The organism is [Zimmermannella] faecalis ATCC 13722 (assembly GCF_000381765.1).
Taxonomy (GTDB): Bacteria; Actinomycetota; Actinomycetes; order Actinomycetales; family Microbacteriaceae; genus Gulosibacter; species Gulosibacter faecalis.
In genome coordinates, this window is record NZ_KB907078.1 from 57,138 (window position 1) to 114,808 (window position 57,671).

46 protein-coding genes (2 of these 46 cut by a window edge) are annotated in these 57,671 nt (G+C 70.2%); 19 read left to right on the plus strand and 27 right to left on the minus strand.

Going from position 1 to position 57,671, the window contains the following annotated elements:
* The 5 genes from G328_RS0107345 to G328_RS16495 form a co-directional block, all read right to left on the minus strand.
* Nucleotides 1-431: the start of an ABC transporter substrate-binding protein gene (locus tag G328_RS0107345; protein ID WP_019618698.1), read on the minus strand. The gene continues 838 nt to the left of window position 1, outside the view; 431 of the gene's 1,269 nt are visible here — the first part of the coding sequence; its start codon is at nt 429-431; its stop codon lies off the left edge, out of view.
* Nucleotides 432-496: 65 nt separating this feature from the next.
* Complete coding sequence (locus G328_RS0107350; protein WP_019618699.1) at nt 497-1,249, minus strand: SDR family oxidoreductase; 753 nt, start codon at nt 1,247-1,249, stop codon at nt 497-499.
* A 12-nt stretch (nt 1,250-1,261) separates the two neighbouring features.
* On the minus strand, nt 1,262-2,728 hold the full coding sequence (locus G328_RS0107355) for an aldehyde dehydrogenase family protein (protein WP_019618700.1): 1,467 nt from the start codon (nt 2,726-2,728) through the stop codon (nt 1,262-1,264).
* Between the two features lie 23 nt (nt 2,729-2,751).
* The gene (locus G328_RS14690; RefSeq protein WP_019618701.1) at nt 2,752-3,954 is read right to left on the minus strand and encodes an iron-containing alcohol dehydrogenase family protein; all 1,203 of its coding nucleotides are present in this window, start codon (nt 3,952-3,954) and stop codon (nt 2,752-2,754) included.
* A gap of 143 nt (nt 3,955-4,097) precedes the next feature.
* On the minus strand, nt 4,098-4,793 hold the full coding sequence (locus G328_RS16495; RefSeq protein WP_019618702.1) for a GntR family transcriptional regulator: 696 nt from the start codon (nt 4,791-4,793) through the stop codon (nt 4,098-4,100).
* A 181-nt stretch (nt 4,794-4,974) separates the two neighbouring features.
* Between G328_RS16495 and G328_RS0107370 the strand changes: the two genes are divergently transcribed.
* Both G328_RS0107370 and G328_RS0107375 read left to right on the plus strand, forming a co-directional pair.
* A complete protein-coding gene (locus G328_RS0107370; protein WP_019618703.1) occupies nt 4,975-5,745 on the plus strand; it encodes an SDR family NAD(P)-dependent oxidoreductase in 771 nt (256 codons plus the stop codon).
* A complete protein-coding gene (locus G328_RS0107375) occupies nt 5,742-6,476 on the plus strand; it encodes an SDR family NAD(P)-dependent oxidoreductase (protein WP_019618704.1) in 735 nt (244 codons plus the stop codon). Before G328_RS0107370 ends, G328_RS0107375 begins: the two co-directional genes overlap by 4 nt.
* 261 nt (nt 6,477-6,737) lie before the next feature.
* On the opposite strand, the gene G328_RS0107380 is transcribed toward G328_RS0107375, so the two are convergent.
* Entirely contained in the window at nt 6,738-7,445 is a 708-nt protein-coding gene (locus tag G328_RS0107380; RefSeq protein WP_019618705.1) for a GntR family transcriptional regulator, read from the minus strand.
* A 50-nt stretch (nt 7,446-7,495) separates the two neighbouring features.
* On the opposite strand from G328_RS0107380, the gene lhgO reads away from it, so the two are divergent.
* Both lhgO and G328_RS14705 read left to right on the plus strand, forming a co-directional pair.
* The gene (gene lhgO, locus G328_RS14700; RefSeq protein ID WP_019618706.1) at nt 7,496-8,722 is read left to right on the plus strand and encodes an L-2-hydroxyglutarate oxidase; all 1,227 of its coding nucleotides are present in this window, start codon (nt 7,496-7,498) and stop codon (nt 8,720-8,722) included.
* Between the two features lie 234 nt (nt 8,723-8,956).
* Nucleotides 8,957-9,676 (plus strand): Pr6Pr family membrane protein, encoded by a 720-nt coding sequence (locus tag G328_RS14705; RefSeq protein ID WP_019618707.1) that lies wholly within the window; start codon nt 8,957-8,959, stop codon nt 9,674-9,676.
* 76 nt (nt 9,677-9,752) lie between these two features.
* Here the strand turns inward: G328_RS14705 and G328_RS0107395 are convergent, their stop codons facing one another.
* The 10 genes from G328_RS0107395 to G328_RS0107440 form a co-directional block, all read right to left on the minus strand.
* Nucleotides 9,753-11,987 carry an Orn/Lys/Arg family decarboxylase gene (locus G328_RS0107395; protein ID WP_019618708.1) on the minus strand — a complete coding sequence of 745 codons (2,235 nt, stop codon included), beginning with the start codon at nt 11,985-11,987 and terminating at the stop codon, nt 9,753-9,755.
* A 79-nt stretch (nt 11,988-12,066) separates the two neighbouring features.
* Complete coding sequence (locus G328_RS0107400; RefSeq protein ID WP_019618709.1) at nt 12,067-13,413, minus strand: aminotransferase class III-fold pyridoxal phosphate-dependent enzyme; 1,347 nt, start codon at nt 13,411-13,413, stop codon at nt 12,067-12,069.
* A complete protein-coding gene (locus tag G328_RS0107405; RefSeq protein WP_019618710.1) occupies nt 13,410-14,315 on the minus strand; it encodes a MurR/RpiR family transcriptional regulator in 906 nt (301 codons plus the stop codon). The genes G328_RS0107400 and G328_RS0107405 overlap by 4 nt, the downstream gene beginning before the upstream one ends.
* Nucleotides 14,312-15,514: a M20 metallopeptidase family protein gene (locus G328_RS0107410; RefSeq protein ID WP_019618711.1), complete on the minus strand. Its 1,203-nt coding sequence runs from the start codon at nt 15,512-15,514 to the stop codon at nt 14,312-14,314. Before G328_RS0107410 ends, G328_RS0107405 begins: the two co-directional genes overlap by 4 nt.
* Nucleotides 15,511-16,674: an amidohydrolase family protein gene (locus tag G328_RS0107415; protein ID WP_019618712.1), complete on the minus strand. Its 1,164-nt coding sequence runs from the start codon at nt 16,672-16,674 to the stop codon at nt 15,511-15,513. The genes G328_RS0107410 and G328_RS0107415 overlap by 4 nt, the downstream gene beginning before the upstream one ends.
* Nucleotides 16,664-17,989 carry a glutamine synthetase family protein gene (locus G328_RS0107420; protein WP_019618713.1) on the minus strand — a complete coding sequence of 442 codons (1,326 nt, stop codon included), beginning with the start codon at nt 17,987-17,989 and terminating at the stop codon, nt 16,664-16,666. The genes G328_RS0107415 and G328_RS0107420 overlap by 11 nt, the downstream gene beginning before the upstream one ends.
* A gap of 2 nt (nt 17,990-17,991) precedes the next feature.
* Nucleotides 17,992-19,422: an APC family permease gene (locus G328_RS0107425; RefSeq protein ID WP_019618714.1), complete on the minus strand. Its 1,431-nt coding sequence runs from the start codon at nt 19,420-19,422 to the stop codon at nt 17,992-17,994.
* A gap of 290 nt (nt 19,423-19,712) precedes the next feature.
* Nucleotides 19,713-20,681, minus strand: a complete 969-nt coding sequence (locus G328_RS0107430) for an epimerase (protein ID WP_019618715.1) — start codon at nt 20,679-20,681, stop codon at nt 19,713-19,715.
* 9 nt (nt 20,682-20,690) lie between these two features.
* Nucleotides 20,691-21,779: an Atu2307/SP_0267 family LLM class monooxygenase gene (locus G328_RS0107435; RefSeq protein WP_019618716.1), complete on the minus strand. Its 1,089-nt coding sequence runs from the start codon at nt 21,777-21,779 to the stop codon at nt 20,691-20,693.
* Between the two features lie 344 nt (nt 21,780-22,123).
* On the minus strand, nt 22,124-23,638 hold the full coding sequence (locus G328_RS0107440; protein ID WP_019618717.1) for a GMC family oxidoreductase: 1,515 nt from the start codon (nt 23,636-23,638) through the stop codon (nt 22,124-22,126).
* A 724-nt stretch (nt 23,639-24,362) separates the two neighbouring features.
* Here G328_RS0107440 and G328_RS0107445 point away from each other — a divergent pair.
* From G328_RS0107445 to hpaD, 4 genes are all read left to right on the plus strand, one after another.
* Nucleotides 24,363-25,826, plus strand: a complete 1,464-nt coding sequence (locus G328_RS0107445; protein ID WP_019618718.1) for a fumarylacetoacetate hydrolase family protein — start codon at nt 24,363-24,365, stop codon at nt 25,824-25,826.
* Nucleotides 25,823-26,494, plus strand: a complete 672-nt coding sequence (locus tag G328_RS0107450; RefSeq protein WP_019618719.1) for a GntR family transcriptional regulator — start codon at nt 25,823-25,825, stop codon at nt 26,492-26,494. The genes G328_RS0107445 and G328_RS0107450 overlap by 4 nt, the downstream gene beginning before the upstream one ends.
* Before the next feature lie 69 nt (nt 26,495-26,563).
* Nucleotides 26,564-28,057 (plus strand): 5-carboxymethyl-2-hydroxymuconate semialdehyde dehydrogenase, encoded by a 1,494-nt coding sequence (gene hpaE / locus G328_RS0107455; RefSeq protein ID WP_019618720.1) that lies wholly within the window; start codon nt 26,564-26,566, stop codon nt 28,055-28,057.
* A gap of 26 nt (nt 28,058-28,083) precedes the next feature.
* A complete protein-coding gene (gene hpaD, locus G328_RS0107460; protein WP_019618721.1) occupies nt 28,084-29,226 on the plus strand; it encodes a 3,4-dihydroxyphenylacetate 2,3-dioxygenase in 1,143 nt (380 codons plus the stop codon).
* A gap of 92 nt (nt 29,227-29,318) precedes the next feature.
* On the opposite strand, the gene G328_RS14710 is transcribed toward hpaD, so the two are convergent.
* The 5 genes from G328_RS14710 to G328_RS0107485 form a co-directional block, all read right to left on the minus strand.
* Nucleotides 29,319-31,052, minus strand: coding sequence for an ABC transporter ATP-binding protein (locus G328_RS14710; protein WP_019618722.1), 1,734 nt, complete (start codon nt 31,050-31,052; stop codon nt 29,319-29,321).
* Complete coding sequence (locus G328_RS0107470; protein ID WP_222828675.1) at nt 31,049-32,896, minus strand: ATP-binding cassette domain-containing protein; 1,848 nt, start codon at nt 32,894-32,896, stop codon at nt 31,049-31,051. Before G328_RS0107470 ends, G328_RS14710 begins: the two co-directional genes overlap by 4 nt.
* A gap of 437 nt (nt 32,897-33,333) precedes the next feature.
* Nucleotides 33,334-34,335 (minus strand): ABC transporter substrate-binding protein, encoded by a 1,002-nt coding sequence (locus tag G328_RS0107475; RefSeq protein ID WP_019618723.1) that lies wholly within the window; start codon nt 34,333-34,335, stop codon nt 33,334-33,336.
* 105 nt (nt 34,336-34,440) lie between these two features.
* The gene (locus tag G328_RS0107480; RefSeq protein ID WP_020722872.1) at nt 34,441-35,274 is read right to left on the minus strand and encodes an ABC transporter ATP-binding protein; all 834 of its coding nucleotides are present in this window, start codon (nt 35,272-35,274) and stop codon (nt 34,441-34,443) included.
* Nucleotides 35,271-36,458 carry a FecCD family ABC transporter permease gene (locus G328_RS0107485; RefSeq protein WP_019618726.1) on the minus strand — a complete coding sequence of 396 codons (1,188 nt, stop codon included), beginning with the start codon at nt 36,456-36,458 and terminating at the stop codon, nt 35,271-35,273. The genes G328_RS0107480 and G328_RS0107485 overlap by 4 nt, the downstream gene beginning before the upstream one ends.
* A gap of 113 nt (nt 36,459-36,571) precedes the next feature.
* On the opposite strand from G328_RS0107485, the gene G328_RS0107490 reads away from it, so the two are divergent.
* Complete coding sequence (locus G328_RS0107490; RefSeq protein WP_019618727.1) at nt 36,572-37,360, plus strand: fumarylacetoacetate hydrolase family protein; 789 nt, start codon at nt 36,572-36,574, stop codon at nt 37,358-37,360.
* Nucleotides 37,345-38,160: an HpcH/HpaI aldolase family protein gene (locus G328_RS0107495; protein WP_019618728.1), complete on the plus strand. Its 816-nt coding sequence runs from the start codon at nt 37,345-37,347 to the stop codon at nt 38,158-38,160. The genes G328_RS0107490 and G328_RS0107495 overlap by 16 nt, the downstream gene beginning before the upstream one ends.
* 580 nt (nt 38,161-38,740) lie before the next feature.
* On the opposite strand, the gene G328_RS0107500 is transcribed toward G328_RS0107495, so the two are convergent.
* A complete protein-coding gene (locus G328_RS0107500) occupies nt 38,741-39,787 on the minus strand; it encodes an enoyl-CoA hydratase/isomerase family protein (protein WP_019618729.1) in 1,047 nt (348 codons plus the stop codon).
* 327 nt (nt 39,788-40,114) lie between these two features.
* Between G328_RS0107500 and G328_RS0107505 the strand changes: the two genes are divergently transcribed.
* The gene (locus G328_RS0107505; protein WP_019618730.1) at nt 40,115-41,653 is read left to right on the plus strand and encodes an aldehyde dehydrogenase (NADP(+)); all 1,539 of its coding nucleotides are present in this window, start codon (nt 40,115-40,117) and stop codon (nt 41,651-41,653) included.
* A gap of 182 nt (nt 41,654-41,835) precedes the next feature.
* Entirely contained in the window at nt 41,836-43,062 is a 1,227-nt protein-coding gene (locus tag G328_RS0107510; RefSeq protein ID WP_019618731.1) for a winged helix-turn-helix domain-containing protein, read from the plus strand.
* Between the two features lie 220 nt (nt 43,063-43,282).
* Here the strand turns inward: G328_RS0107510 and G328_RS0107515 are convergent, their stop codons facing one another.
* The 3 genes from G328_RS0107515 to G328_RS0107525 are packed head-to-tail and all read right to left on the minus strand — an operon-like array spanning nt 43,283 to nt 46,906.
* Complete coding sequence (locus G328_RS0107515; RefSeq protein ID WP_019618732.1) at nt 43,283-44,242, minus strand: ABC transporter permease; 960 nt, start codon at nt 44,240-44,242, stop codon at nt 43,283-43,285.
* Complete coding sequence (locus tag G328_RS0107520) at nt 44,239-45,297, minus strand: ABC transporter permease (protein WP_019618733.1); 1,059 nt, start codon at nt 45,295-45,297, stop codon at nt 44,239-44,241. The genes G328_RS0107515 and G328_RS0107520 overlap by 4 nt, the downstream gene beginning before the upstream one ends.
* A 40-nt stretch (nt 45,298-45,337) precedes the next feature.
* Nucleotides 45,338-46,906: an ABC transporter substrate-binding protein gene (locus G328_RS0107525; protein WP_019618734.1), complete on the minus strand. Its 1,569-nt coding sequence runs from the start codon at nt 46,904-46,906 to the stop codon at nt 45,338-45,340.
* Between the two features lie 284 nt (nt 46,907-47,190).
* Between G328_RS0107525 and G328_RS0107530 the strand changes: the two genes are divergently transcribed.
* The 4 genes from G328_RS0107530 (at nt 47,191) to G328_RS0107545 (ending at nt 51,545) form a co-directional block, all read left to right on the plus strand.
* Nucleotides 47,191-48,132, plus strand: a complete 942-nt coding sequence (locus G328_RS0107530) for a 2-hydroxyacid dehydrogenase (RefSeq protein ID WP_019618735.1) — start codon at nt 47,191-47,193, stop codon at nt 48,130-48,132.
* A 143-nt stretch (nt 48,133-48,275) separates the two neighbouring features.
* Nucleotides 48,276-49,202 carry a 5-dehydro-4-deoxyglucarate dehydratase gene (gene kdgD / locus G328_RS0107535; RefSeq protein WP_019618736.1) on the plus strand — a complete coding sequence of 309 codons (927 nt, stop codon included), beginning with the start codon at nt 48,276-48,278 and terminating at the stop codon, nt 49,200-49,202.
* A gap of 145 nt (nt 49,203-49,347) precedes the next feature.
* On the plus strand, nt 49,348-50,058 hold the full coding sequence (locus G328_RS0107540) for a FadR/GntR family transcriptional regulator (RefSeq protein ID WP_110463815.1): 711 nt from the start codon (nt 49,348-49,350) through the stop codon (nt 50,056-50,058).
* Between the two features lie 212 nt (nt 50,059-50,270).
* Nucleotides 50,271-51,545 (plus strand): alpha-hydroxy acid oxidase, encoded by a 1,275-nt coding sequence (locus G328_RS0107545; RefSeq protein WP_019618738.1) that lies wholly within the window; start codon nt 50,271-50,273, stop codon nt 51,543-51,545.
* 361 nt (nt 51,546-51,906) lie between these two features.
* On the opposite strand, the gene G328_RS0107550 is transcribed toward G328_RS0107545, so the two are convergent.
* Nucleotides 51,907-52,890 carry a 2-hydroxyacid dehydrogenase gene (locus G328_RS0107550; RefSeq protein WP_019618739.1) on the minus strand — a complete coding sequence of 328 codons (984 nt, stop codon included), beginning with the start codon at nt 52,888-52,890 and terminating at the stop codon, nt 51,907-51,909.
* Entirely contained in the window at nt 52,884-54,200 is a 1,317-nt protein-coding gene (locus G328_RS0107555) for a glucarate dehydratase family protein (RefSeq protein WP_019618740.1), read from the minus strand. The genes G328_RS0107550 and G328_RS0107555 overlap by 7 nt, the downstream gene beginning before the upstream one ends.
* Nucleotides 54,201-54,355: 155 nt before the next feature.
* Here G328_RS0107555 and G328_RS14715 point away from each other — a divergent pair, with 155 nt between their 5' ends.
* From G328_RS14715 to G328_RS14720, 3 genes are all read left to right on the plus strand, one after another.
* Entirely contained in the window at nt 54,356-55,276 is a 921-nt protein-coding gene (locus G328_RS14715; protein ID WP_019618741.1) for a LysR family transcriptional regulator, read from the plus strand.
* Nucleotides 55,277-55,414: 138 nt separating this feature from the next.
* Nucleotides 55,415-57,031: a dipeptide ABC transporter ATP-binding protein gene (locus tag G328_RS0107565; RefSeq protein ID WP_019618742.1), complete on the plus strand. Its 1,617-nt coding sequence runs from the start codon at nt 55,415-55,417 to the stop codon at nt 57,029-57,031.
* 139 nt (nt 57,032-57,170) lie between these two features.
* Nucleotides 57,171-57,671, plus strand: partial view of a diacylglycerol/lipid kinase family protein gene (locus G328_RS14720; RefSeq protein ID WP_187325745.1) — the 5' portion only. Its footprint extends 432 nt past the window's final position; the window shows 501 of its 933 coding nt (coding positions 1-501); its start codon is at nt 57,171-57,173; its stop codon lies beyond the right edge, outside the window.

Consider the following 57,671-nt stretch of genomic DNA (forward strand, 5'->3'; position numbering starts at 1 on the left):
GCGGCCACCGCGCCGAGCTCGACGTAGCTGTTGCCGGTGCGGGCGAACACCTCGCTCGCCGCGGTCGAGAGCGACGAGCTGTACGTGCCCATGCCGAGCTTGATGTTGTTGTTAAACACGAGGCGGCGGGCCTCGGAGGTGGCCGCGTTGACGTCGGGGGCGTCGGCGAGCACGACCTCGACGCGCTTGCCGGCGACGCCGCCGTTCGCATTGCGGTCTTCAACCGCCATCGCGACGCCCTCCCACGACGCCTGGCCGAGCAGGGCGTTCGTGCCCGACATCGGCATGAGCACGCCGAGTCGAATGACCTCGTCGGTCGTGCCCGGCGACGCGCAGGCCGCGAGCGACGTGCCCGCGGCGGCCGCCACGACGGCCGCACCGCCGAAGCGGAACAGGCTTCGCCGGTCGAGCTGTGCATGCAGTGGATTCATGTGAACTCCGTTGTTCGGAAAACGGTGGCCCGAGGGCCGAAACATGGTGGATGCGCGGCGCGCGGCTACGCGGCGGTCCAGCCGCCGTCGACGACGAGCAGCTGGCCCGTGACGTACGAGGCCGCGTCGGACGCGAGGAAGACGGCCGCGCCGGCGAGCTCCTCCGGGTCGCCGAAGCGCTGCATCGGAATGCGCGCGAGCATCTCGGCGTACCGCTTCTCGTCGGTGAACACCGCCTCGGTGAGCTCGGTGCGGAAGTACCCGGGCGCGATCGCGTTCACGCGAATGCCGCGGCCCGACCACTCCGTGCTCAGGCTGCGCACGACGCCGTAGACGCCCGACTTCGTGGCGCCATACGCGCTGATCTGCGGCATCGAGATGAGGCTCGTGAGCGAACCGATGAAGATGTGTGAGCCGGTGGCACCACGCTCGAGCTGCCGGCGGCCGAGCTCCTGGCTCAGCGCGAACGGCGCCGTGAGGTTGATGCGCAGCAGGCGATCCCACTCGGCCGGGTCGAACTCTTCGGCCGCCTGGCGGTGCTGCACGCCGGCGGCGTGCAGCACGATGTCGAGCGGCGCACCGAGCGCCTCCTCGGCGCGGTCGATGAGCGCGGCGGGATCGGCCGTGACGTCGGCGACGATGCCCTCGGCGCCGAGCTCGGCGGCCGTCTCGGTAACCGCGGCCCCGGTGCGGGCGACGATCGCGACCCGCGCGCCGGCGTCGACGAGCCCCTGGGCCATCGCCCTGCCGAGCCCGCGGCTGCCGCCGGTGACGAGGGCGGTCTTGCCCGAGAGCGAGAACCGGTCGTGAAGTGACATGGATGCGCCTTTCTAGTGCGTGCGGATCGCCGCGGCCTTGGTGCGGGTGTAGAACTCGAGGGCGACCTCGCCCTGTTCCTTGTAACCGGACCCCGAGTCCTTGAACCCGCCGAACGGGTGGTGGATGTCCCAGCCGGTCGTCGGCTGGTTCACCGAGACCTGGCCGGCGTCGGCACGGGCGACGAACTCCATCGCGTTCGCGAGGTTCTGGGTGAAGATCGCGGCCGAGAGGCCGTAGCTCGAGTCGTTGACGGCCTCGAGCGCCTCGTCGAACGTGTCGACCTCGAGCATCCCCACCACCGGGCCGAACACCTCGGTGCGCCAGATGTCGTGGTCGCGCGAGATGTCGAGCAGGGTCGGCGCGACGAAGGCGCCGGCCTCGGCCGCGCGGCCCGTGAGTTCGGCCTGTGCGACGACCGTGGCACCGGCCTCGACGGCGCGCTCGACGTGGCCGCGAATGTCGCGCTGCGCGCCCTCGTCGACGACGGGGCCCATGCCGACCTCGGGGTCGGTGCCGGGAGCGACGTGAATGCCGCGCACGTGCTCGGCGAGGCGACGGCGCACCTCGTCGGCGACCTCGCGCTGCACGACGAGGCGACTCGTCGCGGTGCAGCGCTGGCCGGCCTGGCCGAAGGCCCCGGCGGCGATCGTCGGAATCGCGAGGTCGAGGTCGGCGTCGGCGAGCACGACGGCGGCGTTCTTGCCACCCATCTCGGTCTGCACGCGAATGCCGCGGCCGGCGAGCTTGCGCTGCAGGCCGAGGCCGACCTCGGTCGAGCCGGTGAACGACACGGCGCGAATCGAGTCGTCGTCGAACAGGGTGTCGCCGAGGTCGCGGCCGCGACCCGTGACGGTGTTGAGCACGCCGGCCGGCAGACCCGCCTCGTGGAAGATCTCGGCGAGCTTGAGCAGGATGAGCGGGGTCGCCGACGCGGGCTTGATCACGACCGCGTTGCCCGAGATGAGCGCCGGGCCGAGCTTGCGCGCGGGCGTGAGCAGCGGGTCGTTCCACGGCGTGACGAGCACGACGACGCCGAGGGGCTCCTGCACTCGCACCGCGAACGTGTTCGGGCGCCCGTCGGCGAGCAGCCCGCCGAACTCGTCGCGCCCCATGCCGCCGTAGTACTCGAAGAACTCGGCGGTCTTGCCGACCTCGCCGGTCGCGTCGGCGAGCGTCTTGCCGAGCTCGGCGACGATCGTGTCGCGCAGTTCGTCGGCGCGCTCGCGAATGAGCGCTGCGGCGCGCAGCAGCACGGCGCCGCGGGTGAGGCCGTTCGCCCGACGCCACTCGGCGGCGCCCTTGCGCGCGGCTTCAAAAACGCCCGGCAGCTCGGCCGCGGTGAGCGCGGGAACGGTGCCGACGACCTCGCCGGCGGTCGCGGGGTCGGTGACCTCGATGACCTTGCCGTTCGCGGCATCGACGAACTCGCCGCCAATGAGGTTCTGCAGGTGTCCGATCGTCTTGGTTGTGGCCGTCATGGGGTGTGGCTCCTTCGTGTGGCTTAGCTGTGGGCGGTGGCGCGGAACGCGGCGTCGAGATCGCCGGTTTCGGCCGCGGCCACGAGCTCGCGCAGGCGCGGCTCGTCCATGGGTTCGGGGTTGGTGGGGCGCTGGTACTCGGCATTGCAGTAGCGCGCGATCTCGTCGACCTGGTCGGGCTCGATGCGCGCCTCGGCGAGCGTCGTCGGCAGGCCCATGCGGCGGGCGAGCTCCTGCGTCGCCGTCGCCGCGTCGCGGAGCGAGTCGCTCTCGCCGTTCGTGAGTGCGAGCGCGAGGCGCGCGGCGAGGCCAGGGGCAAGGTGCTGGTTGTACGCGATGCAGTACGGCAGCGCGAGGGCGCACGAGACCCCGTGCGGCATCGGCGTCGCGTGCGCGAACGAGTACGCGATCGAGTGCCCGACGACGACGCCCGCGTTGAGCGCCTGCCCGCCGAGGTGCGAGGCCCACTGCGTGCGGGCGAGCGCTTCCGCGTCGCCGCCGTACGCCGCCTCGAGGTTCGCGATGAGCAGCTCGATCGTGTGGAACGACGAGTGCGCCGAGAGCATCGAGGCCTTCGTCGACATGAGCGCCTCGACGGAGTGCGCGAGCGCATCCATGCCCGTCGCGGCGATGACCTGCTTCGGCAGGCTCGCGACGAGCTCAGGGTCGAGCACCGCGACCTCGGGCACGAACCGGCTGCACACCGACGCGCGCTTCGCGCCGTCGACCGTCACCATCGCAATGTTCGTCGCCTCGGAGCCGGTGCCGACGGTGGTCGGGATGAGCACGAGCGGTGCGAGCTCGACCTCGTCGGCGACGGGGCCGACCCAGTCGGCGGCGCCGCCGCCCTGGCGCAGCAGCAGCGCGATGAGCTTGGCCGAGTCGAGCACCGATCCGCCGCCGACGCCGATCACCGCGGTGGCCTTTGCCTCGCGGGCGGCGGTCGCGACCTCGTCGACGACCTCGGCCGTCGGCTCGGCGCCGAAGCCGCCGCGCACGACGACCTCGATGCCGCCGTCGCGCAGGGCCGCCTCGATCGGCTCGATGAGCCCGGCGTTCGCGACGGCGTCGTCGACCGCGAGCAGCACCGCGCCAGTGTCGTAGCTCGAGTGGCCGCGCAGGATCTCGGGGAGTCGGCGGGCGCTGCCCGTGCCGCCGATCACGGCGGCGGGGGCGAGGAAGATCGAGTCAGAGACCGGGTTGGGCCACCAGAGGGCGGACGTCATTGTCGCTTCTTTCTGTGCGTCGGGCGGGGCATCGCAGTGGGCGTCGCACCGCCCGGAATTCTGCAGTGGTGGACCCTGCTTTGGATCCAACAGTTCCCGATCGAACCACAGTTGCACGCAACCGTCAACCGAATTGGATCCGACTACCCCTCGTGCTGCTGCGCAATGACCGATTCGCCGAGAATGCGGGTGCGGCGGATGTGCAGGCGCAGCACCTCGCCGAGCGCCTCGGCGTCGGAGTGGTCGATGTAGTAGCAGATGAGCTCGTGGTCGGCGCGGGTCGCGAGGTGGTCGTCACCCGAGAATTGCGGCACCGTAACTCGGCGGTAGCGCTGCGTCTTGTTCCACAGCTGCACGACGCGGTCGTACAGCGATTCGCCCCGCACCCCGGCGAACGTCGCGAGATGAAACTCGCGGTCGCGGCGGGTGAACTCCTCAACGTGCTCGGGCTGGCCCGTCACCTCGGCCGTGCGGAGCGCGTGCTCGTGAATTTCGCGCCGGTGCTCGTCGGTCAACTTCGGCAGACTCGCGCGGATCGCGAAGGGTTCAAGTGCCTCGCGCAGCTGATACGTCTGACTGAAGTCCTCGGGGTCGACATCGCTCACCCAGGCGCCGGCGTGCGGGCGCAGCACGATGAGCTCCTCGGCCTCGAGCTGCCGGAGCGCGACGCGCACGGGCATGCGGCTCGTCGCGAATCGCTCGGCGAGCTCCTCCTGCCGGATGCGCGCCCCGGCGGCGAGCTCGCCCGTGAGGATCAGCTCGCGAAGCGCATCCGTGATGCCCTCGCTGCCCTGCCGCTCGGTGTCGTGCGCAGTGTCGCTCTGCTCGGTGTTGCCCATGCGCCGCATCCCTTCCCGAAGTGCCGCCAACCCGGCGATCCAATTTTGCCCGACGCGCGCCTGTGCGCATCCGTTGGCGCCCTCCCGAGCGAGTCGCGAGTCGGCCGGTTGGATCCAATTTAGCGTTTTCGGAGTACAGTCGCACGCGACACCATCCCCCGAATTGCACGAAGGAGTGCCAGTGACTGCATCCACCCACCACCTCGCCATCACCGGCGGCGCGAGCGGCATCGGCCTCGCCACCGCCGCGCGCTGGTTGCGAGACCCGAACCGCCGCGTCGTGCTGCTCGACCTGCGCCCCGACGCCCTCGAGCAGGCGGTCGCCGAGCTCGGCGACCGGGCCCGCGGCATCGTCACCGACGTCACCTCGCGCGAGAGCGTCGACGCCGCGTTCACCGACATCGCCGCTGCCGAGGGCACGCTGCACGGCCTCGTGAACTGCGCCGGCGTGTCGCGGCCCGTCGCAACCGCCGACATGACCGACGCCGACTGGGACTTCCTCATCGAGGTGCACCTCGGCGGCACGATGCGCGCCTCGCGGGCCGCGTATCCGCTGCTGCGCGAGAGTAACGGCGCGATCGTCAACCTCACCTCGGTCGCGAGTCGCGTCGGCATGCCGCAGCGCGCAAGCTACAACACCGTGAAGCACGGCATCGACGGCTTCACGAAGTCGATCGCGATCGAGTGGGCGCGCGACGGCATTCGCGCGAACTCGGTGGGCCCGGGCTACGTCGACACCCCGTTCAACCGCCGAATCGAGGCCGAGGGCAAGCTCAACTTCGATCTCGTGCGTGAGCGGATTCCCATGCGCCGGCTCGCCGACCCCGCCGAGATCGCGGGGCCGATCGTCTGGCTGCTCGGCGACGAGGCCGGCTACATCACGGGGCACAACCTCATGATCGACGCCGGCATGACCGTCGCCGGCGAGTGGTACCCGGAGGTGGACGCATGAGCCGCTTCGCCGACAAGACCGTCGTCATCACGGGCGCCGCGGGCGGCATCGGCGCCGCGCTCGCCGGCCGCCTGCGCGCCGAGGGCGCCCGCCTCGTGCTGCACGACCTCGCGGCCGAGGCGCTCGCCTCGCTCGACGAGTCGCTGCACGCCGGCGCCGACGTTCACCACGTCGCCGGCGACATCACCGACCCCGAAGTGCAGGCCGCGATCGTGCGCGCCGCCGAGGAACTCGGCGGGGTCGACGGGTTCGCGCCGGCCGCCGGCATCTACCTCGAGGCCCCGCTCGCCGAGCTCACGCTCGAGCAGTGGCGACAGACGCTCGCGATCAACCTCGACGCCGTCTTCGCACTCACGAGCCAGCTCCTCCCCGTACTCAATGACGACGCGGCGATCGTGACGTTCGCCTCGGTCGCCGGCGAGCGCGGCTCGAAGGGGCACGCGCACTACGCCGCCTCGAAGGGCGCGATCACCTCGTTCACCCGCACGCTCGCGCTCGAGCTCGGCCACCGCGGTATTCGCGCGAACACGGTCGCGCCCGGCATCATTCGCACCCGCATGACCGACGGCTCGGTGAGCAAGCACGGCGATGCCTGGGCCGCGCAAACACCGCTCGGGCGGCACGGCACCGCCGACGAAACGGCCGCCGCGGTCGCGTTCCTGCTCTCAAGCGACGCCTCGTTCATCACGGGCGTGCAGCTCGACGTCAACGGCGGGCTCTACATGTCGTGACCGGCGCGATGGTGGGTCGCGGGGCCCTGCTTCGCGAGCCCCGTGACGCAGGGCGCGGATGCAGGGGGCGCAGCCGAACGCCGGGGCCACACTTGCCCACCACATCCGGATCGGCCCACCGCATCCAGCTCGGGGCTTGGCGGCAGGGCTTGACCTTCTCGGCAGTTGCATGCAACTCTGTTCGTGTTGCATGCAACTGCCGGGCGAAAGTCGCCGGGTCAAGAGACCAAGCTGCGAGATGAGGCCAAGATGCGCGCTGGGCTAGCGGAGCTGCTCGAGCGCCCGCAGCGCGTCGGGCGCTCCGAACTCAGAGCGCCCCGCCGACTCCTGCCGCAGCAGCAGGTCGGCGGTGTTGAGGATGTGCTGCCGCATCGCGGCCCCGGCCGCCGGGCCGTCGCCCGCCACGATCGCGTCGACGATCGCCCGGTGATCTTCGGCGCACTCGACCGTCGAGCGCATGTTCGGCACCGTGCCGACGCCCGTCTTCAGCACGAGGTTCCGCTGCTCGGTAAGCACCTCGACCGCACGCCGGTTGCCCGCCACCTCGAGCAGCGCCGCGTGGAAGTCGCGGTCGCAGCGCAGCGTCGCGTCGGCATCGCCCGTCTCGGCGACCTCGACGAAGCGCGCGAAGGCCGCCGCGATCGCGTCGCGCTCATCCTGCGTCGCGCTCCTCGCCGCCCGCGCCGCGAGCGGCACCTCGAGCATGAGCCGCACCTCGAACCCCTCGACGAACGACTCGAGGCTCGTCGGCAGCACGCGGATGCCCCGGTTGCGCTCGACCGTCACGAGGCCGAGCCGCACGAGCTCCTGCGTCGCCTCACGGATGGGGGTGCGCGACATGCCGAAGCGTTCGCCGAGCTCGGTCGCCGAGTACCGCTCCCCCGCCTCAAGCTCCCCGAGCACGATCGCTCGCCGCAGCTGCTCGACGGCACGCTCGGTCATCGTCGGACCACGATCGGTCGTCGTCATCTGCTCGGCCTCACTCTCACCGCACTGTCACGAAGGAAGTAGTACCCATCATGCCAAGCACCAACCGTATCGCCGTGATCGGCGCCGGCATCATCGGCGCCGCCGTCGCCCGCGAGCTGCTGCGCCGGTACCCCGACGCCCGCGTCGTGCTCTTCGAGAAGGAGTCGCACGTCGCCGGCCACCAGACCGGCCACAACTCCGGCGTCGTGCACGCCGGGCTCTACTACACGCCTGGCAGCCTCAAGGCCCGGCTCTGCCGCCGCGGCGTCGATCTCATCACGAGCTTCGCCGAGGAACACGATGTCGCGATCGACGAGTGCGGCAAGGTCGTCGTCGCCCAGAACGAGGTCGAGCGCGAGCGCCTCGACGAGATCTACCGCAAGGCGACCGCGAACGGCGTGCCCGACGTCGCCCTCATCGGCCCCGAGCGCCTGCGTGAGCTCGAGCCGAACGTCGTCGGCGAGGCCGCCCTGCACTCGCCGCACACCGCGATCATCGACTACATCGGCCTCACGAAGGCGCTCGTCGCCGACTTCGAGCGCGCGGGCGGCGAGGTGCGGCTCAGCACGAGCGTCGAACGCGTGCGCAGCGGCAACGGCCTCGTCACGATCATCACCGACCGCGACGTCGAGACGTTCGACAACGCGATCGTCTGCGGCGGGCTCCAGTCCGACCGACTCGCGCGCGCATCCGGCGCCGGCAGCGACCCGAGCATCGTGCCCTTCTTCGGCCAGTACTTCGTGCTCGACCACGAGCACGCCGACGTCGTCAACGGGCTCATCTACCCTGTGCCCGACCCCGCGTATCCGTTCCTCGGGGTGCACGTCACCCGCCGCATCGACGGCGAGCTCATGATCGGCCCGAACGCGTTCCTCTCGTTCGCGCGCGAGCAGTACAAGGGGTTCCCGTTCAACCTGCGCGACGCCCTCGCGATCGCGAAGGATGCCGGCTTCTGGCGCTTCGCCTCGCAGAACGCCGGGGCCGCCGCGCGCGAGCTCGGCGGGGTGTTCTCGATGGACCGCTTCGTCGAAGGCGCCGCGAAGTTCGTGCCGCAGCTCTCGGGCGCGAAGGGGCACCGGGCCCCGCGCGGTGTGCGCGCCCAGGCCGTCGACCGGCAGGGCAAGCTCGTCGACGACTTCGTGATTCAGCGCAGCGGCGGCGCGATGTTCCTGCGCAACGCCCCCTCCCCCGGCGCGACCTCGTCGATGGCGATCGCCGAATACCTCGCCGACGAGCTCGCGAAGCACGCCGACCTCGGGCCCGTGCGCGCGGTGTAGGGGTGTGCTGGCCTGACAGGGCGACAGCCTGCTGACCAGACCTGATGAGGCCGACGGAACCTGAAGGCGGCGACGAGACCTGATGGCATGCCATCGGGTTTCGTCGGAGTGATCAGGTCTCGTCGGAGGTGGCAGGTCTGGTGATGTGGGGTGGAGCGGGGCTGAGGTGGGCGGGGCTGGGGTGGAGCAGGTATGGGTTGGGCCGCGTCGCGCGCACCTGCAAGACTTGGCGGCATGGCTCGCAACCCCGCAGTGAACCGCAATCCGCGCGCGAATCGCGCCGTGCATCCCGACCGCGCCTGGGTGCGCCTCCTGCGCCTCGCCCTCGGCGTCGCCGCGTTCGCCGGTGTCGGGTGGAACTTCTACCGGGCCGCGAACGGCATGGTCGAGTCGACCCTCATCGAGTCGATCTCGCAGTTCACGAACCAGGCGAACCTCGTGTTTGGCCTCGTGCTCGTGGTCGGCGCGCTGCGCTCGCGAGACTCGCTGCCCGCGTGGTGGGACGACGTGCGGGGCGCGGCCGCGTTCTACATGGTCATGACGGGGCTCATCTACGCGATCCTCGTTGCCGAGCCCGGGGAACTCGCGCGCTGGGACCTCGAGTGGTCGAACATTCTGCTGCACCGCATCACGCCGACGCTCGCGCTCGTGGGTTGGCTAGTCGTGACCATGACCCGACGCGGAACCTGGGGCCGTCCGCTCGCGTGGCTCGCGTATCCGGTGCTCTACCTCACCTACACGTGGGTGCGCGGCAGCATCGTCGGCTGGTACCCGTACGGGTTCCTCGACCCGACCGGTCCGGGCGGCTGGGGCGACGTGCTCGCGACGACGGCGCAGGTGTTCGTCGCGTTCCTCGTGATCGCGGTGGTGCTGCACGTGCTCGGGATGCTGCGGGCGAGCCTCGCGCACCGAGGTCGAGTCGGGTCGCGCAGCTCGGCCGAGCCGGTCGGCTGACGCGCACACCCGCGGCCGTCGCCTGGGGTCGCCGCGCGCGGGGCCCGGATAGGCGGGTCGGGCCCCGGCCGCGCGGCTACTCCTCGACGACGCAGGCGACGGTGCTGACGCCGTCGTCGCGGTGGCCGAGGCCGTGGGTGATGCCGTTGAATCCGGGGAACCGCTCGGCGAGATCGCCCTCGACTCGCAAGTAGTCGACGATTCGCTCGGTGACGCGCTCGCCGGGCACGAGCAGCGGGATTCCGGGTGGGTAGGGCGTGAGCAGCACGGCGGTGATGCGGCCCGCGAGCTTGTCGACCGGCACGTGTTCGATACGTCCCGCGGTCATAGCGGCCCACGCGTCGGCGGGCAGCATCGCGACCTCGGGGTCGCCGAGGTAGATGTCGGTCGTGAGGTTCGCGAAGTCGCCCTCGCGGTACGCCTCGTGGAGCTGGTCGCAGAGGTCGCGCAGCCCGAACACCGCGTAGCGCGGGAACTCGGCGGCGAACTCGGGCATCACGTCGCGCACCTCGGCGTTGCGGTCGTAGGCGCGCTTGAAGCGGTGGAGTTCGGCGATGAGCGTGTTCCAGCGGCCCTTCGTCACGCCGATCGTGAAGAGCACGAACAGCGAGTAGAGGCCGGTCTTCTCGACGACGACGCCGTGCTCGGCGAGGTACTTCGCGAGCACGAGCCCGGGGATGCCGCGGTCGCCGAACACGCCGTCGGTGCTGAGGCCGGGCGTCGTGAGCGTGACCTTGATCGGGTCGAGCATCGTGAAGCCGTCGTCGATGTCGTCGAAGCCGTGCCAGGTCTGTTCGCTCGAGAGCTCCCACTCCTCGCGCGCCGCGATGCCCTCGCGGGCGGGCGTGTCGGGTCCCCACACGTCGAACCACCAGTCGTCGTCGGCGCGTTCCTCGCCGATGCGAATGATCGCGCGGCGGAACTCCATCGCCTCGGTGATCGCCTCTTCGACGAGCGCGTGCCCGCCGACGCCGCGCATCATCTCGGCCGACACGTCGCAGCTCGCGATGATCGCGTACTGCGGGCTCGTCGAGGTGTGCATGAGGTAGGCCTCGTTGAAGATGTTCGGGTCGAGCCGGTGCTCTTCGGCGTTCTGCACGAGAATCTGCGACGCCTGCGAGAGCCCGGCGAGCAGCTTGTGGGTCGACTGCGTCGCGTAGACGAGCGACGACTTCGTGCGCTCGGCGCGCTCGTCGACCGCGTGCATCCCCCGGTAGAGCTGGTGGAACCGCGCGTGCGGCAGCCACGCCTCATCGAAGTGGAGCACGTCGACGGCGCCGTCGAGCGTGCGCTTGATCTCTTCGGCGTTGTAGACGATGCCGTCGTACGTGCTCTGCGTGAGGGTGAGGATGCGCGGGGTCGCGTCGGGGTCGTCGATGAACGGATGCGCGGCGATCTTCGCGCGGATCGACTCGGGGCTGAACTGGTCGCGCGAGATCGGCCCGATGATGCCGGCGCGGTTGCGCGTCGGCTTGAGGTAGATGGGGATCGCGCCGGTGAGCATGATCGCGTGGAGGATCGACTTGTGGCAGTTGCGGTCGACCACGACGATGTCGCCGGGGCCGACGGCCGAGTTCCAGACGATCTTGTTCGAGGTGGAGGTGCCGTTCGTCACGAAGTAGAGGTGGTCGGCGCCGAAGGTTTCAGCGGCGCGGGCCTCCGACTCGGCGACGGGGCCAGTGTGGTCGAGCAGCTGCCCGAGCTCTTCGACGGCGTTGCAGACGTCGGCGCGCAGCAGGTTCTCGCCGAAGAACTGGTGGAACATCGTTCCGGCGGGCGACTTGAGGAACGCCGTGCCGCCCGAGTGCCCCGGGCAGTGCCACGAGTAGGCACCGTCGTTCGCGTAGTCCATGAGCGCGCGGAAGAACGGCGGCGCGAGCCGCTCGACGTACCGGCTCGCCTCGCGCACGATCGTGCGGGCGACGAACTCCGGGGTGTCTTCGTAGGCGTTGATGACGCCCTCGATCTCGCGGAGCACGACGGTCGGCAGGCGCCGGGCCGTGAGTTGCTCGCCGTAAAGGTAGACGGGAATCTCGGCGTTCTGCTCGCGCACGGTCGCGACGAACCGCACGAGCTCGTCGGCGCGGTCGCTGCCCGCGTCGAGCGCGGCCGGGTCGACGTGATAGAGAATCGCCGACTTGTCGTTGAGCAGCCGGGCGTGCGAGGCGGCGTCGAGCCCGGCCGAGAGCGACTCGACGCGCACCCCCTGGGCCTCGAGCTGCGTGGCGAGCCCGTCGAGGGTGGTCTCGGGCTGCGCGGCGTCGACGCGCGAGTCGGCGATGACGGCGATGGCGAAGTTGTTCGTCTGCACGTGCGGACCTTTCTATAAGCGGTGAGTTGGGGTGCCGGCCAGGTTGCCGGCGAAGCACAGGCGGCGAGGGTGGCGCGGGCTACCAGCCGCCGTACGACGCGATCGCGTCGAGCGGCACCCGGCCCGAGGCGACGTCGTCGAGGGCGGTGAGGATGCACTCGAGGCCGGCGCGCAGCTCGTCCTCGGCGATCGTGAGGGGCGGGGTGACTTCGAGCACGTTCTCGCGCACAACGAACAGCGCGCAGCCGAGCTCCCAGGCGCGGTAGACCGTGAGCGCCGCGACCTCGGCCGGGGTGAACGGCTGCCCCGCGGCCTCGCCGAGCTCGACGCCGAGCAGCAGGCCTGCGCCGCGCACCTCGGTGATCGCGGCGGACCCGGGGCGGTTGCTCGCGCGGTAGCCGGCGAGCGAGTCGCGGGCGACTGCGCCGAGCCGGGTCGCGGCGGCGAGCAGCTCGCCGTCGTCGAGCAGCCCGAGCACGGCGGATGCGGCGGCCGCGGCGATCGGTGCGCCGGCGGTCGTGAGCAGGGCCGAGGCGCGGGGCTCGCTCATCGCCTCGACCGGCCCGACGACGGCCGACACCGGGAGCCCTCCCCCGAGCGCCTTGCCGAGCGTGACGAGGTCGGGCGCCACGCCGGAGCGCTCGAACGCGAAGCGCTCGCCCGTGCGGCCGAGCCCGGCCTTCACCTCGTCGACGATGAGCAGGGCGCCGAACTCGTCGCAGAGCTCGCGCAGGGCGGGCAGGAATCCGGCGGGCGGTACGAGCACGCCGCCGTCGCACTGCAGCGCCTCGACGATGACGGCCGCGACGTCGCGGCCCGCGAGCAGCTCGCGCAGGCGGCCGCGCGCGGAGTCGAGCTGCGCATGCGTCACCGGGTAGTCGACGAGCCGCGCCTGGGGCGCGTCGTCGCCCGGCTCGACCGCGATGCCCGACACCTCGAGCGAGGGGCCGTGCCCGCCGTGGTAGCTGCCGCTGAACGCGACGATGCCCTGGCGCCCGGTGGCGTGGCGGGCGGCGGCGATCGCGACGGTGTTCGCGTCGGTGCCGCCGAGGCCGAGGTAGGCGCGGCGGCACGCGGTGTCGGCCTCGCGAATCGGCACGAGCTCGACGAGTCGCTCGGCGAGCCGGGTCGTCGCCTCGACGGCGCTTGAGAGCACGGAGGCGCCGCCGCCCGCGCGTGCGGCGTCGGCGATCGCGTCGGCGATGGTCGGGTTACCGTGGCCGAAGGCCGAGGCGGTCCAGCTCGCCGAGAAGTCGAGCACGCGACGCCCCGACGAGGTACGCAGCCAGGCGCCTTCGCCGCCCGCGACGGCGAGCGGGAAGAAGCGGAGGTGTTCGATGCCGGCGACGGCGGCCTCGTCGCGCGCGTACGCGGCGAGTTCTTCGCGCCGCTCGTCGGCCGTGAGTTCGCGGGGAACGCGGGTCATAGCGGCTCCTTCGTGATGGTCGATTCGATTGCGGCGCGCATCGGGTCGATGCGGCGAAGGCGGTCGAGCCCGTCGCTGCCGAGGCGCGCGACCGCGGCCTCGCACAGGGCCGAGACGAGCGCCATTGCGGGCACGAGGGTGTCGGATGGTCCGCTCGCCTCGACGCGGCAGCTCAGCACGACGTCGGCGAAGTTCGCGATGGGCGACAGCCAGCGGTCGGTGATGAGGGCGATGCGGGCGCCGTGCTCGCGGGCCTGGCGGGCGATGCGCTCGGTGGCGGGGGCGTAGCGGCGGAAGTCGAAGATGACCCACACGTCGGCGCGGTTCGCCGACTCGAGCAGGAGGTCGATCTGCCGCATCGTGTTGCTCGGGCAGGTGCGCACGCCCGGCCGAAACATCGAGAGCTCGGTGACGAGGTGGTGCGCGAGCAGCCCCGAGAACACGCCGCCGTGGGCGACGATGCCGACGCGGGAGTCGGCGAGCCAGCCGACGAGCTGTTCGACCTCGCTCGCGCGCAGCGAGTCGAAGGTGCGGTTGATGCCGTCGATGTACGACGCCTGCGATGCCCGGAGCTGCTCGAGCCCGTCGTCGGCGGGCGCCGGGTCGGGACGGCGCAGCGCGAGCGAGAGCGCGGAGTCTTCGCGCGCCTGCACCTCGTCGCGCAGCGAGTCTTGAAACTCGCGGTACGCCGCGAACCCGAGGGTCTGCACGAATCGCACGATCGTCGCGGCGCTCACGCCGGCGCGCTCGGCGAACCGGTGCACGCTCGTGAGCCCGGCGACCGGGTAGTCGCTGAGCAGCGTGCGGGCGACCCGGCGCTCGGCCGACGTGAGGTCGGCGAAGCGCCCGTTGATGCGCTCGGTGACGCTCGCCGCGTCATCGTGCGTCGCGGGGGTGGTCACGGCGTCGCCCCGTCGAGTCGGCGCGCGGCCGCGAGATAGCCGGCGATGAAGGTCTTTGCGACGCGCTCGATGGCGTGTTCGTCGGGCAGGAACGTCGCGTCGTGGAGCGACACCCCGCCGCCGTCGACGCCGACGAAGGTCATGACGCTCGGCACGGCCGTGCCGAAGAACGAGAAGTCGTCGGCGCCGAGCGAGCGCATCGGCTCGGCGTGGTCGAGCCCGACGCGGTCGAGCAGGCCGTCGAGTTCGGCGACGAGCGCCTCGTCGTTCACGAGCTCGGGCTCGCCCTCGACGTGCTCGAGCGTGCCGGTGCAGCCGAACGCGCTCGCCTGGTGGGCGACAAAGTCGCGCAGCACGTCGGCGAGCCTGCGGGCCTCGTCGGACGACGCGGTGCGAATCGTCGCGAGAATCTCGCCGGATGCGGGGAGCACGTTCGCGGCGCCCGACCCGACGCGCACGGTGCCGACGCTGACGACGGCCGAGTGCATGGGGTCGACGGTGCGCCGCAGGGTCGCGGGGATGCCCGAGATGATCTGCGCGACGGCCCCGGCCACGTCGTCGCCGTGGTGCGGATACGCGCCGTGGCCGCCGCGGCCGGTGACGACGATGCGCAGCTCGCCTGCGGCGGCGTTCACGAAGCCGGCGCCGGTCGCGACCGCGCCGACGGGCACGCCCGGATGCACGTGCGCACCAAACATGTGCGCGATTTCGGCGCGCGCGAACGCGGGCTCCTCGACGATGTCGGCCGCGCCCGAGGGGTACGCCTCCTCGCGCGGCTGCAGCACCGGCACGAGCGCGTACGGCAGCGGGAGGTCCCGGGCCGCTCGCACGACCGCGGTGAGTGCGGCGAGGTGCACGTCGTGGCCGCACGCGTGCATGCAGCCATTCGTCGACGCCCACTCGACGCCCGTCGCCTCGGTGACCGGCAGCGCATCCAGCTCGCCGCGCATCCCGATCGCCGGGCCCGAGTCGGGGCCGAGGCGGCCGATGCCGCCCGTGTCGGCGACCGGCTCGAACTCGAGATCCATCGCCGCGGCGACGCGCTCGGTGGTCTCGCGCTCGTCGCCGCTCGCGCGGGGCTCGCGGTGGAGCACCCGGCGCAGCTCGGCCGCGGCCGGCAGCTCGCGCTCGAGTGCGGCGAGCCAGTCGGTCAGCAGGGTCTGGGTGTCTGTTGGCAGAGCGTCGGTGGCAGAAGTCATGCTGCTCCGTTCTGTGCGAGCGGGTCGAATCCGTAGACGCGGGCCGCGTTCTCGTAGCCGATCATGCGGGCGACGCGCTGCTGCTCGGCGAGCGGCCAGCCGTCGAGCTCGGCGAACCGCGCGAGCGCCGCCGTGAGGCCCCGGCGGAAAAGCAGCGTGCCGAGATAGTAGAGCTCGGCCGCGCCGAACGCGTCGCTGCTGAACAGGATCTTGCCGAAGGGCGCGAGCTCGAGCGACTCGGCGATGACGGCCTCCGACCGCGAACCCGTGTAGTTGATCGCGAGCCCGATGTCGAAGTAGACGTGCGGGAACACGTCGGCGAGGTAGCCCGCCTCGCGGTGGAACGGGTAGCAGTGCAGCAGCGTGAACCGCGCCCCCGAGTCGACGCTCGCGCGCAGCAGCCGGGTGAGCAGCAGCGGGTTGCAGCGGTGCAGATCGACGTCGTCATCGCCGTAGCCGACGTGCACCTGAATGACGCAGGCGCGATCGATCGCGAGCCAGATGAGGTGACGAATCAGCGTCGGGTCGTCGAGCCGCAGCGGCCCCTCGGTCTCGAGGAGTCGCGCGGCGCTCGACTCGACCGCCGACCGGCCCGGCCGGGCGTCATCGAAGTCGAACCCGATGCGGTAGGCCGCGATTGTCTTGACCCCGACCGCGTGCTCGAGGCGCGCATCCAGCGTTCGCTCGATCTCGTCGACAAGCTGGGCTGCGGATGCGCCCGGCGCGTCGCGAACGCGCTCCGCGACCTGCTCGGCGAGGCGCTCGAGGCGCACGATTTCGCAGTGGCTCGCGTCGCCGAGCTCGGCCATGTCGGCGGGGCCGTTGATGCGGCCGGCGTCGTGGCCGGTCTCGATGCCGTACACCGCGATGTTCGCGGCGCGCAGGAGTCGCCGGTTCACCTCGTCGGCGCCGAGCTCGCGGCGCCGCGCGAGGTAGTCGTCGGGCGCCGCGAATGGCTCGAGCCCGAGGATCGGCGCGCAGTGCGCCCGCACCTGGAACCCGACCTGCGAGTCGAAGCGGGTCGTGCCGTCGGTCGCGGGCCGCGACGACTCCGAGATGAGCCCCTCGAATTCCGCACGATCGACGTCGTTCGTCAGCACGCCGTGGCAGTGATGATCGAACAGCGGCAGGTTCGTGAGGTCGAGTGCGTCAGTAGACATTCGTGTACGCCTCGCACTGTTCGGCCGGGGTCTTGTCACGCAGCGAGGCGATCTCGTCGCGCTTCACCGCGAGGAAGGTCGCGAGCCAGTTCGGCGCGAGCCAGCTCCGCACCGTCTCGTTCTCCTCGAGCGCGACGAGCGCCTCCTCGAGGCTGCCCGGGAGCTGCGCGAGGCCGGCGTGCTCGCCGTCGAGGTCGAGCTCGCCCACGACGATGTCGGCCGGCGCGAGGTCTTCGTCGATGCCGGCGAGGCCCGCGCGGATGATGAGCCCGAGCAGCAGCCACGGGTTCGCACCGATGTCGCTGCCGCGGAACTCGAAGTGGAGCTGCGGCTTCGGGTCGCGGCCGTCGAGCTCGTTCGTCGGGCAGATGCGCAGCAGCGCCTCGCGGTTCTGCAGGCCGAGGAACGCGCGGGCGGTCGACCAGTTGTGCGGCGCGAGGCGCACGTAGCTCGTCACGAGTGGCGCGAACAGCGCCGTCATCGCCGGCGCGTACTTCACGATGCCCGCGGCGAACTTCGCGGCGGTCTCGGAGAGCCGGCCCGGGCGGGTGTCGTCCCACACGACGGTCTCGCCGTCGAGGTCGTTGAGCCCGAAGTGCACGTGCACGCCGTTCCCACCGGCGCCGGGGCGCACGACCGGGGCGAAGCTCGCGTGGCGCCCGTTCGCGGCAAACAGGTCGGTGACAATGTCGCGAACGAGGATCGCGCGGTCGGCCGCCGCGAGCGCATCCGTCGGCTTCACCGTGATCTCGTACTGGTGCTCGGCGTACTCGGGCAGCCAGGTGTCGGGCTCGAGGCCGGCGCGCTCGAGCGTCGTGACGAGCTGCGAACCGATCGGCTCGATGTTGCGGAAGCCCCGCAGCGAGAACGGGTGCGGTTCGGTCGTCGCCGAGAGGTCGACGAACTCGTGCTCGAACGCGCTGCGGGTCGTGAACCCGTGCTCGCGGAGGTCGGCGATCGCGTTCTTCAGGAACGTGCGCGCGCACGACTCCCACGGCGTGCCGTCGGTCTCGATGATGTCGGAGAACACGAGGTTGAGCGGCGTGCGGCCCGGCACCGTGTCGATGCGCACGCGCGAATCGAGGTCGGGCTTAAGCCGAAGGTCACCCGACGAGCCGTACGGAATGCCGTCGACGATGTGGCCGAGGGGGCCGATGCCGAGGTTCGCGGGCACCCAGCCGAGCGTCGTGCGCTCGTCGAAGTCGGCGAGCCGCTGCGCGCGGCCCTTCGTGCGCGCCGCGATGTCGGTGGTCGCAAGGAAGATGAGTTCGTCGAGGTCGTTCGCCTCGGCAGCTGCGGTGGTTGGGGTGGTCATGACTAGTCCTCCACGGTGAGTCGAGCGCCGATTCGCTTCGCCAGCTGCGGCTGGCTCAGCACGATGATGAGGCCCACGATGCACCATGCACCGGCGAGCCAGGGGAAGTAGGTGTACGGCGGCTCCTGGCCGACGATCTGAATCACGTACACGTAGATAAGGAATGCGAGGGCGAGCAGCGGGAAGATGACCTCCCACTTCTTGATGCCGGAGTTTGGCGTGAACATGTGGCGAATCACGCCGACCGCGGTCATGCCGTAGGCCACGACCATGCAGAGCGTGCCCATCGTCGCGTACCAGTAGTAGGCGTCGACGCTCGTCGCGCCGAACACGCCGAGCACGAGCGCCATGACGGTCGTGAGCAGCACGGCGACCGTCACCGACGCCGAGGGCACCTGGGTGCGCTCGTTGAGGCGGGCGAACGCCTTCGGGCCGAAGCCGTCGCGCGCGAGGGCGAACAGGAGTCGCGAGGCGGCCGTGCTCGAGCTGAGCAGCGCGCCGAACGCGACGAGGAACGCAATGATCGAGATGAGCACCGCGAACCACGGGCCGATGTACGTCGACGCGAGGGTCGTGAGGGTCGACGAGGCGTTCGCGAACGCGTCGATGCCGGCCTGGTCGGTGCCGAAACCGATCGTCTGCGCGAACATCATGAACACGTACACGAGACCGCCGATGATGACGGCGAGCAGCACGGCGCGGGGCACGTGGCGCTTCGGGTCGTCGGATTCCTCGCCGAGCGACGTGCCGGACTCGAAGCCCGCCCATGAGAGGAAGCCGAAGACCGCCGCCGTCATGATCGCCGTGATGGGGGCATCCCCCGGCGTGAGGGTTGAGAGGTCGATGCCGGTCGACACCGGGGCGTCGCCCGCCGCGATCTTCACGATGATGACGATGGCGAGGATGAGCATCGCACCGATGCCGACGAAGCCGATGCCGAGCAGGGTGCGGGCGACGATCGCCGACTCGCGCAGGTTGAGTGCGAGCGCCGCGACGCCGACGACCGCGGCCACGATCATCCACATGCCCGGGGCGAGCACGACGCCCATCTCGGCGAGCATCGCCTCGAAGAACACTGCGCACGCGCCGACGATGCAGGCCGCGAAGAAGATGTAGGTGCCGAGCAGCGCGAAGCCGCCGAAGAACCCGGCCTTCGGGCCGAGCGTCGTGCCGGCGAGCGCGTACACCGAGCCCGCGTGCGTGATCTTGCGCGTGAGGCGCACGAAGCCGTACGCGACGAACAGGGTGCCGACGAACGCGACGAGGAACGTAAACGGCACCGACTTGCCGACGAGCCCGGCGACGCCGATGCCGTTGAGCGACATCGCCATGACCGGCCCCATGAAGCCGATGCCGATTGCCGTGATCTCGAACGTGCCAAGCGGGCGCTTGGTGTGTGGGGTGGCGGTCTGCGCCGCCGAAGTTTCGCTCATTGTGTGCCCTCACTGCCACAGGTGACGCCGCGTTCGCTCCGATGCGAACCGTCCCGGCGTTCATGAACCAAATGTTTCACTGCGCGTAAATCTAGCGCGTCGTGAAACATTTGTCACACGGTTGGGGTGAGTTGGGCGTCGGTGAGTGGAGGGTCGCGGTGTCGCGAACGCAGTGGGCGCAGTCGGACGCCATGGCCACACTTGCCCACCACACCCAGCTGCGCCCACTGCATCCGATCGCGTGAAGCGCATCCGGGCGAACCCGGAAGGTCGCCAGCTACGCCGCGACGTTAGTTCGCGACCGCGCGGACGGCTTCGCGGAGCGTCGGCATCGCAAATTCGAACCCCGCTGCCGTGAGCCGTTCCGGTACAACCCAGCGGCTCTTCAGCACGAGTTCGGGCTCGGTGCGAAGCACCCACATCGCGGGCTCGAGCGCCGCACGCGGCGCCGGAAGCCCGAACGGTACACCGACCGCGTTTCGCAGCTCGCGCATAAGCGTGCGGTTGTCGCTCGGGTTCGGCGACGCCAGGTTCACGGGGCCCGCAAGCTCGTCGTGCTCGCGAATGAAGTCGATTGCCCGCACGACATCGTCGACGTGAATCCAGCTAAACATTTGGCGCCCACGCGAGTCATGCCAGGGCGCGGTCGGCGCGCCAGTCGGATGCGCGCCGACACCGCGATAGCGCCGGTGCGGGAACCAGGGGTGGTCGAGTTGTGGCCCGCCGAGACCGAATCGCGCGAGGTTAACGAGCATCGCGGTGGCCGGCCCGTCGCCGAGCACGATCGACATGCGCAGGGCAACGCGACGCACCCCGGGCAACTCCCCCGCAAAGAATTCCTGCTCCCAGTTACGAGCGATGTCGACCGAGAAGCCTTCGCCGATCTCGCCGGTCGACTCGCCTTGCGGTCGGTCCATCGCGAACCGGTAAATCGTTGCCGTGCTCGCATTGCACCACAGGGGCGGCGGCGAGGCGGCCGCAGCGATCGCCTCACGCAGCTCTCGGGTCGTCTCGATGCGCGAGCGAAGCAGCTCAGCCCGGTTCTCGTCGGTGTAGCGACAGTTCACCGACTTGCCCGCGAGGTTGACGACGATCTCGGCGCCGTCGATCGCGCGACGGAGCGCATCCGCGTCGCCCCAGCGTGCATCCGGGCCACGTCGACCCACCCGCACGATCTCGAAACCGTCACGCTCGAGCGACTCCGCAATTGCCTTTCCGAGGAATCCGGACGAACCGGCAACGACCGCTTTGGGGCTCATGCCCCGACTCTAACCGGCGGCGAGCAGCTCGCGCACCCGCGGAATCACCTCTTCGCCGTAGCGCCGCAGCGACTGCATCGCGAGCTCGTGCGGCAGCTCGCCAGCCTGGTACTTGAGGTCGAAGCGCGTCGCGCCGAGGCTGCGCAGGCCGCGCGCGATCTTCTGCGCGACCGTCTCGGGGCTGCCGACGTGGAGCGCGCCGTCGCCGCGGATCCCTGCCTCGAACTGCTCGCGCGTCGCGGGCGGCCAGCCGCGCTCGGCGCCGATCCTGGAGGTGTTCTGTTGCCAGTACTCGTAGAAGGCGTCCTTCGCCTCGGCATCGGTGGCGCCGATGAAACCGGGCGAATGGTAGCCGATGCGCGACGATTCGTGCTCGAACTTCGCCTGCGCCCGGCGGTAGAGGTCGGCGAAGGGCGCGAACCGCGACACCTCGCCGCCGATGATCGCGAGCATGAGCGGGAAGTCGTAGTGCGCCGCGCGAATCACCGACTCGGGGCTGCCGCCGACCGCGACCGACGTCGCGAGGCGGCCGGGCGTGCCGTCGGCGTTCGGCTCGATGGGCGGATACACGACGGTGTCGGTCAGCGGGGCACGGAACTTGCCGCGCCAGGTGACGGGGCCGCCCTGCGCGAGCATCGACCAGAGGTTCGCCTTCTCTTCGAAGAGCTCCTCGTAGTCGTGCATCTCGAAGCCAAACAGCGGGAACGACTCGGTGAACGAGCCGCGGCCGATCATGATCTCGGCGCGCCCATTCGAGACCGCGTCGAGCGTCGACCAGCGCTCGAACAGTCGCACTGGGTCGTCGGAGCTCAGCACCGTCACGGCCGAGGCGAGGCGGATGTGCTCGGTGCGCGACGCGATCGCCGCGAGCACGAGCTCGGGCGACGAGACGGCGAAGTCGTCACGGTGGTGCTCGCCGATACCGATGACGTCGATGCCGAGTTCGTCGGCGAGCGCGCCCTGCTCGACGATCTCGCGGATCGTGTGCGCGTGCGTGTTTGTCGTGCCGTCGAGGTTGCTGCTCACGTCGCCGAACGTGTTAATGCCGAACTCGACCGCGTCGGCGGTGGGCGTGGGCACGGTGGTGGGGTCGCTCATGTCGCCTCTTCCGATTGCGTGATTATTCATTCAATCGGACAGAACGCCGGGCAACCTGAGTGCATTCCCGCACAGGGCCGGCCACGTCTGCGGCCGATAACTCATCGTTGCTGCACCCTCCGACACGAAAGCCCGCGCTCTCGCGCGGGCTTTCCGAATCGGCGCTCAGAAGTCTATTTCGCCTTCCGCTACCAACCTCAGGGTATCCCGAGACAGCGTGCGAGGGCAGCTGAACCGGGGCACTTCTCGACAAGCACACGACGGCGGGCGACCGCGAGCATTCTCGGGGCCGCCCGCCGCGGCGCGATTCGCGTATCCGGCCGTTCGCGTAGCCGGCCAAGCGGCTATCCGGCCAGGATGAACTCGGCCCCGCGCTCGCCGATCATCACCGAGGGCGCGTTCGTGTTGCCGCTCGTCACCGACGGCATGACCGACGCGTCGACGACGCGCACGCCCTCGAGGCCGCGCACCTTCAGCGTGCGGGGGTCGACGACCGCGAGCTCGTCGGTGCCCATGCGACACGTGCCGACCTGGTGGTGGTAGGTCACACAGTTTTTACGCGCGTACGCGGCGATCTCGTCGTCGGTCTGCACGTCGGGGCCCGGATACACCTCGACCGCACCCCAAGCATCCTTCAGCGGTGCCTGGGCCGCGATCTCGCGGCACTGCTTCACCGAGGCGACGAGGCTCGCGATGTCCTCGTCGGTCGAGAGCGTTTGCGGGTCGAGGAGGGCGGGCTCGTGCGGATCGTTCGACGCGAGCCGGAACGTGCCGCGCGACGTCGGGCGCACGAGGCCCGCGTGGAGCGTGAACATGTTCGGCCCAGGCTCCTGGAACTCGCTCACCATCGGCACCGAGAAGTAGATGGGCTGCGTGTCGGGCACGTCGCTGCCCTCGCGGAAGGTCGTGAAGTGGTGCATCTGCGACACCGGCTCGTTCGGCTGCCGCTCGGGGATGTCGCGCGTCGTCGTCTGCGCAATGACCGGCGCGAGCACGTGGTCGTGCAGGTTCTCGCCGACGCCCGGGAGCTCGTGCTTCGTCTCGATGCCAACCTCGGTGAGGTGGTCGCGCGGGCCGATGCCGCTGAGCAGCAGGATGCGCGGGGAGTCGAGCGCGCCGGCCGACAGGATCACCTCGTCGGCGGTGATCTCCTCGGTGGCGCCGTCGATCTCGGCCTCGACGCCGGTGACTCGCTCGCCGTCGAGGAGCAGGCGGGTGACCCAGACGCCGGTGCGGATCGTGAGGTCCTCGTGGTCTTTCACGGGGTCGACGTAGGCGCGGTACGAACTGAACCGTTCGCCGTCGCGCATCGTGAGCTGCTCCCAGCCGACGCCCTCAATCTCTTCACCGTTGTAGTCGGGGTTCGCGGGCACACCCGCGGCAACCGCCGCCTCGTGCATCGACTCGAACAGCGGGCTGTGCTCGTAGCCCGTGTCGGTGACGTCGAGGAGTCCGTCGCGGCCACGCAGATCGCCGCCGACCTGCGTGTGCTCGATGCGCTTGAAGACGGGCGCGACGTCAGCCCAGCTCCAGCCCTCGGCGCCCTCCCGCTCCCAGCGGTCGAAGTCGCCGTGCGCGCCGCGCACCCAGATCGTCGCGTTGAGCGAGTGCGATCCGCCGAGCACCTTGCCTCGCGGCCAGTGCAGCTTGCGGTCGGCAGCCCCGGGCTGCGGGGTCGTGAAATAGCCCCAGTCGTCCTTGCTGAGCCAGAGCTCGCCAAGGCGGCCGATGTCCCGGATCGCCGGATTGACGTCCGACCCGCCCGCCTCGAGCAACGTCACCTGGTGCCCGGCGTCGAGCAGACGGCGAGTGACCACGGAACCGGCCGAGCCCGCTCCCACAACGATGTAGTGCGACATGTGTACTCCTTGCCTCACGGGCACCCCCGTTGGTGCTCGTTCCGCTCAGGGTAGGAATACTGACCGAGAAGTCAGGCACAACTGTCGGCAGGATGCGCTTCCGGCCAAGCCTCGTGCACGCGTAAGCAAGTGGGCGGGTGGGGGGCCGCCGCTCACGGCCGCGCATCCGCCCCACCCTTGCGCCGTGCATCCTGCGCACCTCTTTCGCTGACTGACGGCAACTTGCGCGTTTCCGGGCCGATTCGTAGCGAATTGCCGTCAGGCAGCGGGAGTAGTGACCGGAAGGGCAGCGAACGTGAGGGACCTCTCGGTCACGCCCGCGCATCCTCCACTCACCCACCACTCGCTGACTGACGGGAACTTACGCATTTCGACGCCGATTCGTTGCGAATTGCCGTCAGGCAACGGAAGAGGGGCGCCGCGTCCCGGGCCGTGTCCTGTGGGGTGGTGGAATTTCAGGGGAGCTTGTGTGTCGGCGCTTGCGCGAGCGGCGGTATCGCACGGCGGCCAGCGGTATCGTGCACCATGCACCCGGCCACCGCAGGATGCACCCACTCGGCGCAATGCGCCCGCTTGGCCCTCCATCCCCGGACAAGCCACCGGCCCCAGCCCCAAAACTGAGCCTCTGCTGAATGCCCCTTGCGGTCGGCAGGCGATCGTATATTATTTCGTATATCGGCTGCTCTCCCGCAGCAGCATCGCAGCGACGCGAAGGGAACCGCACATGTCCGTCGATTTCACCGACCGCACCAACCGCCCGGGCAAGATCATTGCCCTGCACCTCAACTATCCCTCTCGCATCGCCGAGCGCGGCCGCTCCCCCAAGTTCCCCGGCTACTTCATCAAGGCCGGCACCTCGATCGCCCAGACCGGCGACACCATCGAGCGCCCGAAGGGCACCGAGCTCCTCGCGTTCGAGGGCGAGATCGCCCTCATCGTCGGCGAGACCTGCCGCCGGGTCTCCCCCGAAGACGGCTGGTCGAAGATCTCGGGCATCACGGCCGCGAACGACTGGGGCCTCTACGACCTCCGCCACGCCGACAAGGGCTCGAACGTCAAGAACAAGTCGGGCGACGGCTACACGCCGCTCGGCCCCGAGGTGCTCCCGGCCGCCGAGCTCGACCCGACCGCCCTGCGCATCCGCACCTGGCACAACGGCACCCTCGTGCAAGACGACACGACGGCCGAGCTCGCGTTCCCGTTCGGCCAGCTCGTCGCCGACCTCTCGCAGCTCATGACGCTCGAGCAGGGCGACATCATCCTCACCGGCACCCCCGCGGGCAGCTCGGTCGCGCAGCCCGGCGACACCCTCGAGGTCGAGGTGGATGCGCCGACCGCCGAGGGCGCGCCGACGACCGGCCGCCTCGTCACGAAGGTCGTCGAGTCGGAGCACGAGCTCGCCCCGTTCGGCGCGGAGCCGAAGGTCGACGAGCTGCAGCGCGAGGAGGCGTGGGGCTCGAAGGCGAAGGCCGGCCTCACCGACCCGCGCGACGTCATCACGCAGGAGCTGCGAGAGAAGGTCGCCGAGACCGCCGTCGCGACGCTCTGGGCGCAGATGCGCAAGCGCGGTATCACGAACTGCTCGATCGACGGCCCGACGACCAACCACCCGGGCACGCGCATCCTCGGCTACGCGAAGACGCTGCGCTTCGTGCCGAACCGCGAAGACCTCTTCGCAAAGTTCGGCGGCGGCTTCAACGCGCAGAAGCAGGCGATTGACTCGGTGCGTCCGGGCGACGTCGTCGTCATGGAGGCCCGCGGCGAGGCCGGCACCGGTACGCTCGGCGACGTGCTCGCCCTGCGCGCCCAGGTGCTCGGCGCGGCCGGCGTCGTCACCGACGGCGGCGTGCGCGACTCGGCCGCGGTCGCCGAACTCGGCCTGCCCGTCTACTCGAACGGCTCGCACCCCGCGGTGCTCGGCCGCCGCCACGTGCCGTGGGAGTTCGACGCAACGATCGCCTGCGGCGGCACGACCGTGCAGCCCGGCGACGTGATCGTCGGCGACGACGACGGCGTCATCGTGATTCCGCCCCACCTGTTCGAGGAGGTCGTGCACGACGCCTTCGAGCAGGAGCGCCAGGACGCCTGGGTCTTCGACCAGGTCAAGGAGGGCAACAAGGTCGACGGCCTGTTCCCGCCGAACGCCGAGTGGAAGGCAAAGTTCGAGGCGTGGAAGGCCGGCGAATGACGACCGCGGTCGAAACCTCCAAAACCCGCCTCGCGCACCAGCACCTGCGCCAGCGCATCGCCGACGGCACGTACTCGCCGGGGTTCCGGCTCGTGCTCTCGCAGATCGCGAACGATCTCGGCGTTTCGGTGGTGCCGGTTCGTGAGGCGATTCGGATGCTCGAGGCCGAGGGGCTCGTCACCTACGTTCACAACGTGGGCGCGCAGGTGTCGTTCCCCGACCCGCACCTCTACCGCAACACGATGGAGACGCTCGGCCTCGTCGAGGGCTACGCGACCGCCCTCTCGGCGCCGAAGATCACGCCCGAGGAGCTCGAGCGGGCCGCGGCGATCAACGAGGAAATGCGGAAGCTCGCCGCCGCCGCATCGTTCGACCCGACCGCCTTCACCGACGCGAACCACCGGTTCCACGACATCCTCCACGCCCACTGCGACAACGACCACATCAGCGACCTCGTGCGCCGCGGCTGGGGCCGCCTCGAAGCGATGCGCGAATCCTCGTTCGGCCTCGTGCCGAACCGGGCCGCCGAATCGGTGGCCGAACACGACCAACTCGTCGACCTCATCCGCGACGGCGCCCCCGCCGCCGAGATCGAGCGAGCCGCCCGCGAGCACCGCCTGCGCACGATGCGCGCCGTGCTCGAGCAGCAGGGTGACGCGAACGCGTAACCCGACCCACCGTATCCACACCCGCACGACACCAACCCGCACCACACCAACCAGCGATTGGACCAGCTCATGACGAACCGTCCCGCAAACCTTCCCGAGCACATTCAGCTCTACATCGATGGCGAGTACGTTGACGCCGCTTCGGGCAAGACGTTCGACTCCATCAACCCCGCCACGAACGAGACCTACCTGACCACCGCGTCGGGCGACAAGGAAGACGTCGACCGCGCCGTCGCCGCCGCGAAGCGCGCCTTCGACGAGGGCCCCTGGCCCCGGATGCTCAACCGCGAGCGTTCGCGCATCCTGCACAAGATCGCCGACATCGTCGAGTCGCGCGACGAGCAGCTCGCGCACTGGGAGAGCTGGGACTCGGGTCTGCCGATCACGCAGGCGAAGGGCCAGGCGCGTCGCGCCGCCGAGAACTTCCGCTTCTTCGCCGACCTCATCGTCGCGCAGCACGACAACGCGTTCCGCGTGCCGGGCCGCCAGATGAACTACGTCAACCGCAAGCCGATCGGCGTCGCCGGCCTCATCACGCCCTGGAACGTGCCGTTCATGCAGGAGTCGTGGAAGCTCGCCCCGGCGATCGCGACCGGCAACACCGTCGTGCTGAAGCCCGCGAGCTACACGCCGCTTTCGGCGTCGCTGTGGCCCGAGATCTTCGCCGAGGCCGGCCTGCCCGACGGTGTGTTCAACCTCGTGTTCGGTTCGGGCAGCACCGCGGGCGACGCGCTCGTGAAGCACCCCGACGTGCCGCTCATCTCGTTCACCGGCGACAGCTCGACCGGTGCGACGCTCTCGACGAACGCCGCCCCGATGCTCAAGGGCCTCTCGCTCGAGCTCGGTGGTAAGAGCCCCGCCGTCGTGTTCGCCGACGCAGACATCGAGCAGGCGCTCGACGCGACCGTGTTCGGCGTGTTCAGCCTCAACGGCGAACGCTGCACCGCCGGTTCGCGCGTGCTCGTGCAGCGCGACATCTACGACGACTTCATCGCCCGCTTCGCCGAGCGCGCGAAGAACATCGTCGTCGGCGACCCGAGCGACCCCGCGACCGAGGTCGGCGCGCTCGTGCACCCGAACCACTTCGACAAGGTGATGGAGTACATCGAGATCGGCAAGGGCGAGGGTCGCCTGCTCGCCGGCGGTGGCCGCCCCGAGAACTTCCCCGAGGGCACCTACGTCGCCCCGACCGTCTTCGCCGACGTCGCCCCCGACGCCCGCATCTTCCAGGAGGAGATCTTCGGCCCGGTCGTCGCGATCACCCCGTTCGACACCGAAGAAGAAGCGCTGCAGCTCGCGAACGACACGAAGTACGGCCTCGCCGCCTACGTGTGGACCTCAAACCTCAAGCGCGCCCACAACTTCGCGCACCAGATCGAGTCGGGCATGGTGTGGCTCAACTCGAACAACGTGCGCGACCTGCGCACCCCCTTCGGCGGCGTGAAGGCGTCGGGTCTCGGCCGCGAGGGCGGCTACCGCTCGGTCGACTTCTACACGACGCAGCAGTCGGTGCAGATCACCCTCAACGAGGCCCACAGCCCCCGCTTCGGCGTCGGCCAGTAGCCCAAAGTTCTAGCAAGGAAGCAGACATGACCGCATTCAAACCGGAGAACCGCACCTCGGCTGGGTTCTACGTCACCGAAGAGGCGCCGATCACGCCGACGAACCCCGTCGCGACGCCGAGCGCGCCCGCGCCCGACATCCTCCGCTGCGCCTACATGGAACTCGTCGTCACCGACCTCGCCGCCTCGCGCGAGTTCTACGTCGACGTGCTCGGCCTGCACGTGACCGAGGAAGACGACAAGGTGATCTACCTCCGCTCGACCGAGGAGTTCATCCACCACAACCTCGTGCTGCGCCAGGGCCCCGTCGCCGCGGTCGCCGCGTTCTCGTACCGCGTGCGCTCGGCCGACGACCTCGACCGCGCGGTCGCGTTCTACGAGGAGCTCGGCTGCCGCGTCGAGCGCCGCCCCGAGGGCTTCACGAAGGGCATCGGCGACTCGGTGCGCGTCGAAGACCCGCTCGGGTTCCCGTACGAGTTCTTCTACGAGACCGACCACGTCGAGCGCCTCTCGTGGCGCTACGACCTGCAGACGCCGGGCGAGCTCGTGCGCCTCGACCACTTCAACCAGGTGACCCCCGACGTGCCGCGCGCGGTGCGCCACTACCAGGACCTCGGGTTCCGCGTGACCGAGGACATTCAGGACGCCGAGGGCACCGTGTACGCCGCGTGGATGCGCCGCAAGCCGACCGTGCACGACACGGCGGCGACCGGTGGCGACGGCCCGCGGATGCACCACGTCGCGTTCGCGACGCACGAGAAGCACAACATTCTCGCGATCTGCGACAAGCTCGGCGCGCTGCGCCGGTCGGACGCGATTGAGCGCGGCCCGGGCCGCCACGGCGTCTCGAACGCGTTCTACCTCTACCTGCGCGACCCCGACGGCCACCGCGTCGAGATCTACACGCAGGACTACTACACGGGCGACCCCGACAACCCGGTCGTGACCTGGGATGTGCACGACAACCAGCGCCGCGACTGGTGGGGCAACCCGGTTGTGCCGTCGTGGTACACCGACGCGTCGCTCGTGCTCGACCTCGACGGAAACCCGCAGCCGGTCGTGGCCCGCACCGACGCATCCGAGATGGCGCAGACCATCGGTGCTGACGGCTTCTCGTACACCCGCGAGGGCGACGACGAAAAGGGCTTCAAGCTCGGCAACCAGGTGTAAGCCCGGGCTCCTTTAGCCCCTCAGTTGAGTGGTCTCAAGTTGCTGTTCTGAGCGCTCAGAACAGCAACTTGAGACCACTCAACTGCGGGTTTTCAGGCCTTGAGGGAGATCGTGCGGTCGGCGTCGCGGAGCGTCTCGAGGCGGTGGGCGATGACGACGAGCGTCACGCCGAGCTCGCGCAGCCGGGCGATGAGGCGGGCCTGCGTGAGCGGGTCCTGATGGCTCGTCGCCTCGTCGAGCACAAGGATGCACCGGTCGAGCACCGGCGCGGCCCGCACGAGGGTGCGTGCGAGCGCCAGCCGCTGCCGTTGCCCGCCCGACAGGCGCGCGCCGCGGCGCCCCACCTGCGCGTCGAGGCCGTGGTCGAGCTCGACGAGGTCGAGCGCCCACCGGAGCCGCTCATCGGTCGCCGAATCGTCGGCCAACCGCAGGTTTTCACGCACCGTGCCCTCGAGCACGAACGGGTCCTGATCGGCGACGATGACGCGCCGCGCGACCTCCGCCGAGCCGAGCTCGCGCGCATCCACGCCGTCGACGAGCACCGCGCCCCGCTGCGGATCGAAGTGCCGTTGCGCGAGCCGCGAGATCGTCGATTTGCCCGACCCCGTCGCTCCGACCACGCCGACGAACTCGCCGCGCGCCACCGCAAGCGACAGGCCCTCGACGGTCGGCGACGGGGCGCCCGGATACGCGAACGTCACGTCGCGCAGTTCGAGCGCCGGAACCGCTTGTTGCGAAACGGTCGTCGCGGCGGCTGGCTCCACAGCTGCTCGCTCGACCGAAGCCGGCTCCGCAAGGGCCGGCTCCGCGGCGGCCGGCCCCGCAACAACCGGCTCCACAACGACCGGCGCCGCCTCGAGCAGCGCCCGAACGCGGCGCGCCGCCTCGAGCCCCGTCGGAAGTGAGGTCGCGAGCCGCTCGACGGTCTCGAGCGAGGTGATGGTTCCCGGCACGAGGGCCGCGGCGAGCAGGATGCTCGGCAGCGCGCCCGCGAGGTCGGTCGCGGACACGACGCCGACGACGAGCACGCCCAGGGTGCCGAGCCACACGCGCAGGTTCGCAAGCGCGTGCCGCAGCCCCGCCCGGCGGCCGCTCGCCGCGAGCGCGCGGGTGAGCCGCGCATCCTGCTCGGCGAGCGTGGCCTCCCGCACCTGTTCGGCCTCGTTCGCGCGAACGTCGTCGCGCAGCCGCAGCGTGTCGGCGACGTGCTGCGCGATGTCGGCCCGCACGGTCGCGATCTCGCAGGCCCCGCGCTGCCCCGCGCTCGCGCCGAGCAGCGGCAGGCCGAGGCCGAGGCCGAGCACGACCGCGACGGTGAGGCCGACCGCGGGCCCGGCCACCGCCCAGGCGACAGTGGCCGCCGCGAGCGGAATCACGACAGCGCTGATCGCCGGCGCGATCGTGTGCGCAAAGAACACCTCGACGCGATCGACGTCGCGCACGGCGACGGCCTGAATCCGCGCGGCGCCGGCCCCGTCGGTGACGGCGGGCGCCTGCGGGGCGAGGCGCGCGAGCAGCTCGACGCGCATCTCCCCCATGAGCCCGAACGCCGCGAGGTGGCCGAGCAGCTGCTCGAGGTAGCGCAGCACCGCCTTCGCGACGGCCGCGACGAGGGTGAGCGCGACCGTGAGCACGACGAATCCGGCGCCAGCCGCCTGGCCCGTCGCGAGCATCCCGACCGCCCAGGCCGGGAGCGCGAGCGTCGCCGCGCCGAGTGCGTGTCCGGCCAGGCGCGAGGCGGTGGATGCGCTGAGCCGCGCCGTCGCCGGGCGCGCGAAGTTGAGCAGCCAGGCGACCGTGCCGCGGCGTCGAGTCTGACTGGTCATTCCGTTGCCTCCGCTGCGAGCGCGTCGCGGTAGTAGCCGCCGCGGGCGCGCAGTTCGGCGGGCGTGCCCTGGTCGACGATGCGACCGCCGTCGAGCACGACGACGAGGTCGCTGTCGACCGTCATCGCGAGGCGGTGCGCGACCTGCACGACGGTGCGGCCGACCGCCGCCTCGCGGAGCGTCTCGCGCACGAGCGCCTCGGTGCGGCGGTCGAGGTCGGCAGTTGCCTCGTCGAGCAGCAGCACCGGACGTTCCCGCAGCAGGGCCCGCGCGAGCGTGAGCCGTCGACGCTGCCCGCCCGAGAGGTGCGCTCCGGCGTTGCCGACGGGGGCGTCGAGGCCGCGCTGCTCGAGCTCGGCGCCGAGGTGGGCGCGGTCGAGGGCGTCGCGGAGTTCGGCATCGGATGCGTTGGGCGCCGCGAGGCGGAGATTGTCGGCGACGGTCGTCGACAGGAGGCCCGCGTGCTGCGCGACGAGGGTCATGTTCGCGCGCAGGTCGGCCGAGGTCTGCGGCGCGCCACCGACCCGCACCTCACCGGCGGTCGGGGCCTGCAGCCCGGCGATGACCCGCAGCAGCGTCGACTTTCCCGCGCCCGTCGACCCGACGAGGCTCACGCGCGCGCCCGCTGGGATGCGCAGGTCGACGCCGCGCAGCGCCGCGGTGCCGCCGGGGTGGAGCACCTCGATGCCGCGCAGGTCGAGGTCGGCGGGGGCGGATGGGTCGGGCTGCGAGACTGCTGAAGTGCCTGGACGCGCATCCGCGTGCCGCTCGCCGTCGGCCGGGAGCATCCGCTCGACCTGGTCTCGGCGGGCGCGCCCGGCGAGGCCGACGTAGAACGTGCGGCCGACGCGGTCGATGGGTTCGACGAGCAGCACGGTGAGCAGCACGCCGGCGAGCGCCGAGCCGGCGGTGAGGCTGCCCGCGGCGGTACCGGCGAGGATGAGCGCGATTGCGGCGCCGCTCATGAGGAGTCCGAACACCGCGTCGTTCACGATGATCGTGGTCTGGTTGCGGGCGAGCAGGCGCCCGAGTTCGGCCATGGCGTTGCGCGCCGACTTCGCGTACTCGCGCCACACGCGGTCGAAGGCGCCGAGCACCTTGATCGTGCCGAGCCCCTCGAGCAGCTCGAGGTACCGGGCGGCCGCCTGCGCCTCGCGGCGGCGGTACTCGGCGTTGGATCCGCGCAGCAGCTTCGACGCCCCCGCAATCACGATCGGCACGAGCGCGACAAATACGGCGAGCGCGAGGGCGCTGCGCCAGTCGACCCCGATCGCCCAGGCCACGAGCACGGCAAGCGGCGCCGTGAACGACGCGAAGGTTGGCGCGAGGAACGTCGCGCGATACCCGCCGATCTTCTCGACCGCGCCGGTCGCGGCGTCGGCGATCTCGCCCTCGGCCGCGCGGGCCGGATGTGCCTGGGGCGCGCCCGGGGCAGGTGTCTGTCGGGTGGCGGTGGCGGGCTTCGATGGTTTGCCGTGGGTGGTCGGGGAACCGTGGTTGGCGGGGGCGCCGTGACCGGTCGGGCCGCCATGTGACGCCGGACCCCCATGCCGCGACTCGGCGACGCGGATCGTGCCGCGCATCCCCGCCGCCATCACCCGGGCGCGCCAGGTCGCTTCCTCGACGCCCTGCATCCGGCCCGGAATCGCCTCTGCGACCGCGCCCGCGAGTGCGCCGACCGTCGCCAGCGTGGCCGACCACAGTGCGGCCGGAACGATCGAGCGCTCCGCGAGCGCGGCATCCACGAGGAGCCCCGCCGCCACGGCCGCGGCGGCGAGCGACGCGGTGCGGATCCAGCTCGCCACCACCGCGAGCCACGCGCCGCGGGGTGCGTCTCGAAGCATCTCAGCGATCCACATGTGTCCCATTCTCCTTGACCTGCGCGTTCCGGGGGCCGCGAGCGCGCGCACCCGAACGAGCAACGAACTAGCCCGCAAAGTGGGGGTCGGTCGCAGCGGGCTGCTACGGACCCCCTATTTCCGGGCTAGTTGGTGCAACTAGCCCGGAATGGATGCGGTGGCAGCATTGGCGGCGGCGGTATGGCCGGTTTGGGTATTAGTGCGGCGGGTGCAGAGCTCACAGATGCAGCGCGCCCGAATGCGGTGGGCACAGTCGAGCGGCATGGCCACACTTGCCCACCACCCTCGGCTACGACCCCTGCATCCGGAACTGCCACCGCGTATCCAGTGGGCTTTGCCGGACCCCGGGGTCGCACTTGGCCATGACACCCAAGTCCGCCCATGGCGTCCGAGATCACGGCCGACGCAACCGCAAGCACCACCTACGCAAACAGCTCCGGATGCAGCAGCCCGGCGATCTCGGCGAGCCCCTCACCGATGCGCGACCCGGCGGTGCCCGACGTCGTCGCGGCGTCGACGAGCTCAACCTGGTCGTCGGCGATCGCGGTCACGTCGGCGAGCGCTGGGTTCTCGAGCAGCTCGGTGAACGGATCGAGGCCGGCGCCGTGGAAGTCCTGCACGAGAATGACGTCGGGGTTCGCGTCAACGATCAGCTCTGGGTCGGCCGCGACCGCCTGGTTCCAGCCGTGCTCGCTCGCAACCGAGTCGCCGCCCGCGAGCTCGACGAGGTTCGTCGTCGAGGTCTGCGCGCCCATGATCAGCTGCTGCCCGCCGCGCGACATGAGCACGACCACGCTCGGGCGCTCCTCGACGTCGGCGACGGCGTCGGTCACCGCGCTCGCCTCGTCGCGCACTGAGGACGCGAGTTCGGCCGCCTCCGCATCGGCGCCGAGCAGTTCGCCGAGCTGCTCGATCGAGGTCGCGACCGACTCGGGGCCGCCGAATGCCGACGAGTCGAACGCGGCCATCGGCACGCCCGCGCCGTCGAGCGACTCGATGAGCGACGCCTCGTCGTCGTGCCTCCCCGTGAGCAGCACGAGGTCGGGTTCGAGCGCGAGAATCTGCTCGGGATCAGGGTTTTGCGTCACGCTCACGTGGGTGGCGACCTGTTCGGCGAGTTCGAGCTGGTTGCCGGTTCCGGGTGTCGCCGATCCCTCAGAGACGGCGACGATCCGGTCGGGGCCGACGAGTTCAAGGGCGAGGTCGCCCACCTCGGTCGAGAGGGCGGCGATGCGCACGGGCTCGGCGTCGACCTGCACCGTGCGGTCGCCGACCTCGACCGTGCGGGGCCAGCTCGCGTCGACCGCGGCGTCGCTCGCCGAGGTGGTGCCGGTGGCGGCGCCGGTCGTGGCGGCGCAGCCGGTGAGGGCGACGGCGGCGAGGGCCGCGGTGGCGAGCAGGCGCAGTGGGAATCGTCGGGTCATGGTTCGCTTTCTGTTGGTGATGGGTTGGCTGGTCTCGGTTGGAGAGCGAAGAGTGGCCGCACGCGACGGCCGGGGCTAGCGGCTATCCGCGGCACGCCCCACTCCTCACTCCACGGGCACGGATACGCGCGACAGCACGGTCACGCGCGGCACCTCGAGCCGCGGGTCGAGGTCGACGGCGCTGTGCACGCGGTACGCCGCCTCAAGGGCGCCCGGTGTGAGCACGCGCTCGGGCGGCCCTTCTGCGCGGAGTTCCCCGCCGGCGAGGAGCGCGAGCCGGTCGCAGGCGCGGGCCGCGAGGTTGAGGTCGTGGAGCACCGCGACGACCGCGCAGCCGTCGCGCGCGAGATCGCGCAGCAGGTCGACGACCTGCAGCTGATACGCGAGGTCGAGTGCCGACACTGGCTCGTCGAGCAGCAGCACGCGGGGTCGCTGGGCGAGCTGCTTCGCGATGAGCACGAGCTGCCGCTGCCCGCCCGAGAGCTCGGTGATCGGCCGGTCGGCGAATTCGCGGGCGCCGACCCGGGCGAGGGCGTCCTCGACGGCCGCGCGGTCGTCGGCGCGAAGCTCGCCGCGCATCCGGTCGAGTCGCCGCCGGTGCGCGTAGCGCCCAAGCTCGACGACGGCCAGCACGGTGAGCTCGGCGTCGATGCGCGTGTCTTGCGGCAGGAACGCGACGTGCCGGGCGCGATCGCGGGCCGCGAGCCGCGCGAGGCTGCCGGCCGGGGTCGCGACCTCGCCCAAGCTCGGTGCGGCGAGCCCGCCGAGCACGCGCAGCAGGGTCGATTTGCCGGTGCCGTTCGGCCCGATGAGCCCGAGCACCTCGCCGGCGCGCACGTCGAGGTCGATGCCGCGCAGCACCTCGCGGCCGCGGTAGCCGGCGCGCACGCCGCGGGCGCCGAGCAGCGTCTCGGGGCGGCTCGGCGCGATGACGCTCATGCGGCCCTCTCCCGGCGCGCGACGAGCACGAGCAGCACCGGCGCGCCGATGAAGGCGGTGACGGTGCCGGTCTGCAGCACGACGGGGTCGAAGAGGTTGCGGGCGATGAGGTCGGCGAGCACGAGGAAGATCGCGCCGAACCCCATGCTCACGGGCAAGAGCGTGCGGTGGTCGGGCCCGAGCACGAGCCGCACGAGGTGGGGCACGACGAGCCCGACGAACGAGATGACGCCGGTGACCGCGACGCCGGCCGCCGTGACGAGCGCCGCGATCGCGAGCAGGCTCTGCCGCGCGCGGCCCGTGCGCACGCCGCTCGAGGCGGCATGGTCGTCGCCGAGCGCGAACAGGTCGAGTTCGGGCACGGCCGTCGCGAGCAGCAGTGTGCCCACGACGATCGGCGCGACCGCGAGGCCAACATCGCCCCAGTTCGTCGAGGTGAGGTCGCCGTTGAGCCAGAACATCGCCTGCTGCGCGTCGTCAGAATCGGGCGCGTTCGCGATCACCGCCGCGATCACCGCGCCGAGGAACGCGTTCACCGCGATGCCGACGAGCAGCAGCGTCGCCCCTGCTCCCCCGCGCATCCCCGCCACGAGCTGCACGACCGCGACCGCCGCGAGCGCGCCGACGAACGCGGCGAGCGGCAGCAGCCACGGCGCGGCAACCGCGGCGCCCGAGACGATGACGGCGACCGCCCCGACCGCGGCCCCCGACGAGACACCGGTCACGCCGGGCTCGGCGAGCGGATTGCGGAACACCGCCTGCATCACCGCGCCCGCCGCCGCGAGCCCCGCGCCCACGAGCAGCGCGAGGGCCACGCGCGGCAGGCGCACGCCCCAAACGAGCGAGACGGTCGCGGCGGGCAGCTCGGGCACGGATACGCCGAGGCGGCCGAGGGGCTCGCGAAGCGGATCGAGCAGCGCCGCGACCACCTCGCCCGGGCTCGTGCCGACGGGCCCGATGCCGCACGCAGCGAGCGTGACGGCGACGAGCGCGACCGGGATCCCCACCGCAAGCCAGCGAGTGCGGCGGCGACTGGGCTGGTTGGCGCGGCGGCGCGACACGGCCTTCGACGCAGCGCCCGGATGCGCGGCGTCAGTCGCGACCGCCCCGGCCTCCGGATACGCGTGAGCAGCCGCGCTGCCCGTCGTCGCGGCGGCGCGCTGGGCTCGATCAATCGTGGTCATCGCGGCAAGCCTAGCGTTGTTGAGAACGATTTTCATTCCATACAATAACCCAACCGACAAGAATCTGGACAATCTCCCGGCCCACGCGACCCCAAATCAAATATGATCGGGGCATGCTTGCCAATGACGACATCATCAAAATCGCGGAGGAGCTCGCCGAAGCCGAGCGCACGCACACCGTGATTCCGCGCATCACCGCCCGCTACCCCGACGCGACCATCGACGATTCCTACGCCATCCAGGGCGTCTGGCGCGACAGCCAGGTCGCCGCGGGCCGCACGCTCGTCGGCCGCAAGATCGGCCTCACCTCGAAGGCGATGCAGGCCGCGACCGGCATCACCGAGCCCGACTACGGCGTCATGTTCGACGACACCGTCTACGAGACCGGCGCGATCATCGACTACGACCAGTTCACGAACGTGCGCATCGAGGTCGAGCTCGCGTTCGTGCTCGCCAAGCCGCTCGAGGGCCCGAACTGCTCGCTGTTCGACGTAATCCGCGCGACCGAGTTCGTCACGCCCGCGCTCGAGATCCTCAACTCGCACATCGAGCTCGAGGGCCGCACGATCGTCGACACGATCTCCGACAACGCCGCGTACGGCGGCATGGTGCTCGGCGGCGTGCCCACGCGTATCCAGGACATCGACGACATCCGCTGGGTGTCAGCCCTCGCGTACAAGAACGAGACGATCGAGGAGACCGGCGTCGCCGCCGGCGTGCTCAACCACCCCGCGAGCGGCGTCGCCTGGCTCGCGAACAAGTTCCACCAGCACGGGCAGCGGCTCGAGGCCGGCGAGATCATTCTCGCGGGCTCGTTCACGCGCCCGATGTGGGTCGAGCGCGGCGACACCGTGCTCGTCGACTACGGAAAGATGGGGACCATCACATGTCGTTTTCGCTAAGCCTTCCTCCGACCTTCAAGCAGCGCCTCGCTGACGCCGACCGCGGCCTCGCCGGAATGTGGCTGTGTTCGGGGTCGACCGTGAACGCCGAGATCGCGGCGGGGTCGGGCCTCGACTGGATCCTCATTGACGGCGAGCACGCGCCCCTCTCGCTCGAGTCGATTCAGACCCAGCTGCAGGTGCTCGCCGCGTATCCCGCCACCCCGGTCGTGCGGGTGCCGGTGAACAACGAGGTCATCATTAAGCAGTACCTCGACCTCGGCGCGCAGAACCTGCTCGTGCCGATGGTGAACTCGGGCGGCGAGGCCGCCGCCGCGGTGCGGGCCGTGCGCTACCCGCCCGCCGGCGTGCGCGGCGTCGGCGCGGCGCTGTCGCGCGGCGGTCGCTGGAACCGAATCGACGGCTACCTGCAGCGCGCGAACGACGAGTTCGTGTCGCTCACGGTGCAGATCGAGTCGGCCGCGGCCGTCGAAAATGTCGAGGACATCGTCGGCACCGACGGCGTCGACGCGATCTTCATCGGCCCGAGCGACCTCGCCGCGTCGATGGGACTCATCGGCCAGCAGACGCACCCCGACGTTGTCGCGGGAGTGCAGCGCGCGATCGCCGCGGCGCGCGCCGCCGGCAAGCCGGTCGGCATCAACGCCTTCGACCAGAAGGTCGCGCTCGGCTACCTCGACGACGGAATCGACTTCATCCTCGTCGCCGCCGACGTGTCGCTGCTCGCGCGCGCATCCGAAGCGCTCGCCGCGACGTTCGTCGAGGGTCGCTCGGCCGGCGAGACCCGCGCGAGCTACTAAGCGGCCCGGATGCGCGGGCCCGGCCGGTCTGCCGACCCACCCCGTGCATCCACCTCGGGCTACTTCGACCAACTAGCCCAAAAATCAGGGGTCGGGCGCAGCCGACTGCGGCCAACCCCCATTTCCCGGGCTAGTTCGGGCAACCAGCCCAAAACCGATACGGCGGCGGCATGGATGGGCTCGGCAGGGTCCACCCCGGCATGTATGGGGAGGGCAGCGACCAAAAGAGGTGGCCCAGGGCGCCGCGGATGCTGCGAAGCGGACGTCGCGCGCCCATCCCACCCCCGACCATCCGGACTAACGGCTATCTAGCCCGAAAACCGGGGCCCTAACCCCGTACGTGACGAGGACCCCCACTTTTCGGGCTAGTTGGCCAAACGTCCGGGCTCAAGGCCCGTCCCACTCGCGAAGCCGCGCCCGGCGCTCCCGCCCGACCCGACGCCCATCCACCGTCATCAGCCTCCCGACCACGCCCAAACCGGCCCCGGGCCGACCGCCCGACCCAGCACCCAGCCGCCTCCCGACCACAGCCCAACCGGCCCCGACCCCCACAGCCGCCCCAGGCCATCCGACCGCCTACCTACCCAAACAACGGCGCCGTCGCATCCGTCTCAAACAGCTCATCAATCAACTCAGCCGTAACATCCTCAATCCGCGCCGGCTCCCACCGCGGCTGATTGTCCTTATCGACGATCCGCGCGCGAATCCCCTCGGCGAAGTCGGGCCGGGTCGCGAGGTGCATCCCAACCCGGTACTCGCGGGCGAGCGCCGGCCGCAGTCCGGGTTCGGCCCGGGCCTCACGAATGAGCCGGTGTACGACGGCAAGCGACGTGGGCGACATGTCGCGGATGGTCGCGGCGGCTTCCCCCGCGGGCTCAACCCCAGAGGCGGCAAGCTCGTCGAGTGCCGCGAGCACCTCGGGCACCGAATCCCTGGCGTAGGCGCGGTCGATCCAATCACGCTGCGCCAGCAGAATCGCCTCGGGCGCGGCCTCGGCAACGGCGGCGATCGCTGCATCGGCCGGCTCGGTCTCGAGCCGCGTGAGTAGCTCGGGCAGCGCCGCCGACGGCACGAAGTGGTCGGCGAACCCGCCGGCGATCGCGTCGCCCGCGCCGAAGTGGCCCGCGGTGAGGCCGACGTGCATCCCCACCTCGCCCGGCATTTCGGCGAGCCGCCACGATCCGCCGACGTCGGTGAGGAACCCGATGCGGGTCTCGGGCATCGCGAGCCGCGAGCGCTCGGTGACGACGCGGTGCGAGGCGTGCGCGCCGAGGCCGATGCCGCCGCCGAATGTGATGCCGTCCATGAGCGTCACGTACGGCTTCGGCGACTCGTGCAGCCGCGCGTCGAGGTGGTACTCGAACGCGAGAAAGCGGTAGAACTTCTCGACGTGGCCCGACTCGATCGCGTCGCGCGACTCGGCAATGTCGCCGCCGGCGCACAGGCCCCGCTCCCCCGCGCCGACGAGGGCGAGCTGGCGGATGCTCGGGTCGGCAAGCCACGCGTTCACCCGCTCGTCGATGAGCTGCAGCATCTCGAACGAGAGGGCGTTGAGTTGCCGCGGCCGGTTCAGGGTGATGAGCCCGAGCCCGCCGCGCTGGTCAAAAAGCACGGGTGATGCGGTCATACCGCCCCACAGTAGCGGCCAGCAGACCCGGGAAACCTATTGTTCCGACCCGAATCGCGCCGTGTAACGCTCGGGCCGGAACCGCGGTCAGCCTACCCACCGACCCCTGGAATTCTTTGCCACCGTGCGGCGTTGCCACACAGTGCAGCCAGCCACGGCGCAAACCACGTATCGTGCTAATTCGTGCATAGCCTCATGCGATTGCCGCGACGATCCCGCTGACCGGGTATTTTCCGGCATCGCACGGATGCGCACGGACTAGGCTGCGAACTGTTTCGCACGCCCGCGAATCGACTTACCGATGCAGAAGATGGGGGAAGAGGCCATATGACCACTCCGCACACGAACAGCCCGCTGATCGAGCAGCTCGACCCCGAGATTGAGGCGATTGTCGCGGCCGCCGACGCCGCCGCCCTCGCGTTCGCTGACACCACCCCGAAGGAGCGCGGCGCCGCGCTCGTCGCCGCCGCGGACGCCCTCGACGCGAACGCTGACGAGCTCGTCAGCATCGCGCAGCAGGAGACCGGCCTCTCGGAGGGCCGCCTGCGCGGCGAGCTCAACCGCACCGCCGTGCAGCTTCGCCTGTTCGCCGACGTCATCGTCGACGGCGCCTACCTCGACGCGCGCATTGACGCGTTCGACGACGACTACGCCCTCGGCGTTCGCCCCGACCTGCGCCGCGTGCTGCAGCCCGTCGGCCCGATCATCAACTTCGCCGCGTCGAACTTCCCGTTCGCGTTCTCGGTCGCCGGTGGCGACACCGCGGCGGCCCTCGCTGCCGGCTCGCCCGTGATCCTCAAGGCCCACTCGGGCCACCCGAAGCTCAGCGTTCGCACAGGCGAGATCGTCGCCGAGGCGCTGAAGTCGGCCGGCATGCCCGACGGCGTCTTCGCCGTCATCACCGGCCAGCAGAACGGCACCGCCGTGCTGAAGGACCCGCGCATCCAGGCCGGTTCGTTCACCGGTTCGGAGCACGTCGGCCGCCTCCTCGCCGACATCGCGGCCGCCCGCCCGCAGCCGATTCCGTTCTTCGGTGAGCTCGGCTCGACGAACCCGGTGTTCGTCACGCAGGCCGCTCTTGACACTCGCGCCGCCGACCTCGTGAGCGGCTTCGTCGGCTCGGTTTCGGGCTCGGCCGGCCAGCTCTGCACGAAGCCCGGCTTCGTGTTCATCCCGGCGGGCCACGGCCTCGACGAGCAGATCGTGTCGGCCGTTGACGCCGCGAACGAGTCGACCGGTGAGCAGCGCCTGCTGAACCCCGGCATCACGCGCGGCTACAACGGCCGCCGCGACGAGGTGCTCGCCGCGAACGGCGTGCGCACGATCGTTGACGGCGCCTCGCGCGTTGACGACGACGGCCAGGGCTGGACCACCCCCACCATCGTCGCCGTGTCGCTCGACGACTTCCGCGCCGGCCGCGAGGCGATCCTCGCCGAGGTCTTCGGGCCGTTCTCGGTGCTCGTCGAGGTGCCCGAGGGCACCGACTACGCCGCGCTCGTGAACGAGTTCTTCACCGGCTCGCTCACGACGACCATCCAGGCCGCCGACGGCGAGACGAGCGACGAGCTCGCCACCCTCGTGCGCGCCCTGCGCCAAGTGTCGGGCCGCATCCTGTTCGGCGGCTGGCCGACCGGTGTTGCCGTGACCTACGCGCAGCAGCACGGTGGCCCGTGGCCCGCGACGACGAACGACTCGTCGACGTCGGTCGGCACCGCGGCAATCGGCCGGTTCCTGCGCCCCGTCGCGTTCCAGTCGATGCCCGAGGAGCTGCTGCCGGCTCCCCTCAAGGACTCGAACCCGTGGGGCGTCCCGCAGCGCCGTGGCGACGCGGGCGAGTCGAAGAGCTGGGGCTCGAGCGCTCGCTAACGTCTGATTCCGCGAACCCCGCGGTGCTGGTCTTCTGGCCACGCCGCGGGGTTCCGCCGTTTCCGGGGCAAACGGGCCCGGCGTTGTGTCCCGACCCGGATACGCGGGGCAGACACGCGGCCCGGATGCGCGCATCCGGCCCTCGCCCACCCGCCCGGGATGCGTGCGGTAGCGTCGGGCAGGTGACCCGCACGCTCAGTCTCGCCCAGGCCCGCCGCATCGCGATCGCGGCGCAGGGGCTCGACCGGCCGCGCCCCGACACCGTGACGTTGCGCCACCTCACGAGCACCGTCGAGCGCCTCGGTGTGCTGCAGATCGACTCGGTGAACGTGCTCGCCCGCGCACACCTGCTGCCGCTGTTCTCGCGGCTGGGCCCGTACGACACCGCGCTCCTCGACCGCGCCGCGGGCGAGGCCCCACGGCGCCTCATGGAGACGTGGGCGCACGAGGCGTCGTTCGTGCCGGCCGCGACGTATCCGCTGCTGAGCTGGAACCGCCGCAACTGGGGCATTCACAACGGCGAGTTCGACACGAAGCACCCGGGGCTGCTCGACCGCCTCACCGAGATCGTCGACCGCTTCGGACCCCTCACAAGCCGCGAGATCTCGGCCCACGTCGACGAGGAGCACGCTGCCCGCTCAACCGGCGACTGGGGCTGGTCGTGGAGCGCCGCGAAGACCGGCCTCGAGATTCTCTTCGACTACGGCGTCATCACCGCCGCCCGCCGCAACTCGCAGTTCGAGCGCGTGTACGACCTCACGTCGCGGGTGCTGCCGAAGCCGCTGCGCGACCGCCCCGAGGTGCCGCGCGACGAGGCGGTGCGCGAGCTCGTGCGCATCTCGGCGCGAGCGCACGGCATCGGCACGCTGCGCTGCCTCGCCGACTACTTCCGGCTCGACCAGCGTTCGACGAGCCAGGCGATCGACGACCTCGTCGACGCGGGCGAGCTCGAGCCCGTCGACGTGACCGGCTGGAACCGGCCGGCCTGGCTCGCGGCCGGCGCGCGCATCCCCCGCCGCACGAACGCTCGGGCGCTCCTCGTACCGTTCGATCCGCTCGTGTTCGAGCGCCGCCGCCTGCTCGAGCTGTTCGGGATGCACTACCGCATCGAGATCTACACGCCGGCAGCGAAGCGCGTGCACGGCTACTACGTGCTGCCGTTCCTGCTCGGCGAACACCTCGTCGCGCGCGTCGACCTCAAGCACGATCGCGCCCGGCGGGTGCTGCTCGTGCGCGGGGCCTACCTCGAGGCACCGGATACGCGGGGCGAGAAGACCTGGCCGCCCGCCGACGTCGTGGTCGCGAATCTTGCCGACGAGCTGCGCGAGATGGCGCGGTGGCTCGGCGCCGACGGCGTCGAGGTCGAGGGCCGCGGCGACGCCGCCGTCCCCCTCGCTGCCCTGGTCTGACCGACCCCGACCATCCGGGGCCCTTCTGCCTATCCGCCCATCCGGCCCCGCCTACCCGGCCGGCCCCGCACCTAGCTCCCGCTAACTAGCCCGAAAACCGGGGGTCCGTCACCTGTACGTGACGAGGACCCCCGGTTTTCGGGCTAGTTAGCCATTTGTCCGGCGGCGAGGCGGCAAGGCGGCAACCCAACAAGGCAACCCACCAAGCAGCCCCACCGACCTACTTGTTCGCGAGGCGCCAGCGCTGACCCGGGTCGGTCGCGATGCGCAGCCACTGCGCGAGGATGTTCGCGCAGACAGTCGTGATCACGATCATGAGGCCGGGCAGCACCGACTGCCACCAGGCGACCTGCAGGTACTCGCGCCCCTGGGCCACCATGAGACCCCAGCTGAGGTCGGGCGGCTGAATACCGATACCGAGGAAGCTCAGAGACGACTCGGCGAGCATGACGAAGCAGAACTCGAGCGTCGCGAGCGACACGATCGTCGGCAGCACGTTCGGGAACACGTGGCGGCCCATGATCGTCGCGGGGCTCGACCCGAAGTTGCGGGCCGCGTCGACGAACATGCGGGTGCGCAGCTCGGCGCTCTCGGCGCGCGCGGTACGCAGGTAGATTGGGATGCGCGTGATCGCGAGCACGAGCACGATGTTCGCCGCGCTCGGCGCGAAGATGTAGAGCACGACGACCGCGAGCAGCAGCGACGGGAAGCTCATGATGATGTCGCCGATGCGCATCGAGACGTTCTCGCGCCAGCCGCGGTGGTAGCCGGCCCAGATGCCCCACGCCGTGCCAATGATGCAGGCGACGACGACCGCGGCGAACGAGACGCCGAGGCTCGTGCCGCCGGCGAGCATCATGCGGGCGAACATGCTGCGCCCGATCGCGTCGGAGCCGAGGATGAACTGCCACCCCTCGCCGACGCTGAACGGCGGCAGGTTGCGGTTCGGCAGGTCGGGGCGCTGCGCGAGGTCGGTCACGAGCAGCGGCGCGATGAGCGACGTGAAGACGATGAGGATGAGCACGACGGCGGCGACGGTCGCGAACTTGTCGCGCAGCAGGAGCGCGAAGAGTCCGGGGCGGCCGTCGGTGCGCTGACGGCGCGACGCCTTCGTGGTGAGAATCGCTTCGGTGCCGCCGGCGTCGATCGCCGGCTCGAACTTCGGCTTGAGGTCGGTCATGCGCTTGCTCCCTGCGTTCCGGAGATCGACGAGGTCGAGGTGCCGACGACCGCCTTGATCGCGCCCGTCTTCACGGTGCGGATGCCGGTGGTCGGCGCAGCGTCATCGGCCTTGCCCTGCTTCTTTGCGCTGCGGCCGGTGGGGCGAACCCGCGGGTCGAGCACGGCGTAGAGCAGGTCGATGATGATGTTGAGGATGAAGATGGCGACGGCGGTGACGAGCACGGCGGCCTGCAGCACGGGGAAGTCGCGCATGAGGATCGAGTCGATCATGAGCTTTCCGATGCCGGGCCAGCCGAAGATCGACTCAACGACGACCGCGCCGTTGATGAGGCCGACCGTGAGGTCGCCGGCGACGGTGAGCGCGGGGGCCGCGGCGTTCTTCAGCGCGTGCCGGGTGACGACGAAGAACTTCGTCGCGCCGCGGCTGTAGGCGACCTTGATGTACGGCTGCCCGAGCACGGTGACCATCGAGCCGCGCACGATCTGCGCAAGCACGCCGACCGGCCGCATCATGAGGGTCGCGACGGGGAGGATCCACACTTCGGGCCCGCCCTGCACGCCCGAGGTCGGGAGGATGCCGAACGAGATCGCGAAGATCCAGATGCCGAGAATCGCGAGCCAGAAGTCGGGCACGCTCGCCGCGACCATCGAGAAGAAGCTCACGATGCGGTCGGCGACGCCGTTCGGCTTGAGCGCGGCCCAGCAGCCGATGACGACGGCGATGATGATCGCGAACAGCATCGTGAAGAACGCGAGCTGCAGCGTCGCGGGGAACGCCCGCAGCACCATCGCGCCGGCCGATTCGCCGGTGCGCATCGACTCGCCGAAGTCGAGCGTGAACGCGCCGCCGATGAAGTTCATGAGCTGCTGCAGAATCGGCAGGTCGAGGCCGTTTCGGGCGGCGAAGTCGGCCTTCATCTCGGGGGTCGCGCTGAGCGGCAGGTAGAGCGACGAGGGGTCGCCCGTGAGCCGCGCGAGGAAGAAGACGCCGATGACGACGACGATCAGCGGGATCGCGCTTTGCAGTATTCGTTTGCCGAGGTAGGTGAACACGTGGGTTCCTCTCTGAATCCGTGTGTGTCGAAGCGGCCGGCTAGGCCGACGTCACCGTTGAAATTCGCAACTCGTCGCCGGAGGCCGAGTTCGGGGTGTAGTGGATGCGGTGGGAGATGCCGAGCATGCCGGTCTGGTGGGAGATGAAGGCGAGCTGCACGATCTCTTCGTTCTCGTACTTGAAGATCTCCTCGTACGCTTCCTGGCGCTCCTCGTCGGAGAGCGGTCGGGCGGCGTCGATCATCGCGTCGAACTCCTCGGTGCCGAACTCGCTCTGGGGTCCGTCGGAGAGGAAGTACTGGTCGGTCGAGAACTGGGCGTCACCGGCCTGGTTGCCGTGCTGGATCATGAGGATGACGGGGCCCTGGTTCGTGACGAACGGCGCGGTCTGGTACTGCAGGTGCTGCGAGGTTTCGAGCATGAGCAGGTTGATGTTGAGCCCGATTTCGGCGAGCTCGCCCTGGAGGATCTCGGCGAGCTCCTGAATCTTCGGGAACTGCGCGGTGCGCACGACGAGGTTGATCTCGGTGTCGACGGGGGTGCCGTCGGCACGCGCCTCTTCGACGAGTTCCTTCGCCTTCTCGACGTCGAACGGCCACGGCTCGAGCGAGTCGTTGTGGCCGACGACGCCCTCGGGAATCAGCTGGGCCGCGACCTGGTCGCCGTTCGGGTAGAGGGCGTCGATGATGCCCTGCCGGTCGATCGCGTAGTTGATCGCCTGGCGCACGCGAATGTCGTCGAGCGGCGCGACGTTGCCCTGGAAGCGCAGGCCGACCGTCTCGTTGTTCGGGTAGCTCACGCCGTAGTCACCGATGCCGTCGTCTTGGCTGAGGCCGGTCGCGATGTCAGCCTCGCCGTTCGTGACCATCGCGGCGCGCACGCTCGCCTCGCCACGCCAGACGTATTCGACGTTCGGGAACTCGGGCTTGTCGCCCCAGTAGTCGGCGAACTGGTTGAGGTGGATGCTGTTGCCCGCGTTCCAGTTCGCGATCTCGTAGGGACCGGTGCCGGCAGGCTCGCGCACCTTCTCGGTGTCGGAGGTGGCGGGCGAGACGATCTCGATGAACGAGAGCTTGAGCGGGAGGATGGGGTCGGGCTCTTCGGTCGTGATCTTCAGCGTCGTCGAGTCGACGACGTCGAGGCCGAGGTCGGAGTCGCCGAAGACATAGCCTTCGACGTTGCAGCCGAGCTCGCTGTTCACGGCGCGGTCGATCGAGTGGGCGGCCGCCGCGGCGTCGAACTTCTCGCCGTCGTGGAACGTGACGCCCTCGCGCATCGTGAACACCCACTCGGTGTCGCTCGTCTGCTCCCAGCCGGTCGACAGGAGCGGCTCGAGCTCACCGGTTGAGGGCTCGCGCTCGACGAGCGGCTCGGTGATGTTCGAGCGCACGACGACGCCGGTCGAGGTGAGGTTCGCCTCGCAGGCCTCGAGCGTCGGGGGCTCCTGCTGCAGCACGACGCGCACCGTGTCGCCCTCGAGGGCGCCGACGCCGGAGTCGATCTGCGAGTTCGCGACCGTGCAACCGCTGAGCAAGGCGACGATCGGCACTGCGGCGATCGCCCCGCGGGCCAGGCGCGCGGACTGCTTCGGAACTGCGGAACGTGTCATGCCGATTGGCTCCTTTGCCATGGATGGTGGAGGTGTGGGGGTCGAAGGCTTGTGGTGCCGACCGCTCTGTCGACGAAGTCTCGTCTCACCAGGGTGTGGCAATTGTGCGGGGGCGGCAACGGGCATTCCGCACCACAATTCGCCGAATGCCGCGCATTTGCCGAATTTGCGTATCCGAAACCCGCGGAATTCCAAGGGAATCGGGGCATGGATGCGCGGGGCGAATTGATCAATGCGTTTTGCCACTTAGACGCTTCCAGTCGCCGCGAACTAGCGTGAGCCGCATGAACGCCACTCCCGTACTGCAGGTTGGCGGGCTGCTGCCGGCACTCGAAGCCGAACTCACCGACGAGTTCGATCGCCGAGTGTACGACCAGGCCGCCCCACTCAGCCCCGAAGCCGCCGCCGAAATTCGCATCGCCGTGACGAGCGGCCGCACCGGCCTCAAGGCCGACCTCATTGACCAGTTGCCGAACCTCGAACTCGTTGCGAACTTCGGGGTGGGATACGACGGTAACGACACGCAGGCGCTCGCCGCCCGCGGCATCAAGCTGACGAACACGCCCGACGTGCTCAACGCGTGCGTCGCCGACACGGCGCTCGGGCTGCTGCTCGCGGCGTTCCGCCAGTTCCCCGAGGCGGAGCGATTCACCCGCGCCGGCGGCTGGGCCGAGGGCCGCAACTACCCGCTCACGCGCCGCTTCTCGGGCAGCACGATCGGCATCCTCGGCATGGGCCGGATCGGTGCCGAGGTCGCGACCCGCGTCGAGGGCTTCGGCTGCGAGGTGCTGTACCACAACCGCCGCCCCGTCGAGGGGTCGAGCGCCGAGTACGTCGACAGCCTCGTTGAGCTCGCGCGGCGCAGCGACGCGCTCGTCATCACCGTGCTCGGCGGACCGTCGACGAAGCACCTCGTGAACGCCGAGGTGCTCGAGGCGCTCGGGCCCGACGGCATTCTCGTGAACGTCGCCCGCGGCACGGTCGTCGACGAGCAGGCACTCATCGCGGCGCTCGAATCGGATGCCCTCGGTGGTGCCGGCCTCGACGTCGTCGAAGACGAGCCGAACGTGCCGGCGGCGCTGCTCGACAAGCCGAACGTCGTCGTGTTCCCGCACGTCGGCAGTGGCACGCACGAGACGCGCGCCGACATGAAGAACCTCGTGCTCGCAAACATTCGGGCGTACCTCGCCGGCGAAGAACTTCTCACGCCGGTCGCCCTTTCGTAACCCGAAATTCCGGGTGGCGGAACGGCCGATTCCACTTTCAGCATCACCGCATAGCCGAGTTAGATAGCGAATCGACCAACCGCCGCCGGATATTTCCTACAGTGAAAACACCCCCAGACTTCTTCTTTCGTAAAGGATTTGGCATGACAACGAAGTTCACCCCGCAGGAGCTCGCGCAGCATCTTGGCAGCGGCCTGCTCTCGTTCCCGGCAACGGCGTTCACCGCCGACTACGAGTTCGACGAGGCCGCCTACCGCAACCACATCGAGTGGCAGTCGAGCTACGACGTGGCCGGCCTGTTCGCCGCCGGCGGCACCGGAGAGGGATTCTCGCTCAGCGTTGACGAGTTCCCCCGCGTTGTGCGCGCCGCCGTCGAGTCGGCCAACCCGAACGTGCCCGTGCTCGCGTCGGCCGGTGGCTCGACGAAGCAGGCCATCGCGAACGTGCAGGCAGCGGCCGAGGCCGGCGCCGAGGGCGTGCTCGTGCTGCCCCCGTACCTCACCGAGGTCGACCAGGAGGGCCTGTACAACCACCTCGACGCGATCGCCTCGTCGACCGACATCGCGCTCATCGTCTACAACCGCGCGAACGCGATCTACACGCCCGCGATTCTGCAGCGCCTCGCCGACAAGCACCCCCACTTCATCGGCTTCAAGGACGCGATCGGCAACATCGAGCACCTCGCCCGCGTGCGCGCGGCGCTCGGCGACCGCCTCTTCTACCTCGGTGGCCTCCCCACCGCCGAGACCTACGCGCTGCCCCTCCTGAAGATGGGCATGAGCACCTACTCGTCGGCGATGTTCAACTTCGTGCCCGAGTTCGCGCTCGACTTCTACGCGGCCGTGCGTGCTGAGGACGAGCCGAAGGTCAGCCGCCTCGTGCGCGACTTCGTGATTCCCTACCTCGACCTGCGCGACCACAAGCAGGGCTACGGCGTCTCGATCGTGAAGGCCGGCCTCAACGTCGTCGGCCGCAGCGTCGGCCCCGTGCGTCCCCCGCTGCAGGACTTCACCGAGGCCGAGCTCGCCGAGCTCGACGCGCTCGTGAAGACGGTGCAGGTTTCGGCGTAACGTCGACCAACAGCGCGGATACGCGCGACGGTGAGCGCTCTGGCCTTCGGGCCGGGGCGCTCATCCCGTTTCCAGCCGTGGCGCCCGTGCGGCGGCGGCCGAGGCCGGCGGTGGCGCCCGGGCCTCGAATGCGACAATTGTGCGGATGAAGGCACACGAAGTGGTTATGGCGTGGGTAACCGACGAGCTCGCGAGCGGCCGTCTGCACGTCGGCGACCACCTGCCGAGTGAGCGCACGCTCGCCGAGACGCTCGGCATTTCGCGCAGCTCGGTGCGCGAAACGATGCGCGTGCTCGAGGCGCTCGGCACGATCCACACCTCGACCGGCTCGGGACCCCGCTCGGGCACGATCATCACGGCGGCCCCCGAACAGGCGCTCACGCTCGCGCTCAACCTGCAGCTCGCGACGCGGCAGGTCGATCACCACCACATCTTCGAGATGCGGCTGCTGCTCGAGACGTGGGCGGCAGAACACTCCGACCCCGCCCTCGGCGACTGGGAGAGCGCCGAGCGGCTGCTCGACCTCATGGACGACGACGCGCTCCCCGTCGAGGACTTCCTCGCGCTCGACGCCGAGTTCCACGTCGTGCTCTCGCGCGCCGCCGACAACCCCCTCATCAGCACGCTCATGGATGCGCTGCGACTGTCGATCGCCGATCACACGCTCGCGCTCGCCCGCGCGATTCCCGAGTGGGCGACGACCTCGCAGCGACTGCGGGGCGAGCACCAGGAGATCGTCACCGCGCTGCGCGAGGGTGACCGCGCGGCCGCGACCGAGCGTATCCAGGCCCACATTCGCGGGTACTACTTCGAGACGTCGGCGGCCGCCGAAGGGGCTGGCGGCCCCGGCGCCTGACTGTACGTTGTTGACGCGGTCGGTGCGAGCAGCCTACGCTTGTGTGGTCTGACCACATGGTCATGCCACACGTCTGGCCCGCCCTGCGTCCGCCCGGACACCGGGTAGCTCAAGGGAGAGCTGCATAGGCGCGCGCGTCGAAACCGCTCCCACTCCGGCATCCATGCCCGGGGCGTAGCCTGAAAATCATCGAAAGCGGAAAGGTCTCCACAATGGTGCAACGTCAGCTGCCGAACCCCTCGGATATCTTCGAGTACCTGCAGTTCAAGAAGCCCGATTTCAACCTCAAGCGCCGCCGCCTGTCGAGCGCGTTGACCGTCGCCGACCTGCGGAAGATCGCGAAGCGCCGCACCCCCGCGGCCGCCTTCGACTACACCGACGGCGCCGCCGACGAAGAGCTCTCGATGCGCCGCGCTCGCCAGGCGTTCCGCGACATCGAGTTCAACCCCGACATCCTGCGGCCCGCCGAGCACGTCGACACGACCACCAACATCCTCGGCGGCACGAGCGCACTCCCCTTCGGCATCGCGCCGACCGGATTCACGCGGCTCATGCAGACCGAGGGCGAGACCGCCGGCGCCGGCGCTGCCGCGGCCGCGGGCATCCCGTTCTCGCTGTCGACCCTCGGCACCACCTCGATCGAAGAGGTGCAGCGGGTCAACCCGAACGGGCGCAACTGGTTCCAGCTCTACGTCATGCGCGACCGCGAGATCTCGTACGGCCTCGTCGAGCGAGCGGCGAAGGCCGGCTTCGACACGCTCATGTTCACCGTCGACGCGCCCATCGGCGGCAACCGCATGCGCGACACCCGCAACGGCTTCTCGATTCCGCCGCAGCTCTCGGTGAAGACGATCGTCGACGCGATTCCGCGGCCCTGGTGGTGGTGGGACTTCCTCACGACGCCGAAGCTCGAGTTCGCGTCGCTCTCGTCGACCGGCGGCACCGTCGGCGAGCTCCTCAGCTCGGCGATGGACCCGACCATCTCTGACGACGACCTCTCGATCATCCGCGACATGTGGCCCGGCAAGCTCATCGTGAAGGGCGTGCAGAACGTGCCCGACGCCGTGCGCCTCATCGACAAGGGCGTCGACGGCATCGTGCTCTCGAACCACGGCGGCCGCCAGCTCGACCGCGCGCCCGTGCCGTTCCGGCTGCTGCCCGAGGTCGTGCGCGAGGTCGGCAGCGACGCGAACATCATGCTCGACACCGGCATCATGCACGGCGCCGACATCGTCGCCTCGATGGCGCTCGGCGCGAAGTTCACGCTCGTCGGCCGCGCCTACCTCTACGGACTCATGGCCGGCGGCCGCGAGGGCGTCGACCGCATGATCGAGATCCTCGGCTCGCAGATTCGCCGCACGATGGCGCTGCTCGGCGTCTCGACCATCGAGGAGCTCGAGCCGCGGCACGTAACGCAGCTGCAGCGGCTTGTGCCGGTGCAGGGGTCGGCGGCCGCGCCCGCGGGGGCGCGGGTGACTGGGGCGTAGGTCGGTTTGGTCAGGATGGTCTGTGGCGGAGACGGCGGCGGATGGGGGTGGCCGGCGACGGCGGCCGGGGCCGGGTGGTCTGTGGCTGGGCAGAGCGGCAATGACGGCCAACCAATTCGGTGGTGCGGATGCGCGGCCGGGGCCGTGCGCGCTTGCCAGCCCTGGGCATCCGGACAAATGGCTAACTAGCCCGGAAAGTGGGGGTTCGCGACAGCCGGCTGCTTCTGGCCCCCGCTTTTTGGGCTAGTTGGCGTAACTAGCCCGAAATTGATGCGGCCGCGGCATGGATGGGCGGGGCAGCGGCCAGCACGGCATGGATGGGTCGGGCGGCGGGTCGGTGGGCTCGACGCCGCCGCGACCCCTACCGAACCTGGCGCTCGAGGGGCGAGCCCTCGGCGAGCAGGTCGATGTTGTGGGCGATGTCGCGGGCTCGGGCGATGAACACCTGCTCGGCGTGGCCCGAGTGGTGAGGGCTGAGCACGGTGTTCGGGAGGCTCGCGAAGCGGGCGACCGACTCGGGGGCGCGGAGTCCGTCGTTGCCGCCCCACCACACGTCGAGCGCGGCACCCGCGATCGTGCCGTCGGCGAGGGCCTGCGCCACCGCATCCTCGTCGAGCACGCCGGCACGGGCGACGTTGATCAGGTGCGCGTTCGGGCGCATCGAGTGCAGCGCCGAGCGGTCGATCATGCCGCGGGTCGCATCAGTGAGCGGGGCGCACACGACCACGACGTCGCACTCGCCGAGAAACTCGGTGAGCGCGTCGAAGCCGTAGACTCGCTCGAACGCCGATCCGGCCGGCACGCCCGAGGCGCCGTCGCGGCGCAGGCCGATCGCGCGCATCCCGAGCCCCGCGCCGAGCGCCGCGACCTCGCAACCGATCTCGCCCGTGCCGATGACGCCGATCGTGTCGCCAATCGCGAGGCGATGGTACGGTGTGCCTGGGGCCGAGGCGACGGTGCGCCACTCCCCCGCGCGCAGCTGCGCGTCGGCCGCGAGGGCGCGCCGGCGCAGCATGAGCAGCTGCATGATCACGTGTTCGGCGATCGAGCGGCCGTGGTGTCCGGTGTTGCAGACGGGGATGCCCGCAGGCAGCAGGTCGAGGTCGACCCGGTCGATGCCGGCACCGGTCACGTGGGCGAGCCGAAGCGGGGTGTCGCGCAGGTCGGCGGGCGCCGCGAGCTTCGAGAGCACGAGCACGTCGGCGTCGGCGCACGCGCCCGCGAGCTCATCGGGGTCGCCCGACGTCGCATACACCCAGTCGTGCGGCGACTGCGTCGCCTCGAGGTGCGCGCGGAACGGCGCGATGATCGGGTCGCTGACGACGACGCGCAGGGGCGCTACCACTTCGGAATCTCCGGCGAGAAATCGGGGCGCACGCGACGCATGTAGGTCGTGTCGTCGCGCTGCGACTGACCGGCAGCAAGGTACTGCTCGTGCAGCTGGGCGAGGCGGTCGCGGTCGAGCTCGACGCCAAGGCCCGGGCCGTCGGGCACGTTCACCGTGCCGCCCGAGATCGTGAACACGTCGCCGACGATGACGTCTTCGTCGGGGCGCTTCCACGGCCAGTGCGTGTCGCAGGCGAAGTTGAGGTTCGGGGTGGCCGCCGCGAGGTGGATCATCGCGGCGAAGCTGATGCCGAGGTGCGAGTTCGAGTGCATCGAGAGCCCCCACCCGACGGTCTCGCAGATGCCGGCGAGCAGCTGCGAGCGCTTGAACCCGCCCCAGAAGTGGTGGTCGCTCAGCACGATGTCGACGGCACCCTGCTCGATCGCGGGGCGCACGTGGTCGAACGACACGACGTACATGTTCGTCGCGAGGGGGATGCTCGTGCGGCGGCGCACCTCGGCAAGACCTTCGAGGCCGACGGTCGGGTCTTCGAGGTACTCGATGACGCCCTCGAGCGCGTCGGCGACCTTCACGGAGCTCTCGACGTTCCAGGCGCCGTTCGGGTCGACGCGCAGCAGCACGTCGGGGAACGCCTCGCGCAACGCGAGAATCGTCGCGACCTCGACGTCGGGCTCGAACACGCCGCCCTTGAGCTTGAGCGCGCGGAACCCGTACTTGTCGATGAGTCGGCGCGCCTGTTCGACGATGCCCTCGGGGTCGAGCGCCGGGCCCCACTCGTCGTCGGGGCCCGGGTTGCCGGCCTCGTCGATGTGGCCGCCCCACTTGTAGAAGAGGTAGCCGCTCAGTTCGACGCGCTCGCGCACGCGCCCGCCGAGAAACTCGGACACTGACACCCCCGCGAGCTTGCCGCGGATGTCGAGGGCCGCGACCTCGAACGGCGAGAGCACGCGGTCGTCGGCCGCGGTCGTCGTGACCATGCCCGACATGCCGTGGCCGCCGACGATCGCGTCGTTCGCGAGCGCCGCCTGCACGCGGCGGCGCAGCTCGTTCGTGTTCGCGACGTCGACGCCGAGCAGCGATTCGGCCGCAAGCGCGAGGCGCTGAATGTGGCCGGCGTCGCCGTAGGTCTCGCCGAGTCCGACGATGCCGCCGGCGGTGATGACCTCGACAATCGCACGCAGGGCGAAGGGCTCGTGCACACCGACCGAGTTGAGCAGCGGCGCGTCGTGGAACGCGACGGGCGTGATGACGATCTCGGCGATCGCCGCCTCGGTCGAATCGGTCAGCTGGTCGGCGCTTACGCGCATACGGCGGATCTGTTCCACGGGCCTCATTGCCTTTCGTCGATGTGCACTCACTGCAAATACACGGCAGAATCAGCCTAAGTCGCCGAAAAATGCCGACCAACTTGCCTTATGGAATAATCAATGCCGGGAAGGTATTGATGTTCTCATTAATTCAAATGGAATGCTTCGTCGCCGTGGCCGAAGAGTTGCACTTCGGTGAAGCGGCCGCACGACTCCAGATGACGCAGCCGCCGCTGAGCCGGCAGATTCAGCAGCTCGAGCGCGAGCTCGACACGCAGCTGTTCGTACGCACGAGCCGCCGCGTGGTGCTCACCGAGGCCGGGCGAGTGCTCCTCCCCCACGCCCGCCAGCTTCTCGACCTCGCCGACCGCGCGGCGACCGACACCCAGGCGGTCGGTCGCGGCGCCGAGGGCAGCCTGTCGATCGCGTACACCGCGATGGCCGGGCGCAGCATCCTGCCCGCCATCGTCAAGCTCGCGAACAAGCACCTGCCGGGCGTGCGCCTCAACCTCAGCGAGAGCATCACGGCCGACCAGCTCGACGAGATCGAGCGCGGCACGGTCGACATCGGCCTGCTGCACCCGCAGCTCGCGCGGCCGTCAATCTCGGAGCGGGCGCTGCACACCGAAGACATGCTCGTCGCGGTGCACACGGGCGGCCCGCACGGCGACACGGATGCGCCGATTCGGCTCGACGCGCTGAAGCGGGAGCCGCTGCTCATGTACTCGCCGAAGACGGCCCGCTACTTTCACGACCTCGCCCTGCTCACGCTGAAGCGCTCGGGCGTCGAGCCGCACATTTCGCAGTACGCGGGGCAGATTCCGGTGCTGCTGTCGCTCGCGAACGCCGGCATCGGCTACGCGATCGTGCCCGCGTCGGCGCGACACTTTTTGCCCGAGGGCGTGCGCCTGCGCCCGATCGATTTCGCTGCGGTGAACGCGCAGCCGGTGCAGTCGACACTCTCGCTCGCGTGGAGCACGGCGACGACAAATCCCGTCGTCTACCGATTCCTCGACGTGCTCGAAGAGGATGTTTCGCAGCCGCACTCGCTCATTCGCGCGACGCAGCTCGTGTAATTTCTCGCGGAATTTTCGCACGACCGAATTTCGTTCATCCATTTTCTGCATCGAGCAATACGGCAATGGCCTTTGTGCGGTGCCGCGCGCCGCCGATAGCCTCGGGGAGAATTGGTCATCACTCAACGAGGAGGATCCATGGCCGAGCCATTGCTCGAAGTCGACGACCTGCGCGTCGCGTTCCAGGTTGGCGACACGCTCGTCGACGCAGTCCAGGGCGTCAGCCTCGATCTCGCGCCGGGAGAGATCCTCTCGATCGTTGGCGAATCGGGGTCGGGCAAGAGCACCGTCGTGAACGCGGTGCAGGGGCTGCTCTCCCCGAACGCGAAGATTCAGGGCGGGTCGGTGCGCTTCGACGGCCGCGACATGCTCCGCCTCAGCGAGGCCGAGTGGCGCCAGGTGCGCGGCAAAGACATCGGGTTCATTCCGCAGGACCCGGCCGGCTCGCTCAACCCCGTGCGCAAGGTGGGCACGCAGGTCGCCGAGCCGCTGCGCATCCACGGCCTCGCCGACCGCAAGACCGCGGCGAACAAGGCGGTCGAGCTGCTCACGATGTCGGGCCTGACCCACCCCGAGGAGCGGGCGAATCAGTACCCGTTCCAGTTCTCGGGCGGCATGAAGCAGCGCTCGCTCATCGCGGGCGCGCTCTCGACGAACCCGAAGCTCATCATCGCCGACGAGCCCACCTCGGCGCTCGACGTGACGGTGCAGAAGCAGATTCTCGACTACATCGACCAGCTCGTGCGCGAGCTCGGCGTCGCCGTGCTCATGATTACGCACGACCTCGGCCTCGCCGCCGAGCGCAGCGACAAGGTCGTGGTCATGCGCAAGGGCGAGGTGGTGGATGCGGGGCCCGCCCGCGAGGTCATGTCGAGCCCCAGCGCGGCCTACACCCGCACGCTCATCGACGCGGTGCCGAAGATGGACGCGTTCGACACCCGCGCCACGCGCATCCGCGAGGCCGAGGCGGAGGCCGAGCCCCGCCCGCTCGTCGAGACCCGCGACCTCGTGAAGATCTTCGACCTGCCGCGTGGCGGCGCCGCGCGCACGCTGACGGCAGTCGACCACGTCAATGTGAAGATTCGCCGCGGCGAGACCCTCGCGGTCGTGGGCGAGTCGGGCTCGGGCAAGAGCACGCTCGCACGCATCATCCTGCGGCTCGAGGAGCCGACGAGCGGGCAGATTCTGTTCGACGGGCAGGACATCACGAAGCTCGGCGGCAAGCAGCTGCGGCGCCTGCGCCAGCGCATGCAGATGGTCTACCAGAGCCCGTTCGACTCGCTGAACCCGCGCATGACGATCGCGCAGCTCATCGCCGAACCGCTGAAGTCGTTCAAGGTGGGCGATGCCGCGTCGCAGAAGAAGCGGGCGCGCAGCCTGCTCGACCAGGTGTCGCTGCCGTCGAGCCTCATCGACCGGTTCCCCGACGAGCTCTCGGGCGGGCAGCGACAGCGCGTTGCGATCGCCCGGGCCCTCGCGCTCGACCCCGAGTTCGTCGTGCTCGACGAGGCCGTTTCGGCGCTCGACGTGTCAGTGCAGGCGCAGATTCTCACGCTGCTCGACGAGCTGCAGCACGAGCTTGAGCTGAGCTACCTCTTTATTACGCACGACCTCGGCGTCGTCGCCGAGTCGGCCGACACCGTCGCGGTGATTCAGCACGGCAAGGTGCTCGAGTACGGGCCGACCGCCGAGATCTTCCGGCATCCGAAGAGCGCGTACACCGAGAAGCTGCTCGCGGCGGTGCCCGCGCTGTAGCGCATGGGTTGGCGGCGCATGGGCTGTCGCAAAAGCACGGTCGGGCGAGGGTCCGACCGTGTTTTTGTGCCAACCCATGCGGGCTTCGGGCGTGCGGTCGGCGCGGATGCGGGGCGAGGGCGGGGCGGATGCGCGCGAAATGCGATTGGATGGTCGCGTGCAGCCCGCTGAGATCGTGTACGTCGTGAACCCCGCCTCCGGGCGCGGGAACGCCGTGCCCCACGACGAGCGTGAGCACGTCGAGATCGTGACGGGCGAGACGTTCCGGGAGCTGCACGATCGCGCGATCGCCGCGATCGAGCGGCGGCCCCGCGCGCTCGTCGTGCAGGGCGGCGACGGCATGGTGTCGCTCGGCGCCGCGCTCGTCGACGGTACGGGCATCCCGCTCGGCGTCGTGCCCACCGGCAGCGGCAACGACTTTGCCCGCAGTGCCGGAATCCCCCGCCACGCTCCCGCGGCCACGGCGCAGGCACTCGTGTCGGGCATCCTCGATCGAACCGCGACGACGCGCGCGGTCGACCTGCTGCGCATCCGTCTCGGGGAGCGGCACGCGGTCGCGGTGAACTCGTTGAACATTGGCTTCGACGCCCGCGTCAATCACGTCGCGAACCGGATGCGCCTGCCCGGCACCGCGCGCTAC

Bases quoted from the DNA above. Each gene is read 5' to 3' on its own strand.
- G328_RS0107350 (WP_019618699.1), bottom strand. From the start codon at position 1,249: ATGTCACTTCACGACCGGTTCTCGCTCTCGGGCAAGACCGCCCTCGTC.
- G328_RS0107355 (WP_019618700.1), bottom strand. From the start codon at position 2,728: ATGACGGCCACAACCAAGACGATCGGACACCTGCAGAACCTCATTGGC.
- G328_RS14690 (WP_019618701.1), bottom strand. From the start codon at position 3,954: ATGACGTCCGCCCTCTGGTGGCCCAACCCGGTCTCTGACTCGATCTTC.
- G328_RS16495 (WP_019618702.1), bottom strand. From the start codon at position 4,793: ATGGGCAACACCGAGCAGAGCGACACTGCGCACGACACCGAGCGGCAG.
- G328_RS0107375 (WP_019618704.1), top strand. From the start codon at position 5,742: ATGAGCCGCTTCGCCGACAAGACCGTCGTCATCACGGGCGCCGCGGGC.
- G328_RS0107380 (WP_019618705.1), bottom strand. From the start codon at position 7,445: ATGACGACGACCGATCGTGGTCCGACGATGACCGAGCGTGCCGTCGAG.
- lhgO (WP_019618706.1), top strand. From the start codon at position 7,496: ATGCCAAGCACCAACCGTATCGCCGTGATCGGCGCCGGCATCATCGGC.
- G328_RS14705 (WP_019618707.1), top strand. From the start codon at position 8,957: ATGGCTCGCAACCCCGCAGTGAACCGCAATCCGCGCGCGAATCGCGCC.
- G328_RS0107400 (WP_019618709.1), bottom strand. From the start codon at position 13,413: ATGACCCGCGTTCCCCGCGAACTCACGGCCGACGAGCGGCGCGAAGAA.
- G328_RS0107410 (WP_019618711.1), bottom strand. From the start codon at position 15,514: ATGACTTCTGCCACCGACGCTCTGCCAACAGACACCCAGACCCTGCTG.
- G328_RS0107415 (WP_019618712.1), bottom strand. From the start codon at position 16,674: ATGTCTACTGACGCACTCGACCTCACGAACCTGCCGCTGTTCGATCAT.
- G328_RS0107420 (WP_019618713.1), bottom strand. From the start codon at position 17,989: ATGACCACCCCAACCACCGCAGCTGCCGAGGCGAACGACCTCGACGAA.
- G328_RS0107425 (WP_019618714.1), bottom strand. From the start codon at position 19,422: ATGAGCGAAACTTCGGCGGCGCAGACCGCCACCCCACACACCAAGCGC.
- G328_RS0107430 (WP_019618715.1), bottom strand. From the start codon at position 20,681: ATGAGCCCCAAAGCGGTCGTTGCCGGTTCGTCCGGATTCCTCGGAAAG.
- G328_RS0107435 (WP_019618716.1), bottom strand. From the start codon at position 21,779: ATGAGCGACCCCACCACCGTGCCCACGCCCACCGCCGACGCGGTCGAG.
- G328_RS0107440 (WP_019618717.1), bottom strand. From the start codon at position 23,638: ATGTCGCACTACATCGTTGTGGGAGCGGGCTCGGCCGGTTCCGTGGTC.
- G328_RS0107445 (WP_019618718.1), top strand. From the start codon at position 24,363: ATGTCCGTCGATTTCACCGACCGCACCAACCGCCCGGGCAAGATCATT.
- G328_RS0107450 (WP_019618719.1), top strand. From the start codon at position 25,823: ATGACGACCGCGGTCGAAACCTCCAAAACCCGCCTCGCGCACCAGCAC.
- hpaE (WP_019618720.1), top strand. From the start codon at position 26,564: ATGACGAACCGTCCCGCAAACCTTCCCGAGCACATTCAGCTCTACATC.
- hpaD (WP_019618721.1), top strand. From the start codon at position 28,084: ATGACCGCATTCAAACCGGAGAACCGCACCTCGGCTGGGTTCTACGTC.
- G328_RS14710 (WP_019618722.1), bottom strand. From the start codon at position 31,052: ATGACCAGTCAGACTCGACGCCGCGGCACGGTCGCCTGGCTGCTCAAC.
- G328_RS0107470 (WP_222828675.1), bottom strand. From the start codon at position 32,896: ATGCTTCGAGACGCACCCCGCGGCGCGTGGCTCGCGGTGGTGGCGAGC.
- G328_RS0107475 (WP_019618723.1), bottom strand. From the start codon at position 34,335: ATGACCCGACGATTCCCACTGCGCCTGCTCGCCACCGCGGCCCTCGCC.
- G328_RS0107480 (WP_020722872.1), bottom strand. From the start codon at position 35,274: ATGAGCGTCATCGCGCCGAGCCGCCCCGAGACGCTGCTCGGCGCCCGC.
- G328_RS0107485 (WP_019618726.1), bottom strand. From the start codon at position 36,458: ATGACCACGATTGATCGAGCCCAGCGCGCCGCCGCGACGACGGGCAGC.
- G328_RS0107490 (WP_019618727.1), top strand. From the start codon at position 36,572: ATGCTTGCCAATGACGACATCATCAAAATCGCGGAGGAGCTCGCCGAA.
- G328_RS0107495 (WP_019618728.1), top strand. From the start codon at position 37,345: ATGTCGTTTTCGCTAAGCCTTCCTCCGACCTTCAAGCAGCGCCTCGCT.
- G328_RS0107500 (WP_019618729.1), bottom strand. From the start codon at position 39,787: ATGACCGCATCACCCGTGCTTTTTGACCAGCGCGGCGGGCTCGGGCTC.
- G328_RS0107505 (WP_019618730.1), top strand. From the start codon at position 40,115: ATGACCACTCCGCACACGAACAGCCCGCTGATCGAGCAGCTCGACCCC.
- G328_RS0107515 (WP_019618732.1), bottom strand. From the start codon at position 44,242: ATGACCGACCTCAAGCCGAAGTTCGAGCCGGCGATCGACGCCGGCGGC.
- G328_RS0107525 (WP_019618734.1), bottom strand. From the start codon at position 46,906: ATGACACGTTCCGCAGTTCCGAAGCAGTCCGCGCGCCTGGCCCGCGGG.
- G328_RS0107530 (WP_019618735.1), top strand. From the start codon at position 47,191: ATGAACGCCACTCCCGTACTGCAGGTTGGCGGGCTGCTGCCGGCACTC.
- kdgD (WP_019618736.1), top strand. From the start codon at position 48,276: ATGACAACGAAGTTCACCCCGCAGGAGCTCGCGCAGCATCTTGGCAGC.
- G328_RS0107540 (WP_110463815.1), top strand. From the start codon at position 49,348: ATGAAGGCACACGAAGTGGTTATGGCGTGGGTAACCGACGAGCTCGCG.
- G328_RS0107545 (WP_019618738.1), top strand. From the start codon at position 50,271: ATGGTGCAACGTCAGCTGCCGAACCCCTCGGATATCTTCGAGTACCTG.
- G328_RS0107555 (WP_019618740.1), bottom strand. From the start codon at position 54,200: ATGCGCGTAAGCGCCGACCAGCTGACCGATTCGACCGAGGCGGCGATC.
- G328_RS14715 (WP_019618741.1), top strand. From the start codon at position 54,356: ATGGAATGCTTCGTCGCCGTGGCCGAAGAGTTGCACTTCGGTGAAGCG.
- G328_RS0107565 (WP_019618742.1), top strand. From the start codon at position 55,415: ATGGCCGAGCCATTGCTCGAAGTCGACGACCTGCGCGTCGCGTTCCAG.